The following is a 57,671-nucleotide window of genomic DNA, read 5'->3' on the forward strand; positions in this document are numbered from 1 at the left end:
GTATCAAACAAACAGCTGCCAAATTTTGAGCTCAGAAACATGATTTTGATTGCTAGCTTTTTCTGGCGACTAACGCCGTGTTAAGGGGTGAGACAACGCTACCGCCAAAGCGGATATGACCGCATTAATCACTTAAACCGATTTGAAGTGAAAATGCCACGCGTTGACGAATCCCTCTTAAACACTTTGTTATGTTTTACCACAACTGACTAACTCACATGGCAAAGAACTGAATTGCATAAAGAATTGTTTAACTTGCGTCACACGACTTTGTGGAATAAACCGACAAAAGCGATAAACACAAAGCGTGTCATTCCCAAGAATTGGATTGAGGCAACTTTGATGGTTTTCAGCGAGCGATAGCATCCCTTTCAAAACAGCAAAAGACAAAACTCGAATGGCCGAAAGCCCCGCTGCCGATTTGCTAATTGGGAAATATAACCGAAGCGACTTTAAGCCAGACTAATTTCAGCACGCAGACGCAATTTCAAATTGAAGCAACCCACGAACTTTGAAGCGTGATTATGTTTGAGGGATTCATGAACTTGGGCAGACAATATTGAATTGCTGAGGCAACTCGAACGAATGGCCAAAGAGACCAAAGAAATAAGCGCCAAGAAACCTTTTATTTCTTCTAAATCAAAGTGAAACATAACGCCCTGTTAAGGTGTGAGCAACGCAATGCCGAAGCTTCCGCACCCCACCTTAATCACTAAAACCAACGCATAGTGAAAATGCCACGCGTTGCGAATCACTCTTAAACAGTTTGTTATGTGAAAAATCACAGTAAGCACTTGATTTTTTTGAGAAAAGCCCTCATCTAGAGTTAGCTTCAAGTGAAGTCACGATCCATTTTAACCTTTTGGTTCGTGTTTCTTAATTAACAAAAAACCCAAGAAGTAATAATGACAAGTTTACTAAAAAGCATTCTAACCAACACCGTTTTCAAAACTAAACTACCTTCGCATTCTCGACTATGTATTAGCCAAATGGTATTTATCGCAGTCTTTGTAACAATGGCAGATTTATGCTCTTACTATATTATTAGTAACGATATGACTCTAAGCTCTTCCGTCCCTGATTGGACTGACTATCTGCTAAAACCGTTTGAAACAACGAAAGTTTATGCTCTGATGGCTCTTGCAGTCCTGATGTTCGTACTAAACGTTTTGTACGATAGGTTTCAGCATCAACAAACTCGAATTGCTACCATGTGTATCAACAAGATTCTAGGCTCATTTTCTCTATTTACAGGACTACTGGTCTTTAGCCGAATTATTTCGACTAATGTGCCTTTTTTAGAGGCAACCCCAGACCTCAACATCTATACGGTGATGTTTATTTTCATCAGCCACGTGCTACTGAAAATGGCTAACGAGATTTTCAAATAAATAGCTTGCAGCCTAGCCACATCCGATTGGCTAGGCTTTCCACATAACGCCGCGTTAAGTAGTGAGCAACACTACCACCCCAACCTAAACCGTGGCACCGTAAACACAAAACTCAACCAAAACAAAAATGCCACGCGTTGCGAATCCCTCTTGAACAGTTTGTTATGTGCGTTGCTCAAATTCATACTCTGTAAGACACCATTGCTTTGTGCTTGACCAACTGATTTCTATGAATGATGTTCTTAGGTCGCCGCTCAATAAAAGTTGCTTCATAAAATGGCTAGGTGAAATATAAGCTTTATCATCGTAAGCAAACACAAAACCCTGCTTATTGAGCCCAAGCATTATCTGTTTAGTTTCTTCTGATTCAAGCCCACTACTGAGATGAAGTTCATCAATACGACCATCTGTATCACCATCTCGGTTGTTCTTGCTTAACTTTATTGAGGTCTTATCTATGGCAACAACGTGCGCCGGAGGCACATCTCCTGATTGCCCAAACTCAACTTTGTAAGGAGGCTGTTTTATCATTTTATCTCCAAGCACATAACGCCTTGCTAAGGTGTGAGTAACGCAATACAAAAGCTACCGCACAGCGCCTTAAACACCATAAGCCACCGCAAAGTAAAAATGCCACGCGTTACGAATCACTCTTAAGCAATTTGTTAGTACATGCACCACTTCTATTTATGCGCTCCAAGATATTGAAAACTGGCATAATATGAAAGGCTTTGAACACTGAAGTGAGACGGGCAGCTACAAAACTTTATCTCCATTGAGAGACGAAAGTTGGCTAGAAGAAAAACGCACTGAACTTCCCTGTTTTTACCAGCTTCAAATTAGAAAAGGACTCTTTCCTCGTACTTCAACAGACACACCAAAAGTAATCAAGGTTCTCTCAAAAGCCACCACGAAAATGAAGACTCGCCAAAGAAATAGGCTAAGAGTTAGAAACCGTAAACGGTGAAATCAAAGCAAACACTCCGCATATAGTGCCACCGGAAAGAACGTGAAAGATACAAACTGAAAGGTGTAAAGACGAGCGCCAAAACAGATAAACATCAAAACTTATGACCTTTGATGTCAAGCCCGTACTAACGCCTTGTTAAGGGGTGAAGCACGCAACACCGATGCTACCGCATACCACCTTAATCACTTAAACCAACGCATAGTAAAAATGCCACGCGTGCTGAATCCCTCTTGAACAATTTGTTAGCATTCTTTGTTTATAGATTGCTGATTGCTATCTTTAGTACACGAATTTCAACTTTCTAATTTACCAAGATTGTCAGCCATAGAGTATGCGTCTGCTGTTTTCTTTATTGGCTCGATAACATTTTGAGTTTTGTTAGTAATAGAGTTAACTTCCCCAGTGTCATTCACTGCACCCATTACCCTTGTGCTATCTGATATCGTTGAGATTCTATCTATATTACGAGTTGCTTTCCCAACGTCAGCTAACCCGCCCAATATTGAAAATACAATTGCTATCGCACCACCGCCAACAAACCAGTTTTTCATGAGTTTCCCCTTTGAATGCTAACGCCGCATTAAGGTGTGAGCAACGCTACCACGAAACTAAACCTTACCACCGTAAACACAAAACCCAACGATGGAATGAAAAATGCCATGCGTTGGGAATCACTCTTAAATGCTTTGTTAGCTTAATATAGACTCAGGAGTGCTTTTTACTTTCTAGGCTTTTTACTCTTGCTTTGTACGCAAAATAAAAACCAACGAAGAAGAATGCATTCGTAGCCACGAGAGCCAATCCCGCAACCTCGGGTAAATTGTAGCCTGTTATCATTGAAAGAATATAGTACTGGGCACATGCAGCCATAACACACAAAGATAATGGACGAAGAAAAGTAGTACTCGGCGATAACTTTTCTTCAGAGAACATATACTGCATCAATAGCACATGCGAGAAATGAATTGTTGCCAATGACAATATCACTATTAGTATTAAAACTAGCATTACAAATCTTCCGGTTGAAGTAGACCTCTGCGAAGAAGCTCCTTCCGCGCATCTTTTGCATTTAAGTGTGTTTGATAAGCAATTACACTGACCATTACGACCAAGATTGCCGATGCTTTGCCTGCAACTTGTTTGGTCACTCCCAGTCTATTTGCAATCTGCGCAACTGGTGAGCTTGTAACTTGCTTTTTCAACTGAGTCGCAACCTCTTTGGAAGCACTTTTTACCCCTTGTTGCGCTGATGAAAGCAAAAATGCTGATATACCTGCTGCTGTGAGAGGGAGCGAGAAGTCTATGCCAAGACCTTTCAATATATTAGTCACATCCTTATTGGTATCAAAAAATTCTCTGAGCTCCCGATCAGAAAGTGACCATGAGAACCAGTATGGATTTGCAACCACTTGAGAAACTAAACCATATAGTGAAGCTTTCAACTGGCCATCGTTCAAAGCCAATATTAGCTTCAAAACTTCGGACTGTTTGTTCTTAGGTAACTCTCTATAAAGTACAATTCCTGTAATAATTGTAATTGCATTAGGCTCCTGTCTCATACGAGCTTCGTACTTTTCCATACCAATCAAATGCGTGTAGTACTTAACTGGATCTGCGGCAATTTTTGATTTGTGCACTCTCATAAAGCCTCCAATATAGATTTTGATAATGCTTGATACACTTATTGGAACTTGAGCACAAATATGCTTACTACTTTTTTGTTTAGTTTCACACAACATTGCAATTTATAAATAGCATAATTGCCTGACTACCTTGTTCATGAACTTAAATGTTAAGCTAACGCCCTGTTAAGGGGTGAGCAACGCAATACCGAAGTCACCGCACACCACCTTAATCACTTAAACCAACGCATAGTAAAAATGCCACGCGTTGCGAATCCCTCTTGAACAGTTTGTTATGTGCGTTGCTCAAATTCATACTCTGTAAGACACCATTGCTTTGTGCTTGACCAACTGATTTCTATGAATGATGTTCTTAGGTCGCCGCTCAATAAAAGTTGCTTCATAAAATGGCTAGGTGAAATATAAGCTTTATCATCGTAAGCAAACACAAAACCCTGCTTATTGAGCCCAAGCATTATCTGTTTAGTTTCTTCTGATTCAAGCCCACTACTGAGATGAAGTTCATCAATACGACCATCTGTATCACCATCTCGGTTGTTCTTGCTTAACTTTATTGAGGTCTTATCTATGGCAACAACGTGCGCCGGAGGCACATCTCCTGATTGCCCAAACTCAACTTTGTAAGGAGGCTGTTTTATCATTTTATCTCCAAGCACATAACGCCCTGTTAAGGTGTGAGCAACGCAATACCGAAGCTCCCGCATACCACCTTAAACACCAAACGCAACGCATAGTGAAAATGCCACGCGTTGCGAATCACTCTTGAACAGTTTGTTATGCGTAATTTTTGACGTACTTTGTCATTGCTGTTTCCGAGACTGACAAACCGTCGATTCTATATTGATCTTTGAACTCTCCAACAACATTGAACCCTGCCTTTAGGTAGAGGTTCTTTGCTGGGAAATTCTCTGATAATACACAAAGATCAAGCCAGTCAATTTCAGCTTTTTCTTGGCAGAAATTTATAACAGCATCAATGAGTCTTTGACCAAGACCTTGCTTCCGGCAAGAAACATCTACGCCCATACCTAATAGAACCCTGTGAGAACGGCTTCCATCACTGTGGTGGCGAAGATCAACATGACCTTTGATATTTCCAGAGGTGTCTTTTACAACCCAAAGTTTTCTCCAACCTAAGTCGCCAAACTGATGAGAAAAGCCTTGGATAAACTTATCTTTTGTTGTTTCAGGAATTTCACTTTGCTCTCTGGACATTGGCTGGAAAAGAGGAACTTCTCCATTGCCATTTTCAGACAGCTGATTTTCTAGATACACAAAGAATGAATCTAAATCCGATTTCTCCGCTTCTACTACTTCCATCTAATTCTCGGTACTCCATCAATTACGCATAACGCCTTGCTAAGGTGTGAGTAACGCAATACAAAAGCTACCGCACAGCGCCTTAATCACCATAAGCCGCCGCATAGTAAAAACGCCACGCGTTACGAATCACTCTTAAGCAATTTGTTAGTACATGCGCTACTTCTATTTATGCGCTCCAAGATATTGAAAACTGGCATGATATGAAAGGCTTTGAACACTGAAGTGAGACGGGCAGCTACAAAACTTAAAATCGATAGAGAGACGAGAGTTGGCTAGAAGAAAAACGTACTGAACTCACCTACTTTTACTGAGTTCAAATTAAAAAAGGATTCGTTCCTCGCACTTCGACAGCAACACCAAAGAAAGGCAATTTTGACTTAGTAAAAACCACGAAAAAGAAGAAGCAATAAAGAAATAGATTAAGAGTTAGAGACCGTAAACGATGAAGTCAAAGCGAACACTCCGCATATAGTGCCACCGGAAAGAACGTGAAAGGTACAAACTGAAAGGTGTAAAGGCGAGCGCCAAAACAGATAAACACCAAAACTTATGACCTTTGATGTCAAACCCGTACTAACGCCCAATTAAGGGGTGAACAACGCCTCCACCCAACCTAAAGCATTGTGCCATAAACACTAAATTTGAAGTAGAAGCAAAAGTGCCAAGCGTTGTGAATCCCTCTTAAATTGTTTGTTATGTTTTACCACTAGTGACTAACTTGCTTGAGAAAGAACTGATGATTAAGACCATTTTCTGAACTAAACTACAAGGCAGATACAAGCTTGGCCACCAAAGGCGACCAACCAAAAACAAGTATGAACACTTCCCTTCCAATGAGGCAACACGACAAACATCCAACAACTACCCTAGTCTCTTCTCACAACAGCGCCAAACAAGGGTGAGTTGCCGAGACAACTGCCAAGGTAGGATGCTGCTTGGGAAAGAACCTAAAAGCGACTTTAAGCCAGAAAAACTGAAACCTAGCCTGCTCGACCTGACAATGAAGCAACCCACGAACATTAGCATGTTTTACGGCCCAAGAAGTTCAAGAACTTAGACCGACAATACTGAGTTGCTGAGTCTACTAGGGACAACTTGCCAGAGGGACAAAGAACTTGAGCCAAAGACATTTAAACCTTTGAAATACAAGTAAACATAACGCCTTGTTAAGGTGTGAGGCACGCAATACCTAAGCTCCCGCATAACACCTTAACCACTAAAATCAACGCATAGTAAAAATGCCACGCGTGCCGAATCACTCTTGAACAATTTGTTATGTTTATTACCACCCGCCAGTACGTTACCGTAAATGAGCAGAACAGTTTTACCGGCTAAAAACTTAGCTTTTACCTGCTGCTAAAAAAGCAGAAAATCCCATAAAAACAAAGGATATGAAGAGTGACACCATAGAATATCGAATGACAGTAAACAACCAAGAGCTACTTTCAGGATACTTCGAGATATTTTCGCTACTTCTTACGTAATTAAAGAGAAGCGCACTAGAAAAAGGAACAAACAAAAAGTAGATCGCTTTATATCTACTCGGGTCTATTCTCTTCATCTGCAATCCGAGGGAAATACTACTCCCAAGGAGCACTATCATTGAAGATATGAGCACTAGAAAAGCCGCAAATGCTAGTAACGAATACACATCCATGAACTCTCTTTTCCCACAATAAGCATCTGAATATTAACTATAGTTTTCTACACGCGACTAAGAAACATAACGCCTTGTTAAGGTGTGAGGCACGCAATACCGAAGCTTCTGCATACCACCTTAACCACTAAAACCAACGCATAGTAAAAATGCCACGCGTGCCGAATCACTCTTGAACAATTTGTTATGTTGAGATGTTAAGCAATGCGTTCATGACTATCTAGCATCTTCACAGGCAACTGGTTTTCAACTAGAAAATGGTAAAATCTTAGATCTTCAATTAAGTCAGGAGTAGCTAGTTCAAAGTCTTGATAGGTCTGATTTTTGAAACGAAACCTTACCGTATGTTCAAACCTTTTGGTTTGCGCATACAAAATTTCATTAATATCAGCAGTATTTATACTTGTACCTAAAAGAGATAAACTATTACCATCAAGCACAGCTTCTAGCGACTGTTTCGGTTTGGATATTAAATACTCAGCCGCTAAAGATACAGCACAAAAAAATGCGATGTATCCTAATTGTGTTAAAAATGGAGCCTTAGATATCTCGACTAAGTAGTAAGCAAACATGCCACAAATTAATACTCTAGTGACAAAGCTATACATTAATTTAAAACTGACCAATTTACTTTGTTTCAATAAAGTTTTCATAACTCCCTTCTCAACATAACGCCCAGTTAAGGGGTGAAGCACGCAATGACTAAGCCTCTGCATAGCACTTCAACACAAAAACCAACGCAGACCAAAAATGCCACGCGTGCTGAATCCCTCTTAAACTGTTTGTTATAACTACGATTCCTCCGGAGTGCAATTTTCACAATGATCTTCTATCAAATAACCACTGCAAGAATCACAGGGCTCCATGTCAATAAAGCCTCCTTCCTGACAGTAGTAGCATTTACGCCACAAACAAACTCCGGCTTGGTTAGTTTCGTCGTAAACCAATGAAGGTGCTCCACACTCTGGGCAAATGTGGTATTCCGTGGATAATATATTGATGTCTGCGAGCTCATAATCACACGATATACAGTATGTATAAATTGGGTAAGATTCACCTTCATAAATTATAAAGTGATGATGTTCTTCGCAGGACGGGCACATTCCAATATAAAAACCATCTCCGATTTTTACGTTTAAAAACGAATTTTCAAACCTAAAGATCCGTTCATTGATTGTGTCTAGAGTTATCCCATTTTGCTCTACACTATAAGAGCCTGCTTGTACGATTTTAAACGCTGGCTTTATCACTTTTAAATAAAGCTCAATTAGGTTCTTTGTTAGGTCTTCAGGTGAAACTTCAATTGCAAAATGTTGGATTTTATTTCGTTCGATTGCAGACCTATCCAAGATTTTGATATTGCTATTTAAAAAAACTTCAGGATAGTGTTTTCGTAGTTCTTGACCAATACCACGAATATCAATTGACTTACATTTATACAATTCATCCATTGTAGGATTAAGTGGACTTGCACAATGCTTGAAAAGTGAGTTCTTATCAAAGATTGTAATTGGATCGATTAATACTAAAACTTCTTTGAGTATTAGCTCCGCTCCCTGAAACAAACACAATAACGCATGTTTATATGCACTATTACACTTATCATTTTCTGCTTTAGTTAGAAACTGTAAACCCTGCTCTATGGAGTCTAATGAGTTTTCTATCAATGTGAATTTAATCATAATTCCTACTAGTAGTTATAACGCCCTGCTAAGGGGTGAGCAACGCAATACAAAAGCCGCCGCAAACCACCTTAATCACTAAATTCAACGCATAGTAAAAATGCCACGCGTTGCGAATCCCTCTTGAGCAGTTTGTTAGTTTGCAAACCCAAAGCGTTGATTTTACGTTATTTTAAACTTTGCAAACAATAAGCTTTATGTGTTTTGATGCATTTAAGTCAGGCGTAGCCTCAAAGCGGCTACTCAATGAAACCACTTGGAACAAACAACGCCGCAGAAAACGAACTCACAACACCAAAAAGCGCTTTTGGAAAGCTAATCTCACAATTCGAGCTTTCAACAAAGTCACTGAAACCACGTGGAACTTGCCACACCAAAGAAAGCGTCACTTCAGCGAGTAGATCGGCTTTTATACCAGCAAACTCAACGAGCAGAGTCTCAGCAAAAAAGTTCAACTCAGTTAACCCAAAAGTCGCCGCACCAAAGAACAAATCAACCGTTGAAACGATACCAATTTTGAGTTTACACCACGCAAGTTAACACTGAAATTGAATGCCGATAAGACAATTTCGACTTTAAGCTTTTACCACTAGATCTTGCGATATAGGCGCGTTTTTCCTCTTGCAAACTAACGCCCTGTTAAGGGGTGAGCAACGCAATACTGAAGCCGCCGCACACCACCTTAATCACTTAAACCAACGCATAGTGAAAATGCCACGCGTTGCGAATCCCTCTTGAACAGTTTGTTATGTTTGTGCTGACGTCGCTAGACAAACTTATGGTTGTATAGAGGTAAAATGTTGATCACTGGTTCTTCGTAAGGGTGAATTGTTCGAATAGCATCAAGTGCAGCTTGAACTAAAGGCTCTTGGCATCTAACGTCAATTCTGACCTCTTCACCAAAGTTAATTTCACCCTTCTTGCCAGTAACAGGTTCCGAGCCTTCAGTTGGTCTCCAGAACCCTGAAATTTTTACGATAGAAATAACACTGTCATAGTCACCCACAACACCTGCACCAACTGAGTTAAGTGCATCACGGATAGCTACAACTTCTGTTTCAGGTGCATAGATTTCTAGCTTGAATTCCATCATTTTCTCCCAAAAAACATAACGCCGCGTTAAGTAGTGAGCAACACTACCACCCCAACCTAAACCGTGGCACCGTAAACACAAAACTCAACCAAAACAAAAATGCCACGCGTTGCGAATCTGCCTTAAACGCTTTGTTATGTGATTTTATGCACTATATTAATTTAAAAAAATGAGCAAAAAAGTCTGCTGAACCAAATAGTTGCACCAATGCCTTGTAAAATATTGGACTACAAGCCGTTGTCAGGAGAAAAATGTAGCCTAAAAGATACATCGGATACTTAGTCATCAGTGTTTTCCAATTTAAGTGCTCAGAAACAAGTGCCTTTACAACTAGCTTTGCTTGTTTGTTACCTTTTACTTCTTTGTTATCTTTTGCTTCTTTTCTTAACTTTTCGATTTCTTCTGGAAAATTATTTTTCCCTTGATGCCAGACATAACCAACAATCAAAACCGAAAAGCAGGCATTTAACCATGGGACATTAGTGCCTAAACAAGCAAGAGCTAATGTAAATGCTAATATACCGATTGCATTGTTTAAGAACCTAGCCCACTTTTTAAATTGCTTTTCCACAAGCTCTAAATATTCTTCACCTATTACGTATGCTGTCATCTTTACTCCATCACATAACGCCCTGTTAAGGTGTGAGCAACGCAATACCGAAGCTACCGCATACCACCTTAAACACTAAAACCAACGCATAGTAAAAATGCCACGCGTTGCGAATCACTCTTAAACAGTTTGTTAGCTTTACGCAAAGTCCAGCGAATAAGTAAATATGCCACATGATCTACACTTGAACTTGTAGATTGCAGGATTCCCACCTTTTTCATAGTAAGTGACTATTTGGTGCCACTCATTACTACCTATTAGCTGATCGTTTAGTAAAGCCTCTAATTCAGCGTCTTTTACCTGTAATAGATCAGACTTCTCTGCATCTCCATGAAATTCGCAAGCATCGCCACAGTGCGATAACCACACTTCTTGCTGCCATGAAATATAGCTTGGAGTTCTTTCACAAACTTCTTTTACCACAGACTTATCAAGTCCAGCTTTCATCAATGGATGTGGGTCAGCAAACTCTCCGTCGAATTTCTTCGCCGCCGAGCCATCAGAAATGCACCAAGGACAAATAGTTTCTACGTCATGTTCAGAGTAAATAGTAGAAGTTGCCCTGTAGCCACGACTAACACCACAACATTCACAATTTTCATCTGTAACTTCTACAGCACCCGTTTTTATAGGATCTGGATGATACTTAAATGTTGGTAATTCCATTGTACCTCCGAGTAAAGCTAACGCCGCATTAAGGTGTGAGTGGCGCTTGGCTATACTTGAGCGAAGCGAAACTGCCAAGCGTTGCGAATCACTCTTGAATGCTTTGTTATGTGCGTGCTAAACGGTAGCGCCTTACCGTACCCTCACTGTCATCTGTGTAGTTACCGAGGTATTCACCACCACAGTTTTCGATGACCTTTTGAGATGCGGGATTGTCAATTGAGCAAGTAACAATAACTGAATCAGTGACAACATGGTCTCGCACCCAAGCAAGCAGAAATGAGGCTACACCCTTACCACGAGCTGACGGTCTAGTTTCGTAGCCAATATGACCAATGACATTTTCTACGTTGGCATTAGTACCTTTGCGAACTCGGATTGCACCTAAAATTTCGGACTTCGATACACAGTAGTAAGTTGTGCTAGGTAAATATGCCTTTGGTAACTCGGAGATTGCCTTTGAACATTCGACCAAACCTGACAAATAAGCTGTCGGATCTTGCTCCACACCCGAATATTTTGGAATACCCGATTCTAGGCATTCTTTCGCATAACTCGCTAATATTGGGGCCAAATCAGGGTTGGCCTCTATCACTTCCATGTCAATTTCCTCATAAGCACATAACGCCCTGTTAAGGTGTGAGCAACGCAATACCGAAGCCCCCGCATACCACCTTAATCACTAAATTCAACGCATAGCAAAAATGCCACGCGTTGCGAATCACTCTTGAACAGCTTGTTATGTGCGTGGTTGAAACCTACTCTACACTTGGCTCCGGTAAAACTGGTGGTGTACTGTCCATATAAGTTAAAAAGTTTTCCCATAGCTCGTGCGTTCTTTGCTTAGTTAACTTAGTTTTGCACGATATCGCCATAACTCCACGAATAGTTCCATCACGCCATTGCGTATAAACCGAATCACAGTGAGAGGACATACATGCTTGCCAATCCTGTTGCGCAAGCTTAATTGCTGCGATCAGTTCTGGGTCATGAGAGTTATGCTCAAAGCTAGTGCTTAGATATTTGTCTAATTTAACTTGTGCTGACTCTAGTTCAATAGCATCACATTGGTTTATCTCGATTGTGGTCATCGCATTATTACAGTCAATGGACTCTTCTTCAGCAAGAGCACCAAATGAAAGACTAGATAATATGATGATTAGACACTTATTCATCGTTTTCTCCGAAAGCACATAACGCCTTGTTAAGGTGTGAGGCACGCAATACCAATGCTTCCGCAGAATACCTTAACCACTAAAGCCAACGCATAGTAAAAATGCCACGCGTGCCGAATCACTCTTAAACAGTTTGTTATGTTTATTTTCTTGGCCATGGGTTATCAGGTTCAACATGTATCATAGGCTTGTCATCAGAGCCCTTTCCCTGACTGCGCCCTTTACCACTAGGAGTACCCCGCCATAGACCCTTACCTGAATCATCACGCGAGACTTTACCTCGCCAAACACCGTCTTTATCGCTACCTTTCGTAGAGCCTTTACCTACGTCGTTACTTTCTTTTTTTGACATCTCAGATACCTTTTGGAACAAAGAAGCTTTCAGGTGGATATGCTTTGAGAACTTCATTGATACATTTTGTTTTTACTGCTTTTTTTTCAGTGCTTTCAGGAGACTTACTGACTAGAGTCGCTTGTTTTTCCATAATTTCATTGAACTTACCTTTGTGAGTTTCATTGTATTCCCTAGTCGTACTAATACTCACTTTTAGCTGCATCAACTCATATGATAACACTCGATATTCGCTAAGTACTTCTTCATATAGACGCACTCTTTTGGTTATACCTAAGATTGGTTTCGCAACAGATATAACCGCCGAAATGACCAAAAATACTTGCCAAAAAACACCACCCAAACCGTCACTCCACAAAGTTAAGCCAGCTATAGCAGATGTCGAGGCTGTTGCAGCAATAGTGAACTCCATTAAATTGTTAATTCGTACATACTTTTGGAGCCTGTATCCAAAGTATTTCTCATTCAACTTTGCTGTTCGTAGCAAGTCATATACTTCCCAAACGGGATGACTCTCTCTCAAGTTACCTCCTGTAAACATAACGCCCTGTTAAGGTGTGAGCAACGCAATACCAATGCTCCCGCATACCACCTTAAACACTAAAACCAACGCATAGTAAAAATGCCACGCGTTGCGAATCACTCTTGAACAGTTTGTTAGGCGACATTTCTACGTTTAACTTCTTTCTCATACGAAGATTCGTTGTATAACCAAATAGCACAAAATGCGAAAAACATCCCGATCGTGTAAATTGAGTAATTAAGAGCATTATCCGATAAGAAAATCGTAATGCTTGCCGCATCAGAAGACGGATATAGGAAAATAACATTAAAAATTATGTACAAAATGGCTGTGACGAAAGTTGTTCTGAAAAGCCAATTTAAACAGCCTTTCTTTCGCGATTTTTGCCAATTATCAAATGCTTTACCATTCATTAATCCACTCCTTTTCTATTAACTGAAGCTAGATTCACGCCAAGATACTATCACTACTCTATCGTTTATCTCATGTCGCCTAACGCCCTGTTAAGGTGTGAGCAACGCAATACTGAAGCTCCCGCATACCACCTTAAACACAGAACGCAACGCATAGCAAAAATGCCAAGCGTTGCGAATCACTCTTAAACAGATTGTTAACTGGCGTGTATCAGTAATCGTAACTCAGAGAGTCTGGGTTCATAACTTTCTCAATACCAGATTCCAACAAGCCTTTTTTCAGTGCTTTATGCACTAATAAAAAGCTCGGAATTTCTAGTAAATACTTACCGTTAACCTTAGTTTTAGCACACTCTTCCAATAGCTGTTCTCGCGATTGGTTAAATGGAAAACTGTGAGAACGATTGTAATTCCAGTTATTGCGTAATAATTTCTCTCGATGCTTAACCGCACGATGAATAACAGATAATAACCACCCATCTAACTCGGTTAATTGTTCAGTATCATTTACAAGCGGATAGAAACTCATTACGCCTTTAAAATAAATTCGTTTTGTACGACCTGATAGATAGTCCTTAATTTGCTTTTTACTCAATCCACCGTACATGTAACGACGAATTTGCATCATTGCACTAAGGAAGTTTTTGTCTTTGTCGTTTGCTGGAATCTCTTGACCTGCTAAAGATGACTGCTTCAATGGCTGAATCAAATTTCTATATAGAATATAAGAAATTTGCTTTTTAATTTTAAGGACTGACTTATCTTTGATAGAAACATTATCAACTGATAGGGTGTATCCTAAAAAGTCCAAACTACTTTTAGCTGATATCTCTGAAGGAAAATCCTCTTTGGTCAACAATGATATACCCTCCGATTTTGCAGCATTTATTTTTACTCCTGCATCATTCGAAAAACGATTTATCAAGCCAAACGCATTACATATTTTCGAGTAGTCGGGTGTCCAAACAATCGTGTCATCGGCATATCGAGAAAACTTAACCCCCTCTCTTTCTAGATCAGAGTCAAAATTCCAACATGTTAAATTGGCTAAAAATAAACTAATAGAAGTACCTTGAGGTATACCTACGGTTCTATCTTTCAGGAAAACCTTGATTACAAATCTTTCTTCTGGACTAATGAAAAAGCCATTTTGGTCAAACTGTTTAGTTAAATAGTCGTGCGAGATAGAACCAAAATAGTCAGAAAAGTCAAATTCAGCTAAAAAAGTACGCTCATTTCTCCGTAGGTCAACGGAGATGTCTTGAATCGCAAAATGAACATTTCGGTCATTTCTGTAAGCATAAGAAAACGAGCTAAATCTGTGTTTATTCTTTGCTAACAATCGATTAAAAAACAACTTCGATACTGCTGCATCAGGAATCTGGAAAATAGACACCTTTCGTTCCCCACCATCAGCTTTGGGAACGATTTTTATATGAGGAGCATTGGGGGTGTATGTTCTATCTTCGATTTTTCTCGCAATGGATCTTGCGATACTTTTATGCTTTTTTAATACATAGAAGGGATTAAATTTTTTATCGATAGACCAGTAATCTGGTTGATGAACAATCTTAGTGGGCGCTGAGTCACCGAGTCTTTTTTTGTTTCTCTCATGCTCCAAGTGCAAACGGTTGTGATATTCATGATATCTCTTGATTAGCTTTTTCGCTTCATCTTTAATCACACTTGCTAAATGTTTTTCTAAACTCATATATTCCTCATACAAAAAAGCCCGAGCGTTAGCTCGAGCCTTTCCACGGTATAAACCCAAGTAAAAGTAAGTTACCACTTGGTTGATGAAAATTTGACGTCTCACCCCCGTCAGTGTGAATTTCACAGCTGAAGATCAACCATTGCTGATTGATAGAAGGCAATACCGTTGTTTCCATGGGAAACTTATTGCGTAATATACACTAAACTTTATCTAAATCAATAGTTAATGTGTGGAAAGACAGTTAACGCCCTGTTAAGGTGTGAGCAACGCAATACCGAAGCTCCCGCATGCCACCTTAAACACCAAACGCAACGCATAGTAAAAATGCCACGCGTTGCGAATCACTCTTAAACAGTTTGTTAAATGTATAATAAACACCTAACCGTCAAGCTTCATAGAAGTCTTAGGCATCAGTTCAATAATTGAACGCCCTGCACCTGCTTGTGAGCTAGAGTTTTCATTTTTTATATAACCCGTGTCTTGCGGGGAGAAAATACAAGAAGCTGCGTGATTCAAAACTATGTCTTTAGTTTCTTCGGTTACCGCCGCATCAGTCAGGGCTTTATATGTCATTAATGCATTTTGTCTGTGTTTGTTAACAATTGCATTATGCTTATGTGATAAAAAGTTTTTAGCCGCTAGGAAAAGCAAGTACGCAATAACACCAAAGATTAGAACCTTACTTGTCATCAACTGCAAAGCTTGTAAGTTATCTTCGGGCTTAAACCATGCAAGCTTATGTATAAACAACGTACAAAAAGCATAAAAACCAAGTGCTATTGCTGCTTGGACTGTTTTAATTTTCCAATACTCAGCCGACTCTTCATGAGCTTCAGATTCATCCTTAAAATATATCGCCTGCTGTGAAACACCTTGTTCAGCAGCAACTTTACGTACATCAGCTAAAACATTTTCAGCTTGTTCTTGCTGAGCTGCAAGCTCACCAGTAATTCCTGTAGCTTCGTCTTTAACGTTTTGAAGCATTGCGCGAGCTTCATTTTCCATTCTTTGGAAGTCTACAGACTTACTAGTACCGTACGAAATGAATGGGAACAGTTTTTGAAATGTCTGATCATAAGCTGCAACCACTTGCTGCACGATTTGGTCTCGGGGCTGAGTTGGGTTTTGATTCTCTACAGTAGTAGGATCAAAATCCAAAGCTTGTTGAAAGCGATTAAAGTCTGCGTCAGCTATTTGCTTTATTTGAACAAGAATTCCATCAGGAAAGTCTTCCAGTGTCGACAAACCCAATTGATTATATAATCGAATTAGCTTAGACGCTGGGGCTACGATTGCTGAGAAATCAAAGTTTCTTCCTAAATCCTCCTCTCGCGCCAAGCTTTTTGCGTCAAAAGCCTGCATCCTCGCTAAAGATTCTTGTGTAACTTCCAACTGACTCATTTAATTACTCCATTGTAAAAATTATATATTTAACGCCCTGTTAAGGTGTGAGCAACGCAATGCCGAAGCTCCCGCGTAGCACCTTAAACACTAAACGCAACGCATAGCAAAAATGCCAAGCGTTGCGAATCACTCTTAAACAGTTTGTTATAAGAATTTATTCGAGCCACTCAACCAACTGGTGCACACCAATAAAGTCAGCACAAGCCTGCTCTAGACCAACTTCAGGATTCTCAGCATTAGCCTTAAACCTAGCCCATTCATGCTCATTTTTTGCTCTCAAGCCAAGGTGAGCTTCAATAGCCCCTAACTTCCAAAGCCAGATATTCCTCGCTTGCAGTTTATTGTGAAGAGAATTTATCGCATCATGGCTTCGTACATCTTGAGCCATCACTGCACAATGTTTTGCATTGGGCAAGTCACCGCGCATCTCAATAACATTGTCATCATGTAAGCTTCGCAACAGATCCCTCAAAACTACTAAGTCCTCATCATCTTGCTCAATGTAGTTGTTATGTATTGCGCCTTTGAAAACATAATCTAAGTCAACAATAGCTTTCGAAGGAAGATCCATTTCATGCAATATGCTCATCGTTTTGCCGATATTATCTACAGAGCCAGTTTCGATGAGTGCTGCGTTATTTTGACCGAGAGTTTTCCCTTTGAGCTGTTTGTACAAGAATGGGAGCAATCTTAGCTCTGTCTTTCCCTCGGTGAGAACAACTTCATTTGCAAATAAGATCTGTGTTGATTGACTTAAAGCGAACAAGTGGCCTGCTTGTGCTTCTGCATTTGGAACAGCTCTTTCCAAGGCATCTCTCAAAGGTGTTCTGATGTGTGTTCCTTGAACATGAGTTTTGCGAACGAATAAAGTATGCTGAGCGCGCTCAGCAGTAATCATTTGAGCCGAGTGAGTGCTAAAAAGTACTTGATATCCATTTTGCGACAACACATGTAGAGCTTCACGGACTTGTTCTATAGCAAAAGGGTGTAAATACAATTCTGGTTCATCTATCAACAACAGCGTTGTTGTTGGTGATTCAGCATTCTTCTTGATTTCAGCGAGGTGTTGTATGAGTGCCATCTGCACCGAACGTTGAGCACCATGACCATAAGAAGTAACGTCTCTTCCTTCAGCATCGTTTTCATACACCTTCACTGTACCTGCATTGAAAATTTCATTAAAGTCGGGAACATCAAAGTGAAGTTTTAAACTAATACCAGGAAATAGACTCTCTACCTTTTCGTTTATTGAATCATCAATTTCCGCCAATTCATCCAAGCGCCGATTTCCGTCTGCACCCATTCTGCGGCTAATTGCATTTAAGTGCCTGTTAACAACAGAAGCATGGTTTTCTGCTAATGAGGTACTGAGTTCTTTTAATAACTTCCCAATAGTAGAAGTACTTTTTGCCTTTCCCGCATCTTCAGCGGCATTCTCCATAGCTCCAACCTTAATAGGCTCTGGAAACAAAGATTTGATAGCATTCCAAATACCTCTTGGGTTTCGAGCATATTGCCCTCTTTCGAAATTGAAAACTTCGAGATTAATTTCTGTTTTTTTGGTTGCATTAGCCGGCTGAGTTCTTTTTATTCTAACCACACCATTTTCGATATATGGTCTAAGTGGTTCTCGATGCTCCTCATTTAGACGTTGCAGTACATCTTCGGTGACGCCAACAACGTCACCTTCAATAATAATAGGTAGATTGACATCATTGTAATCACTTTCAGCTAACAGTTTATCTTTTACCAGCCACTCCAGAGCACTAAGAATGTTCGATTTACCAACATTGTTGTAACCGACTAAAGGAGTGTATGGCGTCAAAACTACTGTCAATTCTTTACAAGATTTGTAATTCTGAATTTCTATTTTTTTTATATAGTGTGACATATTATTACCTTACCAACTGAATTCTTATAACGCCTTGTTAAGGTGTGAGGCGCGCAATACCGAAGCTTCCGCATACCACCTTAACCACTAAAACCAACGCATAGTAAAAATGCCACGCGTGCCGAATCACTCTTGAACAATTTGTTATGTACGTGCTAAAGGTACACTACTGACTCCACATTGTTGCCCTCAGGGTCAATCAAAAACGCAGCGTAGTAGTTTGGAGCATAGTGTTTTCGTAAACCAGGCTTACCGTTGCATTTACCACCTAAAGATAACCCCGCTTGATGAAACGCAGAAACTTGTAATTTGTTTGATGCAGAAAAAGAAATATGGCACTTAGAATTACTGACGCCTTTTTCAATTAGAAACCTTACATTTGGCTCGCTCGAAAGCCCAAAGCCAGCAGCATTTTCATCTGACCACTTGAGTTCAATACCCAATGGCTCTAGCACATTCTTGTAAAACACACGACATTCTTCGAATGCAACTACCTTAATTTCAAAATGATCTATCACTCTCAATCCTTTAGAGTTGGTTACAATTTTCCTTAAAGTACATAACGCCCAATTAAGGTGTGAGGCACGCAATACGATGCTCCCGCATACCACCTTAATCACTAAAACCAACGCATAGTAAAAATGCCACGCGTGCCGAATCACTCTTAAATTGTTTGTTAGTTGCCCATCTCAAAGCCTAGTGCTAACATTTGTACACACACCAACAAAGGAATATATCATGGACACTAGAATTCAATTTCGTGTTGATGAAGAAACAAAACGCCTAGCTCAACAAATGGCTGAGAGCCAAGGTCGAACTCTAAGTGATGCTTGCCGTGAACTTACTGAGCAACTCGCTGAACAACAAAGAAAAACATTATCTCACGATGCATGGCTAACTGAACAAGTAAACCTAGCATTTGAGAAGTTTGACTCAGGAAAATCTGTTTTCGTTGAGCACCAAACGGCTAAGTCTCGAATGGAAGAGCGCAAAGCCAGAATCCGTAATCGAGGTAAGCAATGATTTTATGGGAAGAAGAGTCACTTAATGATCGTGAAAAGATCTTCGAGTTTCTCTATGACTTCAATCCTGATGCGGCAGAAAAAACTGACAACCTCATTGAAGCAAAAGTAGAAAACTTGCTTGAACAACCTTTAATGGGTGTGCAACGAGATGGCATCCGCGGACGATTACTCATCATTCCTGAGATTTCGATGATTGTCTCTTACTGGATTGAGGGCGATATCATCCGAGTTATGCGTGTACTACACCAGAAACAAAAATTCCCTACGGATTGATTGCTTCCTCTGGGGAACTAACGCTTTCTATACGGCGATTTGCCGTTTTTCTGGCAGACTATCGCCTTCTTTCTTATCAAAAGCGCTATCAATCGTAGCACTTATATATATGAAACAAATAGAAAAACAGTATGAATATGTGTGGTAGCGCGCGCAATTAGGCGGCGCACAGCACGCTAATTTCAAAAGTGGTGATACATTAACGGAGCTGTATAAATAAACAGGTTAATTTATCATGAAAAGTCAGTTTTTACTTAGTGTAAAAGAGCACATGCTTACTCGTCATTATGCGAATAAAACTATCGAAAGTTATCTATTTTGGATAAAACGTTTTATCACTTTTCACCAGCTCGCCCACCCATCAACACTAGCAGAAGATGATGTCATTCAATTTCTGAGTTACTTAGCGGTAGAAGAAAAAGTTGCGGTAAAAACGCAAGCTTTGGCGCTGAACTCAATATCATTTTTATATCGTGATTATTTTAAAACCCCACTATCACTTGATATGAGATTTCAGAAATCCTTGACCGAAAAGAAACTTCCCGTTGTGTTAACCAGGGAGGAGATCCGAAGATTCGTTCAACATATCGACCCGAGGTATAAACTCCATATTCAGCTGCTTTATGGCTCAGGGCTTCGAGTCATGGAGTGTTTGCGCTTAAGAGTTCAGGACATCGATTATGATTATGGCGCAGTTCGTGTTTGGCAAGGAAAAGGAGGTAAAAATCGTACCGTAACGTTAGCAAAAGAGCTACATGAGCCGCTTAAAGCTCAGGTTAATTTAGCAAGAGATTACTATTTTAAAGATAGACACATGCCTGGTTATGCGGGGGGATACATCTCTGAAGGTTTACGACGTAAATACCCAAAAGCGGAGCTAGATTTTAACTGGCACTTTTTGTTTCCATCAACAAAGTTAAGCGCAGATCGAGACACTGGTGAACTCAGAAGGCATCATATCAATGAAAGCGCAATACAAAGAGCGGTAAAGCGCGCGGCAAGCGACGCAAGTATTGAGAAAACTGTAACTTGCCACACACTAAGACACAGTTTTGCCACGCATTTATTGGAATCTGGCGCAGACATTAGAACTGTTCAGGAACAATTAGGGCATACTGATGTAAAAACCACGCAAATCTATACTCACGTTATCGAGCGCGGGGCTGGCGGTGTGTTGAGTCCATTATCCAGCCTTTAGAAAAACAAAGCCACCTCGAAAGGTGGCTTTGTTTTATAACTCTTTATTGACGAACACCGAGTTTCACATTGCCTTTTGAATCAAACCAAAGTGCTTGCGAACGGCGACGTCCTATTAGTATCGGACCATCGTCATAAAAGAGAAAGTTCTTCCAGTGCTTTTTAAAAATAGACCATTTCGTTTCGATGACATTGTACTTCTCGTAGCAAAAGTAAACGGTTACATCGTCTTGCCAATCGATATGTGCCTCAGCTTCCGCTGGCATGTCAGGATCATCCGACTCCCACGCAGCCATCCAATCCACAGTTTCAGACCAATTCGCCTCATTCATTGGCCAGTCTTGGGAACTAAGTCTATCCATATCAGGGCTTTGAGCACTGATATTTTCTTTCCAAAATTGTGCTGAGCGAGCTTGGCTCATCGGCTTAATAAAAGCCAAATCTTCTTCTGGCACAGGCATCGACTGATGCGTAAAAATCCATTTTCTTTGGTATTCGTCCAAAGGCAAATAAGACATTCAGTCTCCTTTATTACGATTTCAGCCAACCTTTCTCTGTGGCTTCTTCAATCAACTCTTTCGCTTTGTCCCATAAGGTAACAGAGCCAAATTCAATTCGTTTATTAATGGTAAGTGCTTGTTCGCGTGAGACACCATGTTCCTTCCAACTCTGACCATTATTATGGTAGTTCAAGAGCATTGGAATTAACCGATCGAGTGCTTTTGCATACTTAGCATCATCGGTCTGCGCGGCTTCAAATTCATGCCAAAGCGCCAATAGCTCTTGCTCCTGATCGCTGGGTAACATACCAAACAAGCGCTCTGCGGCTCTGATTTCTTTTTCTGCTTGATCTTGAGACGCAGCAGTATCATAAACAAAGGTATCGCCCGCGTCGATCTCTACTACGTCATGTATCAATAACATTTTCATCACTCGGCAAATATCAACAGGTGCATTCGCATGCTCTTCCATCAATATTGCCATCAGTGCGACATGCCAACTATGCTCACCACTATTTTCGAGGCGCCCTTCAGCACTTTTAACTCGAGTTCGGCGCAAAATGCTTTTGAGTTTATCGAGCTCGATTACAAGTGCTAACTGCTTTTCCAATCGTTCCATACTATCGTCCTTCTGGCTGCCAATTCGGATTAATAAGCGACGTTAGGACGTGGTCTTGCCACTCACCATTAATCAAAAGGTAATCTTTTGCATACCCTTCTCGGGTGAACCCTACATGCTCTAGCACAGATTCACTACGTTTATTGTGAGGCATGTAGCCAGCTTGAATACGATGCAGTTTCTGGACATTAAACATGTAGTCGCAAGCCATGGTTAATCCACGACGCATATAACCATGCCCTTGCGCTTTTTCAGCGAGAGAATATCCGACGTTACAAGAATAAAAAGGGAAACGACTCAAACTACTAAAGGATATCGTACCTAGCATTTCACCCGAAGAGGCTCTGACTAAAAGGCAATAATACCCCAATCCCATTCGATGCAGCTCATTGAGCTTGATAAGCTTTTGCAACCAACCGTTCACTGAGAAAAAAGCCTCTTCACGTTTCGGTTCAAACGGTTTCAGGTATTCTCGGTTCGCTTGAAAATATTCGGCAATCATATCTGCGTCACCGATTTCAGCGGTACGAAGAAGCAAGTCACCGTCCAACTTATGAACGGCGATAGATGAGCTGTTATCTTCCATTACAAATGATTAATTCCGTCTTTTCGTTCAATTCGATTAATTCGATTAATTCTTACGGATACCGTAATCACGCAGTTTATTAGCGATTGAGGTATGCGATACATTTAAGCGCTTAGCAAGCTTACGGCTTGATGGGAATGACTGATACAAACGTTCCAGAACTTGAGATTCATAATCACGCATGATCTCATCCAAAGAACCGTCGATGTTAAGCGTTGCACTACCAGCGCCGACTGACTGAGGCTGAGGTAAATTGAAGTGATCCGCGTTTAGTATACCACCATCCATTTCCGTGAGCGCTCGAAGAACCATGTTATCCAGCTGGCGCATGTTTCCTGGCCACTGATAATTTGCAAGGGCATCAACTAGACCATCATCAAACTCTGGCTTATCAATCCCAAGCTGTTGAGCATGTTTCGCCACAAACAACTCAAGCAATGGTGCAACGTCGTTTGAGCGCTTACGTAACGGAGGAATGCTGAGCGTAAGTACGTTGAGACGATAATACAAATCTTCACGGAACATTCCTGCTTCAGAAAGCTCGGCAAGGTTATGTTTTGTTGAAGCGATGATACGAACATCGACATGCATCTCATCTTCTGCACCGACACGACGGAAATTACCATCCTGTAGAAAACGTAACAGCTTGATTTGAAGGTGCGAACTCATTTCACCGATTTCATCAAGAAATACCGTCCCGCCATTTGCTTGCTCAAAGATGCCTTTGTGGCCTTGTTCATGATTAAATGAACCCGGCGCATGACCAAAAAGTTCGGTTTCTGCTACATCGTCAGGCATCGAAGCACAACTCAAAACTAGGAATGGTTTGCTCGCACGGCTAGAACGGCTGTGGCAAGCTTTAGCAAGCATTTCTTTACCGGTCCCCGTTTCGCCCTCAATCAACAATGGTTGGTCAAGCACAGACAGCTTCTTAGCTTGGTTCATTAGTGCTTTATGACGGTTCGATATACCAACAAAGTGCTCAAAACCCAGAGGATTATGCAGCGGTAGCGCTTCTTCAATTCTGGCAACTTGCTGACTAGAGCGAATCGTCATTAGAGTACTCGCTAGAGTCGAGTTTTGCGCTTCGTCTCGGATATAAACGGGCATCAACTCTAGAACATAGTCCAAGCCATCAATCACAAGGTTTTCCCGCGTTCGACCATTAACACCTTCAGACCAACGAGAGAAACGAACACTTGGTAACAAAGCACCGATTTGAGTACCAATCACTTCTTGCTTGTGAAGGCCAAGCAATGAAAGTGCAGACATGTTTGCCATGTCTACGGCACCTTTAAGATCAATGGCAAAAACCGGATCGGGCAAGTTATCAACTAACGAGAGCAGCTCCGTATTGTGGCGCTCCATCGGCATAAACTGGATTTTACGTACGTCTTTCACCCCCGGAATACGGCGGATTTCAGCCATCAGCTCACTAAACGTATCAAAATCAATATCCGGGCAATTCAAATAGATAATACCGCTAATATCGATTTCGATACCACGCAAGTCGATGCTTTTAGACGCTAAAATATCGAGCAGTTCTCGGGTCAAGCCGAGTCGATCTTCACATAAGACTTCAAGACGCACTTAAAATATCCCAATTCACAACTGTCAGGAAAAGTTGACAGTAGTTTCTATCATGCTTGGAATGGCGTCAAGCAATCCTATCCATCAAAGTTGATATTCGTTACGGTTTCATCGTAATTGATGCAACTTTCGCCGCCACTGCCTTGCGTATGGTGCCCAACTTAACCTGACGGTCAGGATACCAGGGTAGTGGACGCAATAAGGTCATCGCTTTCAAGCCCAAACGTGCCGTTAGAATACCAACACCTAGTCCCTGCCCCGCACGAGCAGAAACTTTGCCAGCAAGATCCATCGACATCAAATCCATACTGGCATCAATAGCGAGCTCACTGGCACCAGCCGCCGCCATATTTACAAATACCGCTCTTAGTAACTTGATGCGAGAGGCATAACCTAGCTCTACCCCATATACCTTGGAGAGGTTGTCGATCATTTTGAAATTTCGCCACGCCACCAGCAACATATCAGCGGCAGCCAGAGGGCTCACGGCGACTAGGGCTGCACACTCGGTTGCGTGCTGTGATACGATTTTCGTTGCCAACTTGTCTTGTTGGCTCACCACCATCGAGTCATACATATCAAGAATTTCAGCGTCACTATGAGCAGGGTTAATACTGTTCTGCCAACGATCAAAGCCCGGATTCTCTGCCATCACACCACTTTGTTCTGCTACGGTTTCGCAAAAGGCTTTCCCTTTCCCAACGCTCTCACTATTAACAAGTGCTTCTGCTTCTTCTTGAACACTAAAATGATTTCGTAGTTTTCGCAGTTTCCAAAGCTCTTTACCCATAGCTCCTAAACCAAGCGAAGCGATCGCAGCAATAAACCCCGTCCAGCTTAAGGCCAGCCAATCAGAAGCCTGAATTGCGGTTATAACCGAGTCCACCGCTTGCCAGCCAACCAGACCAGCAAAAGTTGCAAATGCGCCAGTCGCGAGCCATTTTCTGCCCGATTTTGGACGAATGACATGCTCGAGTTGCAATTCCTGTTCGGTCTCCTGGTGCGCTTCTTTAACTTCAACAGGTACAAATGTTTCTTTTTCGCCGAATGTTTGCTGCGCCGTCAATTCCGGTTGATTCGATTGCTGCTCTTTTTCCATTACCTTTTCAGAGAAAACTTGTTTTTGCTTCAACTCACTCATTTCAATTTATCTCCAATCAGGTAATCCAATGCTTTGTCTAAGCGTATGTGCTTCACTGGCTCATCATTCGGTGAGGGCATCGGACGAAACGACGTAAAATCAAACCCGTTGTTTTGCCAATACGCTGCATTTGGTAGCTTTTTCGGCACCTCTCCGGGAAACATAGTCATCGGCTCACCACCCAATGTTGTTCCTTGTAACGCCGGGATGGTCTTATCTCCAGAGGAAATAAACCCCGTCGTGGTTGCTTGGATGGAAGCGATACTCATGCAGCTCATCTCAATATTCTCGTAGGCTGCCGTTTGCCATGCTGGATGCACCATTTGTTGGAGCAGAGACACCAAATTTGGGTGCTGATCGGGCGTGATATGATCCGCTTTTGTAGCAGCAAACAACACTTTGTCGATTTTGGGTGAGAACAAACGACGCAAAAAGCTACTACGACCATAGCGGAAGCTATGCATGATCTGTTCTAGCGCTTGGCGCATGTCGTAAAACGCTTCATCACCGGCATTGAGAGGCTGCAAACAATCCACCAGTACAATCTGGCGATCGAAGGTCGCAAAATGATGCTTATAAAACGCTTTCACGACTTTCTGTTGGTATTCCTGAAAACGGGCTTCTAACATCGCTAAGTTACTGCCCTTGGACGCTTTGCTTTCCGAATCAACACGACACGGAAAAAACTGTAGCACCGGCGCGCCTGCTAGCTCACCAGGTAATACAAAGCGGCCAGGCTGAACCCAATGAAGGCCAGCGTCTTTACAGGCATGAAGGTACTCGGTGTATGTGTGTGCAACTTTCTCAAGTAGTTTCTCATTCACTTCTGCATAGAGGTCCACTTTCTCTAGTTCAGAAAGCCAAGCTTTGGCTAAATCGCCACGCTGGCCTTTAAGTGCATCAAACTGAGTTTGCGACCACGTTGCAAAGTCCATGTCCAATAAAGGCAGGTCGAGCAACCACTCTCCTGGATAGTCGATAATATCAACATTTAAAATTGCGGTTTTACTCAACAGCTTTTTCGTGGTTTTATTTGGTTTGTACTTGAGCGCTAAGCGAATCTCACTCACATCACGTGTCGGTACTGGCCACTGAGGTGGAGTAGCATGAATTTGGCTCATCGCCTCATCGTAAGCAAAGCGTGGCACCATCATATTCGATTGAGGCTCACGTTTCGCTCCAATAAGGCGCTTATCTCTAGCCGCAGTCAAAAGAGGCAAATTGTCATGGGTTGCAGTATGAAGAAGCTGATTCACTAATGACGTGATGAATGCCGTCTTACCGGCACGAGAAAGTCCGGTGACAGCAATTCGAACATTAGAGTCCATACCTCTGTTGATAAAGTCATTAACTTCTTTCTTTATTCTCTTCATTACGCTTCTTTATCTTACTCCACTTTAAAACAACGTTGTCAGCGACTTCGAATTTCGATCTATGAATACTGTTCTATCCCGAATTCTACGAGTTTAACTTTATATACCTTAATAAAAGATGAACAAAACATCCGGCTTAATGCTGTATTAAAAAAAGAAAAGCCCCTGAGTGCTTCAGAGGCTTACTTAATCTACAGCATTAGTAACTCTATATGCGCTGATTACTATGTTAAACAGGAACCCGCTTTCTTTAAGCCTAGTCGTCTTCGATCAACTTATAGATAACAAATAGAGCGATTTCTAAAATCAGCCACAACACACATGTGATGGTCACGTACTTTTCATCAAAGATGCTGATACCGTGAAGAATCAAGTCATAGCCAACAAAGCCACCTATCACTACAGCAAGAATAATTTGTAGAATCTGAATAAAACGAGGCATGCCGTCTCCTAATTATTGTTCGCATAACGTTTGATTGCTATGCCTAAAGGTTTATATCCTTAATTATATAGACAAAAAGTGCAGGTTTCGCTGCACTTTTGTCAATTGTTTGCTAGGTAAATCAGCACCTTGTCACATTCTCTCTACTGAGACGCAGCAAGATTGCCCTTTGCCTTACGCTTCCATCTCTTGAATTTTCACTTTCCAAGTGTCTGGACCGATTTGGTGCGCGTTAACACCATTTGAGTCGACAGCCACTGTTACTGGCATATCTTCAACTTCAAATTCGTAAATCGCTTCCATACCTAAATCTTCAAATGCGACAACGCGAGCTTTCTTGATCGCTTTCGCTACAAGGTACGCCGCACCGCCGACAGCCATTAGGTAAACCGCTTTGTGATTCTTGATAGATTCAACCGTTGCAGGGCCACGCTCAGCTTTACCGATCATGCCCATGATGCCTGTTTTTTCTAGCATCATATCGGTGAATTTATCCATACGCGTTGATGTTGTTGGGCCAGCAGGACCAACGACTTCATCACCAACTGCATCGACAGGACCTACGTAGTAAATGAACTTACCGTTGAGATCTACGCCTTCAGGTAGACCTTCGCCATTATCTAGCATGCCTTGAATACGTTTATGCGCAGCATCACGACCAGTCAGAATTTTACCTGATAGAAGAACCGTTTCGCCTGTCTTCCACTCTTGTACTTCTTCTTTAGTAATTGTGTCTAAGTTTACGCGACGCGTATTTTCGCCCGCTTCCCAAGTGATATCTGGCCAATCTTCTAGTTTAGGTGGTGTTAGCTCTGCTGGGCCGCTACCATCAAGCGTGAAGTGTACGTGACGAGTCGCCGCACAGTTCGGGATCAAACAAACAGGCTTAGAAGCCGCGTGCGTTGGCGCAGTTTTGATTTTAACGTCGACAACAGTCGTCAAACCGCCAAGACCTTGCGCACCGATACCAAGTTTGTTCACGCGATTGAAGATATCCAAACGAAGCTCTTCTTCTGCGTTTTGTGGGCCACGGTCAATAAGCTCTTGAATATCGATGTGTTCCATTAGAGATTCTTTTGCCAATACCGCTGCTTTTTCAGCCGTACCGCCGATACCAATGCCAAGCATGCCAGGAGGACACCAGCCCGCCCCCATTGTTGGTAGCGTTTTTTCTACCCACTCAGCAATATCGTCAGATGGGTTTAGCATCACCATCTTAGTTTTGTTTTCGCTACCGCCGCCCTTCGCAGCGATCTGAATTTCAACTTTATCGCCCGGTACCATGTTGATATGTACGACGGCAGGCGTGTTGTCTTTGGTATTAATACGTTTACCAGCAGGGTCCATAAGTACTGACGCACGCAACGGGTTATCAGGGTTCGTGTACGCTTGTCGAACACCTTCATCTACCATCTGCTGAACCGTCATGTCGGTCGAATCCCATTGCACGCCCATACCGATGTTGACGAAACACGTCACAATACCAGTATCCTGACAAATTGGACGGTGACCTTCTGCGGACATTCGGGAGTTAATTAAGATCTGAGCAATCGCGTCTTTAGCGGCTTGGCTCTCTTCGCGGTGATAGGCTTTTTCAAGAGCTTGAACAAAGTCTAGCGGGTGGTAGTAAGAAATATACTGTAGCGCATCAGCGACACTGCTGATCACATCCTGCTTGCGTATTACCGTCATTACATGCCTCGTTATAGTTATGCTTCCATTATTGGCTTGGCTTCAATCGTGTTTGTTGAGCTTATTGCTCTTTTGAGCTTCGTTTTTTATAAACAATTGTCGAACGGCTGATATCGACACACGAAATGCTGAAGTTGCCTACTTGTAAACCATCTCAAAACCCTATGAATAGAGGGAGTTTGGCTACACAGAGGAATATGATACTCTTGCTGCCCATGACATGCCATGCAGTGAACGATCTCTTTGTCACAAATTACACAAATGAACAACATGGACAATCAATTCATTGATTTTAAAACGCTGGAATACGCACCAGAGTTTGCTCTTCACCTCTTTTCTCGCATTCAACACCAGCCTTGGGCGATGTTGCTGCGTTCTGCATCAGAAACGCATATCGATAGTCGCTTCGATGTGTTGGTTGCCAACCCAATTGCAACGTTAGAAACCACTGCCGAAAGCACACAAGTTGAAACACCATCGAATGCCTATTCAACTCAAGATGACCCATTCGCGCTGCTTCATCAGTTGCAGGAACAGTGGCTTCCTCACGTTGAGTTAAATAAAGAATTGGATTTGCCTTTTGTCGGCGGAGCGCTCGGTTACTTCAGTTACGATTTAGGTCGACGCGTAGAAACGATGCCAGAACTGGCCGAAAAGGACCTCAACGCGCCGGATATGGCGGTAGGTCTGTATGAATGGGCCGTCGTTGTTGACCACAAGCTTAAAAAAGCCTGCCTAGTCGGTCAGAATATCGAGCAAGCTTGGCAATGGTTAGACGAGCAAGAAGCAGAGCAAAGCGTAGACTTCGCTCTGTCTGGTGATTGGCAGTCAAACATGACGAAAGAGAGCTACGCTACTCGCTTTGACAAGGTGCAAGAATACTTGTTGAGCGGTGACTGCTATCAGATCAATTTGGCGCAACGCTTTAACGCACCGTATCAAGGCAGTGAGTGGCAAGCGTATCTGAAATTGGAGTCCGCCAACCAAGCGCCATTTTCCGCTTTTATCCGTATGCCAGAGTCTTCGATTTTGAGTATCTCTCCAGAGCGCTTTTTAGAACTCAAAGATCGCGTCATTGAAACGAAACCAATCAAAGGTACTCGACCACGCAGCGAAGATCCAAGGCAAGATAACGCTAATGCCCATGACTTGCAGACAGCGGAAAAAGATCAGGCAGAAAACCTAATGATTGTCGATTTGCTGCGTAATGACATTGGTCGAGTTGCATCACCGGGTAGCGTTCACGTGCCAAAGCTGTTTGATATTGAAAGCTTCCCTGCCGTGCATCATTTGGTGAGCACCATTCGTGCGAATTTGGACGAGCAATATTCTCCTGCAGATTTGCTACGAGCGTGCTTCCCGGGCGGTTCAATTACGGGCGCACCTAAAGTTCGCGCAATGCAGATCATTGAAGAATTGGAGCCGCATCGACGCAGCGCGTATTGCGGCAGTATTGGCTACATTTCTCGCCATGGTCGTATGGATACCAGCATCACCATCCGTACTCTCGTAGCGGAGAATCACAAACTGTACGCTTGGGCTGGCGGCGGCGTCGTTGCAGATAGCGATTGCGCCTCTGAATATCAAGAAACGTTGGATAAGCTCTCAAAGATTTTACCAGCGCTGCAATAGTAGGTTTCGCCAAATGGCAACGGTCTATGAATCCAGCTAACGAAAACAAGCTAAAACGCCTCCAGTACTGAGAATGCCGCTCGTTTAACAGCGAGTGGCATATTTCTGTATCTCATCACCCTGCACAACGACGAAGGAGCGTGATACAGGTTCTTCTATTCAAGCACTTTGTGGTCAAATTTGTTTCATTACCCGCTCATCGTGCTGCTACTAGATTCTCAGTATCGCCAAGGCTCGCTAGAATAACCCAAAAAACATCGTTAAATGATCGACATTATCCAGCGTGGTGCGTTTTTTGTGTGCTTTATTTGCATGTACTTTAGCTTTTAGCCGTTGGCCAACAAAAATTCTTTTTTAAAAGGCAGCGTCTACTGCTCAAGCCACTTACACATAATCTGTTCAATATCGGTTGCGGTGTACGGCTTAGTGAGAATGTCGTCCATGCCTGAATCAATACACTTTTGACGCTCTTCGATGGTAGTGCCAGCGGTTAATGCAATAATAGGATGAGTAAAGCCACGCTCTCTCAGATACATCGTCGCCTCATAGCCATCCATTTCTGGCATTCGGCAGTCCATGAATATCAGTTCGTAGTCTTTACTTTTCACCGCTTCTAATGCTTCTTTGCCGTTGGCTTTTAAATCAGGTGTGATGTCGAGTTTTTTCAGCATTTGAGTAACAATGACTTGATTCATTCTGATGTCATCAACCACTAATATTGAGCGTCCTGCTAAATCGCTTCGCTCTATGGTGACCAATTCCCCCTCTGCTGTGCCTTGTGCTTGCCCTTCCTCAAGAGGAATAGCAACTTTAAAAGTTGTGCCTTTGCGCTCTTCACTCTCAAAGCTAATTTGACCTTGCATCAAATCTACGAGATTTTTACAAATCGCGAGACCTAAACCTGAGCCTTCAAAGCTGCGTTTCGCTGAGCGATCAACTTGGACAAATGGATCAAATAGTGACGGCTGTGCTTTTATTGGGATGCCAATACCAGTGTCTTCAACCTCAAAATAAGCCGTGCCGTTAAGCCATTCCACCCGTAACACGACGCCACCCAAGTGAGTAAACTTAATCGCGTTTCCCACCAAGTTAACCAAAATTTGTGTAATGCGCTCTAAGTCACCGACTAAAAATTCCGGGATCCCCAGCTTTTTGTCGATAGAGAAATGGATACGTTTTTCCGCAGCCTTAGCTGCAAATACACCCATGATGGCTTTTTCAAGTTCCTCCCAGGCAAAGACTTTATGTATGATTTCCATCATACCGGCATTCATCTTACTGAAATCAAGAAGATCATTAATGATCACTCTCAATAAGTCCCCTGATTGAGTCAGATTGCTCAAGTATTGACGCTGCTCTTCTTCTAATTGGGTTCGACTCAATAACTCCGCACTACCCAATACGCCATTGAGAGGAGTTCGCAGCTCATGGTTAATCATGGCGACAAACTCCTTCGTCGCTTTTTCTGATTCCTCAGCCCGCTTTCTCAGCTCGACCTCTCGCTCTAAACTTAAGTGTCGACCAATAACACCATGAACTAAGTCAGACACGAGCTCCATCTGTTTGGAAATAAAAGACTGATCGATTTGATCTTGCAACACAGAGAAAATCAACTCCCCAACCGTTTCCCCATCAATGATAACTGGCAAATGCAAATTCTCTCCCTGCCAATTAGGAGAGGTTAAAATCTCGTTGTTATGACGAAGCTGTAAGTGACCAAAGTGATGACGACGTAATGAGCTCAGCTTTGCAGCGTCAAGAAACAAGTAAGCCGCAGAAATGATCGAGTTAGAAGTGAGCTGCTCAATAAAGCTCGCTATCATTGCTTCATCGAACGTGCTCGATAAAAAAGTACGACCGAACTTAATCAACGTCGCATCAATTTGCTCTTCAAACTCAAACTTACGAAGATCCTTTTTAGATTTCAGCTCTAGCTTTTTCAATGCAACACTGAGTTGCTGGTTGGATTCATATAACTCTAAGCTTTTCTGTTCCAACAGCTGCTCAGCTGCTTTTCTTGATGCAACTTCTCGTTTGAGTTTCCTTTCTAATGAGGAACTTCCCGTCATATCGTTCTTATTGAGCCTCTAACCAAAAACGTACTTTGCTGCCATCTTCTGACTGGTTTTGATGTTTGATATGAACTACCTCACCAAAATGTGCAGCACAGCCTTTTATCAATCCTAAGCATACGTGAGACATACATCTTGCGCTGTGGTAGTCAAATACCAATTGGGATTGATTTTCACTAATGAAATCAAATTGCGGAGGGTTAGCATCAGGATAGAGCTTCTTAACTTCGACATGAATAAAGTCTTCAACATGGCGAACAAATTGAAACGTCGTTTCACACTGTTGCAAACTGGCGTGACTAGGAATGGAGCGAAGTAAATTCAAAAAGACGCACTCTCCAAACACTTCTTGCAGTTGCTCGGGGGGAACACCAGATACTTTACTGAGATTCACGATCAACTTAACCAAGTCTTTGTGATCGTAACTACCAACAGCGGTGTAAACACCTTCATCGTTAGAAAGATCGAGAACTTGGTCTAACACATCAAGACCGAATTTCTCTTCTACTAACTCCATGAACTCGGTGAAAATAATCCCTTTCATTGGCCAATACTTGTCCTATAGTGACGTTCTAAAATAAAGAATGGTGTATAACCTTATAAGTTTCAAATTAATATGTTCAAGCAGAGTGAGACACACAACACAAAGAGGGAAAGTGCTGGCGAGTGCTTTAATGCGAATGTTTTATTTGGTAACCAGTAACGATAACGCCATACGCTTTGCCGTCTTTGAGTATAATAAATAATGGTTAGGCACGATAAATAAGGACTCAGTTTGGTTATCGACAAAACTCATTTACTACAGAACTTTCAATTTCGGCTTCCAACGGGCTACCACAAAGAGTCCCTTGCACGACTGAAATGGATGAAAGAAAAGTCCCTGAGAGATGCGGCAGTCTTAATCGGTTTTGTGGAACGCGATGACGGGTTACAAGTCATTCTGACTAAGCGTGCAGCCCACTTACGCCATCATCCGGGACAAATCAGCTTTCCCGGTGGCAAATATGAGCAGGAAGATATTCAGCTCGTGAATACCGCTTTAAGGGAAACCAAAGAAGAAGTTGGGATAGAAGATGAGCATATTCATGTGTTTGGTCAACTGCCTACACTACCAACGATTAGTCAATTTAATGTGACACCTTTTTTGGCTTTTGTTTCTCCGGAATATAAAACGCATATTGACCCAAATGAAGTAGAGTCAGTTTTTGAGGTTCCTGCCAACCATATTCTGAACCCCAAAAAATTGTATAGCACCAAATTTGACCTAAAAAGAAGCAGTCATCGTGTATTTGCTATCCCATATAGACAGCATTTCATCTGGGGCATGACGGCACAAATTATCGAATCAATGCAAAAACATATTATTTCACATTAAACAGTTGTTGATATCGGTGCTTTTATAGGCGCGATCATTATGCGCATCAATATTAATAAAACGTTGCTTCATAAACATTCATTCACATTAGATTAATTTTCCATTTTCACCGCAAACGCTTGCGGTGAAATAAATTTATACAAACAGCCCTATTGATAAGTTTTTCTAATTTTACTCATTAGCAGAAATCACGAGTAGCACATCATTTTCGTGATAAAAAGCAGGTTTTTGACATATCATTCAATAAGCGTAAGCAATAAATGATTTAGATCTAATTTTCCTAGTGTAAAATCTTGCAAAATTACTCCCGACTTATTTCCTGTTCCCAAAATGAGTAACTAAAAAATGAATACAACTACTTCTGCGGTTTCTACCGCACAATCGTCTAGTAAGTTTTCTTACAAAGACTTTACCTGGTGTCTGTCCCTTTTTGGTACGGCAGTAGGTGCAGGTGTACTGTTCCTTCCTATTAAAGCAGGTGCAGGTGGCTTCTGGCCATTAGTAATCCTAGCCCTAATCGCAGCACCAATGACTTGGTTCGCACACAAATCTTTAGCTCGTTTCGTTCTTTCTGCGAAAAACCCTGAAGCGGACATCACCGACACAGTAGAAGAGCACTTTGGTAAGACTGGCGCAAACCTTATTACGTTCGCTTACTTCTTCGCTATCTACCCAATCGTACTTATCTACGGTGTTGGTATCACAAACACAGTTGACTCTTTCCTAGTTAACCAAATGGGCATGGAATCTATTCCTCGCTGGCTACTTTCTGGTGCGCTTATTGCTGCAATGACAGCAGGTGTAGTATTCGGTAAAGAGCTTATGCTGAAAGCAACTTCAGCAATGGTTTACCCTCTCGTGTTCATCCTACTAGCATTGTCTGTATACCTAATTCCTGGTTGGAACACTTCAATGATGGAAGTGTCGCCTGACTGGGGTGCAATGCCAGCTATCGTATGGCTAGCAATCCCTGTTATTGTGTTCTCTTTCAACCACAGCCCAATCATTTCTCAGTTCTCTAAAGAGCAACGTCGTGTATACGGTGATGACGCAGTTAAGAAAACTGACGCTATCACTGGTGGCGCAGCAATGATGCTGATGGGCTTTGTTATGTTCTTCGTTTTCTCTGTTGTACTTTCTCTGTCTCCAGAGCAACTAGCAACAGCGCAAGAGCAAAACATCTCTGTTCTTTCTTACCTAGCAAACGTGCATGAATCTCCACTGATCTCTTACATGGGTCCATTGGTTGCTTTCGCAGCGATCACCTCTAGCTACTTTGGCCACTTCTTAGGTGCGCACGAAGGTCTAGTTGGTCTAGTGAAATCTCGTTCAAAATCACCAGTAAGCAAGATCGAGAAGATGTCTCTAATCTTCATTGTAATCACAACTTGGATCGTTGCTATCGTTAACCCAAGCATCCTAGGTATGATTGAAACAATGGGTGCACCGATGATTGCGGCAATCCTATTCTTGATGCCAATCTTCGCAATGCAAAAAGTTCCTGCGATGGCTAAGTACAAAACTTCAGCACCTGTGCAAATTTTCACAGCAATCTGTGGTCTTGCTGCAATTAGTTCTGTAATCTACGGCGCTCTTTAATCATCTCTGCCCAGTGCAGTATGATTAATCCAAAAATATAACGATAAAATTAAGCCTCCCAACTCCCCTTGGGAGGCTTTCTTCTGAGGTAATCGATATGATTAGTGTTTTTGATATCTATAAAATCGGTGTTGGACCTTCAAGCTCACACACTGTAGGCCCAATGAAAGCGGGTAAAGAGTTTATTGATGATCTTCGTGCAATGGGAAAACTGCGCGACATCACTAAAATCACCGTTGACGTTTATGGATCACTATCACTGACAGGGAAAGGTCACCACACAGATATTGCTATCATCATGGGTCTTGCAGGCAACACTCCTGAGAAAGTTGATATCGATTCTATCCCGGGCTTTATCGCTCGTGTAGAAGAAACTGAACGCCTTCCTGTTGGCATGCACTGTCACACAGTATCGTTCCCACGTGAAGGTGGAATGAACTTCCACAAAACAAACCTAGAGCTACACGAAAACGGCATGCAGATCCACGCGTGGATCGAAGACGAAAAAGTGTACTCAAAGACTTACTACTCTATCGGCGGTGGTTTCATCGTTGATGAAGAAAATTTCGGTAAAGAAGCTGAGAATCCAGTAAAAGTACCTTACCCGTTTACAACGGCAGAGGAACTGGTTAACCAATGCCACGAAAGTGGATTGTCCATCAGCGCACTAACCATGAAGAATGAGCATGCGCTTCATTCAGATGAAGAAACTCGTACTTATTTCGCGAACATCTGGCGCACAATGCGCGAGTGTATGGATCGCGGTATGAATGAAGAAGGTATTTTGCCTGGTCCACTGCGTGTGCCTCGTCGTGCAGCAGCACTTCGCCAGCAGCTACTTACTTCAGAAAAGACGACAAACGACCCAATGTCTGTTGTTGATTGGGTAAACATGTTTGCTTTCGCAGTAAACGAAGAGAACGCAGCTGGTGGCCGCGTAGTAACGGCACCAACTAACGGTGCGTGTGGCATCATCCCTGCGGTACTGGCTTACTACGATAAGTTCATCCAAACTGTGACTGAAAAAGATTACATCCGTTACTTTGCAGCTTCTGGCGCAATCGGAGGTCTTTACAAGCGTAACGCGTCTATCTCTGGTGCAGAGGTTGGTTGTCAGGGTGAAGTTGGCGTGGCATGTTCTATGGCAGCAGCAGGCCTTGCTGAGCTTATGGGTGGTAGCCCAGAGCAAGTATGTATGGCAGCAGAAATCGCGATGGAGCACAACTTAGGTCTAACGTGTGACCCAGTTGCAGGTCAGGTTCAGGTTCCATGTATTGAGCGTAACGGTATTGCGGCAGTAAAAGCAATCAACTCTACTCGCATGGCACTACGTCGCTCTTCAGCTCCAACTGTTTCTCTAGATAAGGTTATCGAAACCATGCTAGAAACAGGTAAAGACATGAACGCGAAATACCGCGAAACATCTCAAGGTGGTCTAGCAATCAAAGTGATTTGCTAACACGCCTTTCTGAATACCAATCAAAACCCGAGTCTGTGCTCGGGTTTTTTTATACCTAAAAAACCCAGGAAAATGCGTTATCAGGACAAGTAAAAAAAACCTAAAACGTTGAATATATCCAAATATTATGGATATCTCAGTAAAAAATCACATCTCTTCCCTAGCTTTATTGATAACGTAGCCAAAAATTAAACTTGGAGCACATCAACACATGATTAGGTTTGAAATTGGAAACCAAATCTGCGTTTGCTTGTCCGAAAACGAAATATCTCTAGAGCTCAATCAGTCACTCCACCACTCCATTCCTGTCAACCCAAATGAGTACGCCATTCTGTCAACTATCGCCACATACGGCAGTTTAAATACGCCGATTAGTCAGCGGTTAATAGAAAGCAAAATCACTCAACAATACAAAATGACACTGCCTGAAAATGGCTTTAAAAACGCGGTGGCCGCTCTAAGAAAGAAATTTCGCAAGCTCACGGAAGAACACTTAACCACTAACAAAAACATTATCGAAAACATTCACCGGACCGGATACTTCATCCCTTTTACTATGCAAAACAACCATCAGAATGGCATCGAACATCAACAGAAGATCAATCAATACACAACCAATAGTCTTCGAAAAGCACTTCGTATTTGCCTGCGTAATAAAAAGATCTATTCAGAAGCGATGTGGGTTGTGTTGATCACTGCGATCATTTTCTTTGCTATCTGTTACTACGCGATAAACAGCATCGTTAAACATAATTATCTGGATAACGCCTTCGAAATTGCAGAGAGCCTTTCCCGCAGGAGTTGCTTTGCTAATGAAAGCGAACTGAAGTCGCTATTTGATAATGTGAAGTTGGTGGAATCGAGCATGATGCTAGATCGTTTCAATATTCGATGCTTAGTCACTCCAGAAACCGTTGTCCCTGTCAGCAAAAAAGCCTTTGAAGAGTGGAGTAACAATAACAATTACACGACCCAATCATTTGACTTAAATAACGCAACTGTTTTGGTTCGTGTTAAAAACATTAACTTATCCGACAATGTTGAAAATCATATTTCACGTTTTTTTCTTTCCGGTATGAAGCTATCAACGAATACCGGAACGTCGTTAGAGATTGGTAACACCAATGAACGCTTTTTCAATTATCACGTAAAGAATAGTGGCTATAAAGAGGTGTATTACATCTCTGGACCGTTTCAAAGTATCATTCTACTGAGCTTACTTTTTCTCATTATACTGCGTCACCGCTCCCTACAAGCCTTTATGGCTTACTTGTGCGCAATTCGACAATTCAAAATAAAACTGGAGCCGATTTATAACACTTCGGCACAAAAGATTGTGCACTACGAAGCCCTCTCCCGGTTTAAGGTAAAAAATACGCAACGGTTTATTGAAACACTGATCCGCAATGGATTGCTGCTAACTCATACCTTACTGGTGATTGATTCCATCTACACCAAACAAAAAGCGTTGCCCATCCCTATCAGCATTAACGTTTGTCCTTCTTTGCTGCGAGGGCGTAACTTTTCAATCCTATATAGAGAGCTATCTAATCGGGATTGCCGTTTGCTGACAATCGAAATCACAGAAAATGCATCGATGTACTATACCTCTGAGATTTATGGCAATGTCGCGAAACTAAAAGCTCTGGATTGTAAAATCAGTATTGATGACTTTGGCACCGGCAATAATAATGTGGCGCTTATCAGCAAGCTGAATCCGGACTACCTCAAAATCGATCGAGAATTTGTTATTGGCCTAAAATCTGATGATAAAAAGATAGAAACCTTGCGTCAGTTAATTGCTATGGGCAATACGTATCGCTGCACGGTCATTGTTGAAGGCGTAGAAACGGCAGACAGTGCTCACTTACTCACAACATTGGGCGCCTATATTCACCAAGGTTATTATTACCCTCTTCATTGCTAGCTTTTCTTCACTCGGTTAGTTACTTAAAATAGGTTTAATACTCTATAAAAACTCGTGGTGGCATAAAGGTATGCCGCCAATTTGTGATTGAGCGATGATTGCGATTAAACCCACCAAACTGAAAGATTTTTCAAGTTTGATGCAATTGGATGTGCAAGAAGAGCAAAAAGGATTTTTTACGCCGTTTGAAATGGCTTATCAAAAACGTAGTAAGTCAGAGGCGTTCTTTACGATTTATTCTGATGACCTATTAGTAGGCTATCTTGTTATCGATAAAGGTTTCTCCCAACATGCGCCGTTTGCTAAACGATACGAACTGGAGCTTAAATACTTGATGATTGATCAACGTTTTCAACGTCAAAGGGTTGGGAGTGAGGCATTGCGTAAACTGTTCCTTTATGCGTATACCATTAACCCTAAAAGCACCTCTCTTTGCGCCACTGTCCCACAAAGTCAGCAATACGCTATCAGTTTTCTTGATGCGTGCGGATTCATTAATACAGAGGAAACAACATTGGGTGATAATGAAAAAGAATGGATTCTACGACACCCATTAAGCTAGCTGGTGAAGCATAATCAAAATTGGGCCATTCAGACACAACAAAGGCAAGCTTCTCGCTTGCCTTTGTTTAATGCTCAATAGAAAGTGACTTATTCGCCTTTGTAAATACAACCCGCTGTGCACGTTTCTTTGATTTCGACTTTACTTAGCAGTGGTAAGCTTGGCTTAAGCTGCTGCCAAATCCATTTTGCTAACACTTCGCTAGTCGGGTTCTCTAACCCTTCAATGTCGTTTAGGTAGTAATGGTCTAAGCGATTGTAAATTGGTTTAAATGCAGCTTTGATCTCTGCAAAATCCACTACCCAACCTGTATGTGGATCAACTTCACCTTCTACATAAAGACGAACAAGGAAAGAGTGTCCGTGCAAACGACCACACTTGTGACCTTCTGGTACGTGTGGCAAATGGTGTGCTGCTTCGAACATAAACTCTTTGTATAATTCTGTTTTCATCTTGATTCTCAGGCTTTAAAAAGACAGGCAATACTAAGGAATTCGCTGCCAAGAGACAAGCGTTACCCCATACAAGCGTAGCAAAAACTTCCGCTGGTTCCTGGCCTCTTTGCTATCACTCACACCAAAGCGCCGTATTTCTGTCACGCGCCAAACATTTGATTACACAGCACTCACATCACAATTACATATCCCCAACATGTGTGGGGTCACAATCATTCATTTCGTTGTTCGCAGTGCGCATTTGTGCACATTAATATTGTGCAGTTCGTTCCAATTACACTTATAAATTTATGCGCTCAACTATCACTTTTAAGCTCTTACTGGCGTTAATTGCTGTCTTCAGCTGCGTTCTAGCTGCCTCTACGGCTTACCAATACCATCAACAAAAAACCTTAATCAATGATGTTCTTAGTGAACAACTCCATGATAAGGCTAGTAATTATTTCGATAGCCTAAATATGATGATGCTTACGGGCACCATGTCGCAAAAAGAGACCTTACGTCAAAAAGCCCTGGCCCAAGAAGGCATTGAAGCAGTTCGCGTGTTGCGAGCTGATACTGTGACCAAACTTTACGGACCTGGGCAACAAAACCAGCAGCCTGTCGATGATATTGATCAACGAGCGTTGAATGGTGAACTGGTGATTGAACCAATCTCAGCCGATTGGGGCAAAGGGTTAGTAGTCGCGCTACCAATGAAATCGAGCGAAAATTACCGTGGCACCAACTGCGTTTCTTGCCACGTTGCACCAGCAGGAGAAGTGTTGGGCGCGATTCGCTTGGAATACAACATGAATCATGTCAATTCAATGATCAGTAAACAGGCAATGTTTGCGATGGGAATAATGGCCGTAATCGCATTTGTGGGCTTCATCATAACGATGAGTTTGATTCAGAAAATCATTGTACGACCAATTCAAAGAACGTCGAAATTCATGTCGAATGTGAGCCATAGCAAAGATCTATCTCAACGACTTATGCATCACCAACAGGATGAAGTGGGCCAACTTTCTACAGCCATCAGTTCATTCATGGATACGGTCTCCGAAAGCTTAGAACGTGTGCAAGACACCTCTCACTCACTTGCCGACTCCGCGAGTAAACTAACTGCTGTCGCGCAGTCCACAGATAAAGCGGCCAATAACCAACAGCTAGAGACCAACGAAGTACAAAGTAATATCACCGATATGTTGCAGCAACAAACTGCTGTTGAGGACTCGACTAACAACGCTACTGTTTTGGTCAATCACACCGTTGATGTCGCCACTCATAGTGCAAGCCAAGCACACAACGTCAGTGAAGATATCAAACAACTAGTAAGTAACATTGATACCGTACGGGAAAAAATCAGCTCTCTAAATCAAAGAACCGAAGAAGTGTCGTCCATTCTTGTGGTTATTAAGGGTATTGCAGAACAAACCAATCTGCTCGCGTTGAATGCTGCTATTGAAGCCGCCCGAGCCGGAGAGCAAGGGCGCGGTTTTGCGGTCGTCGCGGAAGAAGTGCGTAACCTGGCTTCTAGGACGGCTGAGGCCACTGGTAATATTGAACATATCATTTCTCAATTCCAGCAAGGAAGTGAAGAGTCATTAACTTCTGTTGATACCGTCTGCCAGTTTGCTCATCAACGCTCTGTCGATGTCGAGGCACTATCAGCCACAATGCATAACGTTGTTGACGAAATGCGCCAAGTGCTCAGACATGCAGAAGATATCCAAAACCAGACGCAAACCACATCTGATGTAAGTCAGCATATTCAATCTAAAATAGATGTGATCACACTGCATGCTAACGACACATCGCAATCAGCATCGCACACGCGTGATATTAGTGTTGATTTAGAGCATCTATCCGAACGTTTAGAGCAATTACTAAACCAATTCACACTTTCAGAGCACAAAAGAGTGAATAAATAGAGAGATTCTCCCCATCAAAACGAATATAAAGGTTGATGCGAGCGAATTGACAGGTAATATGTCTCGTTGAATCTGTAAAATGTTACCCAACTCAGCGCTTAGCTTGTTTTTTGAACAAAAATGTTATTAGACAAGTACTTTAAGTAAGCGTTGAGTTGAATTTTTACCTCAATGGAGAATATTGAAAACATGACTTACGCGCCTGTATCAGACGTATTGAAAGGTCAGCTAGCAGTAGACAGCGAAGTGACTGTTCGTGGCTGGATCCGTTCACGTCGTGATTCCAAAGCTGGAATCTCTTTCCTTGCCATATATGACGGCTCTTGTTTCGACCCGATTCAGGCCGTGGTCCCAAATAATCTTAATAATTACGAAGACGAAGTATTAAAGCTAACGACTGGCTGCTCTGTTGAAGTAACTGGTAAGATTGTTGAATCTCCTGCAAAGGGTCAAGACTTCGAACTTGCTGCCACTGACGTTAAAGTGGTTGGTTGGGTTGAAGATGCTGAAACTTACCCAATGGCAAAAACTCGTCACTCAATCGAGTACCTACGTGAAGTTGCGCACCTACGTCCGCGCACAAACGTAATCGGTGCAGTAGCACGTGTACGTAACTGCCTATCTCAAGCAATCCACCGCTTCTACCACGAGCAAGGTTACTTCTGGGTATCTGCGCCGTTGATCACGGCTTCAGATGCTGAAGGCGCTGGTGAAATGTTCCGCGTATCTACGCTAGACATGGAAAACCTTCCTCGCACTGATGCTGGTAAAGTGGACTACAACGAAGACTTCTTCGGTAAAGAGACGTTCCTAACCGTATCTGGTCAGCTAAACGCAGAAGCTTACGCTTGTGCGCTAAGCAAAGTTTACACTTTCGGCCCTACTTTCCGTGCTGAAAACTCAAATACAAGCCGCCACCTAGCAGAGTTCTGGATGGTTGAGCCTGAAGTTGCGTTCGCAGAACTGGATGATGTAGCGAAACTGGCTGAAGACATGCTCAAGTACGTGTTTAAAGCGGTGCTTGCAGAGTGTCGTGATGACCTTGAGTTCTTCGCTCAACGCATCGATAAAGAAGCAATCACTCGTCTAGAGCAGTTCGTTTCTTCTGACTTCGCACAGGTTGACTACACTGACGCAATCCAGATTCTTCTTGATTCAGGCCGTGAGTTCGAATTCCCAGTTGAATGGGGTATCGATATGTCTTCTGAGCACGAGCGTTTCCTTGCTGAAGAACACTTCAAAGCACCTGTAATCGTTAAGAACTACCCGAAAGACATTAAAGCATTCTACATGCGTGCTAACGATGACGGTAAAACAGTTGCAGCGATGGACGTTCTAGCACCGGGCATCGGCGAAATCATCGGTGGTTCTCAGCGTGAAGAGCGCCTAGACATTCTAGATGCACGTATGCGTGAAGTGGGTATCGATCCTGAACATATGAGCTGGTATCGCGACCTACGTAAATACGGTACAGTGCCACACGCAGGCTTTGGACTAGGCTTCGAGCGCCTAGTATCTTACGTAACTGGTATGGGCAACGTTCGTGACGTGATCCCATTCCCACGTACTCCTCGCTCTGCGAACTTCTAATCACTTTTTAGTGATATCGAATTAAAAAGACCTCCCATGTGGAGGTCTTTTATTTTGTACGAATGATTTTCTAGCAACCGGTGTATACACTCTAGTTGTTATTTTCGTCGTCATCCTCATCTGCTCGCGCTGCGTATTTTACTCCAACCACACACAAGCCAAACATCACAAATGGGATAACGGCAGCAGTGTATTCCGTCCAAACCATATGAGAAAAAGATTTCGCCAATATCAAGTGTGCAAACACCAACAAAAATGCGCTAAAAATAGCAACACCCATCAACCTAAGTTCATGCTTTACCAACTGCTTTTTCATTACGGCTCCTAACCTAAATGGTTGTCTGCCCATGATTGAAACACAGCTTCGGTATCGTCCACTGATACAGTTTGAGCAAAAAACAGGTAAACAGTTGGCTAATGAAGTAATTCTCCGACTGTCTTCACGGCTTGTTCTAATTCATCATTTACAGGTAACGATGTATTAAGCCTCAGGTAGTTCTCATAATTTGGAGCGACAGAAAACAACTGACCAAATGCTACAGTGATGTTCGCTTCCAATAACTTTTGATAAATCGCTTTTCCGCACTTTGTTTTCGGCAGTTCTATCCAAAGAAAATAGCCGCCTTCCGGTTGCGTGTAACGAATCGATTGGGGAAAGTACTTATCAACCAGTTCAATAAACGCCAATTGCCGCTGCTCAAGATTCTTTCGCAGTTTTCTAAGATGGCTATCATAACTATCGTTTTGCAAGTAATGCGCGATACCCTGCTGGATTGGTGCACTGCCTGACAACGTCGAGATAAGTTGCAGCTTTTGAAGTTGCTCATTGAAGCGTTTGTTTACCACCCAGCCCAGCCTATAGCCAGGGCAAAGGCTTTTTGAAAATGATCCACAATGCAACACGCGCTCTTGTGTATCAAAAGCTTTAAGTGAGCTTGGCTTTTTTTCAGAAAAATAAAGCTCTGAATACACATCATCTTCGATCAAGTACACATCGTATTTGTCAGCCAGTTCGACGATACGTTGCTTCTGCCCGTCACTTAATAAGGTTCCTGTTGGATTGTGAAAGTTAGTCATTAACCAACATGCGCGAACATCATTGCCGGCAAAAGTCGCTTCAATTTGATCCACTGAATGTCCAGTTAACGGATCCACCGTTATTTCTATCGCCTTTAGACCTAAACGTTCAATCGCTTGAAGTGCGCCATAAAACGTCGGTGATTCAACTACAACAGTATCTCCAGGCTGGGTCACGGCCTGAAGGCTCAAATTCAATGCTTCTAATGCGCCAGAAGTAACGACAATATCATCATGGGTAAACACCATACCTTGTTGGATGTACCGTTGAGCAATCAAACGGCGTAGAGACTCACAGCCCGGCGGCAAGTTATCCAATAACGTCTCTGCCCCCATCTTCCTGCCTGAGCTGGCTAGGTTGCGGTTTAGCGCTTCTAATGGGAACAATGCAGGGTCTGGAAACGCGGAGCCAAACTTCACCGCATTCGGTGAGGCCTGATTTTTGAGGTAGTCGTAAAGTTCATCGTTGATGCTGGAGCGATAAACGGAAGTGGCTGGAGAACTCGGTTCGAAGCGGTCCAACTCCGCAGTCACAAAGTATCCAGACTGAGGTTTCGCTGCGACCCAACCTTGTGCTTCGAGCAGCTGATAAGCTTGTAATACCGTACCTGCGCTGACAGAATGGTTTCGGCTTGTTACACGCACTGATGGCAGCTTTTCCCCTGCTCTCCATGTATTTTGCTGAATCTGCGTTTTGAACAGCTCAGCCAGTTGACGGTATCGGTTCATGTTTCCCTCATTTCACTTACAGCCGCACCATAGCATACTTCGCGCCAGCATTCTGATATGGGAGTATTCAATTTAGCAACGTAATTTATCAAGCTTATAATAGATATTTCAGCCACGAAGTGAGCGTTTATATCCCATACTTTGACTGTTACACACATATTGCCTTACATCTTTGCAATACCTAAAAGCCAAGGTTTTACGTTGGACTGAGTGCGTTAAACTCACTTCGAACTACTGTCTTTAAATCAGGAGGAAGCGATGAAAGTTTTTACAATGGACGATCTCTCGTATCGCGGAAAACATAAAGGTGTACATAGTTGGGACCATCCTGGCAGTACCACCCCTTATTATTGGCATCCTGATTGGCTGCATATCGCTGAAGATGCTTTGGGTGAACACAAAAAGGCTGACCTTGAAGTCCCTGATGGAGAAACAGCGACAGAAGAGCATGCAAAAGCGGCGATTCTCAAACACTTGAATGACGAGTAGTTTAGGCTCTATCACCGTTCAAGAATAGCATTAGGTAGGCGAATCCATCGTTGTATGCTTTAAACACAAATAAAGCTAAAACCTGCCAAATAGTAAATTCTTCTGAATGAGAAGTACGCATCTTCTATAGCGTTCAAAGGGCAAAATAAGTCGATTGTTATCACATTAATTTTCATTACATCTGTTACATTTAAATAGTAATGGTGATGCACACCTCAACTCATGGATTATGAGAGAAAACAATAATGGCGAAATACAACGAAGAAGATATTAAATACAAAGGTGAATCCAACGGCGTACATTCTTGGAGCTCTCCTTCCGGCCAACCTTATTACTGGCACCCAGATTGGCTACACGTTGCGGAAGATGCGACGGGTACGCATCCGAAGCAAAAACTTGAAGTTGAAAAGACAGAAGTACCAACCGAAAAGCACGCATTAAAAGCGATCTTAAAGCATATGAACGACTGGGCGACTGAAAAACTTTCTTCTAACCCTGACATCGAAACCAATGCGGTTGAGTCGGAAATCAATCTGAAGAAATAACCCCAACCGATATCCATACTTCTAACAGTAAACGCTCCACCTTTGGTGGGGCGTTTTTGTCTCAACAAATCCTCACTAGACAATTATAAACGCGTTAACGCAAAGCACTGAATTGAAACGATTGGGATGTGTGCAAAACTTCTCCAACCATGGCATAAATGCCCTTCAAACTCTGTGTCTACCAAACGTTTTCATGGCAAAAACTTTAGTTATGTTAGAATTCTGTTTCAAATCGCAACTTTTTTAGGTTTTCTTTTCAGTAACGGTTGTAACCAATATTGCTGAAAGGTATAAATGTTAGCACACCCCTTCGATTAACATGGATGAAGATTATGTTTGAAAAAGTAGTTGCCGCTCCGGCTGACCCTATTCTTGGCCTTACTGAAGAGTTTAAAAAAGATGCTCGCGCAGACAAAATTAACCTTGGCGTAGGTATTTACAAAAACGAGCAAGGCGAAACTCCCGTTCTTGCGACAGTAAAGAAAGCTGAAGCAGCACTTGTTGAAACTGAAAAAACCAAATCTTACCTAACCATCGAAGGCACAGCAGAGTACGGTATTGCAGTGCAAAAACTGCTTTTCGGCTCTGATGCAGAAATTGTAAACGAAAAACGCGCTAAAACAGCTCAAGCTCCGGGTGGTACTGGTGCACTACGTGTTGCCGGCGAGTTCATTAAACGTCAACTAGGCGATGTAAAGATCTGGATCAGCAACCCTACATGGGCAAACCACAACGGCGTATTTACTGCTGCTGGTATCGAAACGGCACAATACAGCTACTACAATGCTGAAACAAAAGACAAAGACTTCGATGCGATGCTAAATGATCTGCAATCTGCATCTGAAGGCGACATCGTGCTTCTACACGGCTGCTGTCACAACCCTACAGGGATCGATCCTACGGCTGAAGAGTGGGAAACATTGGCGAAACTTATCGCAGAGAAGAAATTGCTTCCTCTGTTCGACTTCGCCTACCAAGGCTTTGCTAAAGGTGTGGAAGAAGATGCTGCAGGTCTTCGTACTTTTGCTAAGTACAACAAAGAAATCCTAGTCGCGAGCTCTTTCTCGAAAAACTTTGGCCTATACAATGAACGCGTAGGTGCCTTCACGTTAGTAGCTGAGTCAGAAGAAGTCGCAACAACCGCATTTTCTCAAGTTAAAGCCATTATTCGCTCTATCTACTCTAACCCACCTGCACACGGCAGCGCTGTCGTGACTCACATTCTTGGCAACGCCGAAATGCGTGCGGAATGGGAAGCTGAAGTAGCAGAAATGCGTGACCGTATTCAAGAAATGCGTGAACTATTTGTAGCGACACTAAAAGCAGAAGGTGTGGACGCAGACTTTAGTTTCATCGAACGTCAAAATGGTATGTTCTCTTTCTCTGGTCTTTCTAAAGAGCAAGTTAACCGCCTTAAAGAAGAGTTCGGTATTTACATTGTCGGTTCTGGCCGAATCAGTGTTGCTGGTATGACGAAGTCAAATATGGGCCCTCTGTGTAAAGGCATTGCAGCGGTTTTATAATCGACTGTCGCATACTTTATTAAAAGGAAAGGTCAGCATAAGCTGACTTTTTTGTTTTAACTTAACGCCAAAAACGAACCCGTCCGATCTAGTAGACAAACTTCAAACTCAGCCCTACTTCATTGACGTAATCTGAGCTTTCACCGCTGTAATCAGTATCTCTAAACTGATAAAAAAGACCAGTGCCGATGACTTTATGCCATTGGTAGTTAAGACCGATCTTAAAATTGTTCTCATCAACGATATCACTACGGTTCAACTCCACTTCAGCTGTCGCAATAAGCTTTTCACTGAGCAAGTAATTCACCCCAACAGTTACAGCTTGAATCAATTCGCTATCGGAAGACAACGTATTATCCGTTTTGTCGTCCGTCGCTTTCGCTTTGATTGCGCCTATTCCATATAGCCCGTAGATATCGAATTGCTCTGTAACTCCATAACGGTAACCACCACCAAACAAAAGGCGGTCAATGCGAAGAGTAAAATCATCCGGATGGAAAAACTGCGCTGAGTAATCAGCATTAAACAACCAGTTCTCAGTAAACAAATAGTTACCACCGAGTCCAACTGTGGTCGCATTAGAGTTATCTAACCATTCTTCGTTTGTCGTTCCGGCACCAACATCCAAATGAATGTGTTCGTACCCAAATTTTTCTGCTTGGTGCATGACCGCTGCGCTTGATATCGCCGGCAAAGCAGCTAAAGAAACAAGCAATAAATTTCTCACCATTCGACTTCCTTTCATGAGAATTATCTAAACACTGTATTCCATCGCCTGAGCTACTTGGCTCAAGAAGAATAGCTTAATCTAAAGACGTGATAACGATCTGAAACAGCCAAAGAGCTAATCAGTCATCACGAAGAAAACATATCGACGACGTCTTTTTCAATTGAGGTGACCATATAGTAGTAAAAATGAAGCTCCCTTATCGTGCGATATGTCAGAATCTTATGACTGAGCACGAAAATCGCGGTTCAGATAAGACTCTGTTTTAAAACTAAGTTAAGATTACTTTATTATTTGCGAACTAAAAGGCGCCTTCGATGGATGCAGAACTTCTCGAGATTTACAACTTTCTCGCCAAGTATCCCCCGTTCAATGAACTCCCTGAAGAAACACTAAACAAGGTGACAGAGAGTGTCGAAATCTCGTACTACCGAGAAGATACCCCCATCATCCATTTTGGAGACTATATCCAAGATTTATACGTGGTGCGAAGCGGTGTTGTTGAAGTTTATCGACGCAAAGGTGAGCTGTATAACCGCCTTGACGAAGGTGACCTATTTGGCCAGATGGGCATGCTCACCAATAACAAAGTCCGCTTTCCGGTAAAAGCCATTGAGGATACCCTGCTCTACTGTATTCCTGGTGACATTTTCCAAGAAATTTACGATAACTTTGATTCCTTTGCGGATTTTGTTGAAGTTGAAAATAGCGCTCGTTTACGCCAAGCCATTTCAGAAAACAAAGACGCCAATGACCTGACGACGTCGAAAGTGAAAACCTTGCTAACTGGCGATGCTCATACGATTGATCGTGGTCAGACAATCCAGCAAGCCGCGCAGCAAATGGCGAATGACAACGTATCGGCTTTACTTATCGTCGACCCAGATTTCCTTCGTGACGAAGACGATCCACAGTCCCCAGTACTTGGTATCATTACTGACCGTGACTTGTGTACCCGTGTGTTAGCTGAAGGTTTGTCCCCACAGGACGATGTGTCTAGTGTGATGACCACGGAGGTCATGTCTCTTGACCACAACGCTTACATCTATGAAGCAATGTTAACGATGCTGCGTTACAACGTACATCACCTACCAGTGGTAAAAAACCAATTACCAATCGGTATTATCGAAACTACCGACATTGTTCGTTATGAATCTCAGAATTCGTTGTTGTTGGTGAGTAGTATTTTCCAACAACAGACTATCGAAGATTTAGCCGTTGTTGCCGAAGAAGTGAAAAGCAGCTTCGTGCGTCTGGTCAATGAAGATGCCAACTCTCACATGGTGGGTAGCGCGATGTCGGTCATTGGCCGAAGCTTCAAACAACGTCTGCTAGAAATGGCAGAAGAAGAGCTTGGCCCACCGCCAATTCCTTATTGTTTCCTTGCACTTGGCTCAATGGGGCGAGATGAGCAACTGTTGGTGACTGACCAAGATAACGCCATCATTCTAGATGAGACCTATCAAGAAGAGAAACATGGTAAATACTTCGAAGCCCTAGCAAAATACGTCAGCGATGGGTTAGATGCCTGTGGCTACAAATATTGCACAGGCGATATTATGGCAACCAACCCACTATGGCGCATGACTCGTTCAGAGTGGGAAGAATGTTTTGCTGACTGGATTGATAACCCGAACCCGAAAGCACTACTCAACGCCTCTATCTTTTTCGACTTAGATGGCGTCTATGGCCGCTTAAAATGGGCAGAACAGTTAACTAGCTTTATTGTTCGTCGCGCTCGAAAGAACAACCGCTTCTTAGCGTGTTTGGCTCGTAACGCACTAAACAGAACACCACCTCTAGGCTTCTTTAAAGACTTCGTGATGGAAAAAGATGGCAGACACAACAACTCCATCAACCTCAAACGTCGCGGTACTGCTCCTCTGGTCGACTTAATTCGCGTTCACTCTCTGGCGGTTGGTTCACGTGCACAGAACTCGTTTGAGCGTCTTGACGACATTATTGATGCTGGCATTTTGCCAAAAGGTCGAGCACAAGACTTAAAAGACGCGTTAGAATTTATTTCCATGGTACGTATTCGTCACCAAGCGACGGATGTGGAACTAGGCATTGAGCCTGATAACAATATCGAACCGGAAAACCTCTCTGAGTTTGAACGTCGCAACCTAAAGGATGCATTCCAGATCCTAAGCAATGGTCAAAATTTCCTTAAGTTCCGCTACCAAGCGAACAAGAGCTTTAAGTGAGGTTTAGCATGATTAAAAAGCTCTTTCAGAAGCCAACCATTCAGTGGCCAACGAAGTTTGAACAAAAGCTGGAGATGGCGAAGGATGAGAATTTAATTGCGTTTTATAGCAACAAGCCGCCTGCTCCAGAAACACCGTTATCTGAGGTGGAGTTCGTGGCGTTAGATTTCGAAACGACGGGTTTGAATCCTGAAAAACATGACATCATTACTATTGGTTTGGTGCCGTTTAACCTGAAGCGAATTTTCCTACGTAACTCGCGTCATTGGAAGGTACGTCCACAGCGTGCACTCGATGAAGATTCAGTCATTATACACGGTATTACTCACAGCGAATTGATCGATGCACCTGACTTAGGCGATATCTTAAGCGAGCTGCTACCATGCTTAAGCGGGAAAATCATTGTTGTTCATTACCGTCGTATCGAGAGAGAGTTTCTGGATAAAGCGCTCAAAAGCCGTTTAGGGGAAGGTATTGAGTTTCCTGTTTTAGATACGCTGCACCTTGAAGAAACGATTCAACAGAAACGTTCAGGCTCTCTCTGGGAGCGTTTAAAAGGGAAAAAACCAGAATCGGTTCGGCTAGCGCAATCTCGACGCCGTTATGGGCTGCCAGACTATACGCCTCACCATGCATTAACCGATGCAATTGCTACCGCAGAGCTACTGCAAGCGCAAATCGCCCATCATTACAGTGAAGAGCAACCCATCAGTGAGTTCTGGCTGTAATATACTTCACGCTTAATAGCGATCAAAAAAGGAGCCAGATGGCTCCTTTTTTTTGCTTAGCTTGAGACAAGATTACAGCTTAAAGCGTTGAATCTCTTGTTCAAGTTCGTGTGATAGCTCAGACAGGTGAGCAGCTTGTTCTGCTGCTTGATGAGCTTCGACTGACAACTCGTTAGACACGTCACGAATACCTTCAGTGTTACGAGTGATCTCAGTGGTTACCGATGCTTGCTCTTCTGCTGCTGAAGCAATCTGCGTTGCCATATCACTGATACGCTCAACAGCAGTGTGGATTTGCGTCAAGCTCGCTGCAGCCGCATTGGCATCATCAACACTGGTATCAGCTAGACGACGACTGTCACCCATAATACCGACCGCTTTGGCTGTTGTGCCTTGTAGCATCTCGATAGTTTCTTGAATCTCTTGCGTTGAAGCATGAGTACGTTGGCTCAATACGCGGACTTCATCTGCAACCACAGCAAAACCACGGCCTTGCTCACCTGCACGTGCCGCTTCGATCGCCGCGTTAAGTGCAAGTAGGTTCGTTTGCTCTGCAATGCCTTGAATCGTTGATAGAATCGTATTGATGCTATTTCCGTGTGCTTCTAGCTCTTGAATCACATCAGTAGCAACTTGAACTTCTTGCGCTAAGTTCTGAATAGAGCCTTGCGTTTGAGTTACTTGGCTTGAACCGTGTGAACAAGCTTGAACCGCTTCTTCTGAGTTACTTGCCGTACTATCAGCATTACCTGCAATTTCTTGTGTCGCTGCTGCCATTTCGTTCACAGCCGTCGCCACCATGTTGATTTCATCTTGCTGGTAAGAGATACGCTGACTACGCTCCTCAGCTTGCTGTGCTGTCGTGCGTGCTTGCTCTGAAAGCGCAGAAGATACGTGGCTAAGCTTAGTAACCATTGTGTGCATGTTGCCAACAAAACGGTTGAAGTTTTCCGCCAGTTTACCTACTTCATCATCACTGCGTGGTTCTAGGCGTTGCGTTAAGTCACCTTCGCCAGATGCAATTTCTTCCAGTGCATTTGATACGCGGTTCAAGTCACGGAACAAGAAACCAACTAGCCAAGAAACTGCAAGAATAACCACAATCGTGATCGCCACAGCAGTGAACAATAGATCTCGTAGCAATACCGCATGACCTGCTTCTTCTGTTGCGCGATCCATTTCAATCGCAAACATCCAATGCGTACCAGGAACTTTATTGAAGTAGTAAAGCTTCTCTTTTCCTTTGATTACCGTATCTTCGATACGACCTTCATCGGCGGCGCGCTCAATTGCCTCTTCTGAAAAATCTTTTAGAACACTGGTGATAGGCTTAAGCGTCAAGCTTTTATCTGGATGCGCTAAGAAGGTGCCTTCATTCATGTCGATTAGCATCGCATGCGCGTTTTCACCTGCATCTAAGTTAATCACATCGCTGATAAGCTGATCGATCAGTACGTCCGCACCAACAACACCAACAAACTGACCATTTTTCATTACTGGCTCAGCAATGGTCACAAGTAGTGCATTCGTGATTGCGTCTTGATATGCGGCTGTGATGATTTGCTTACCCGCGGCATCAGCATCCTTGTACCAAGGACGTGTGCGAGGGTCATAATCAGCACGGTTACGCTCCGGATGAGAGCGGTACATATCACCGTTTGGTGTACCAAGGAAGATGTCATCGAAGCCACCAGCCTTGCGAGCTTGTTGTAGGAAAGGAACAACGTCTTGCTCGGTCGAGTAGTCGTTGAACGCAGTGGCAATATCTTTACGGATATTGACCCAATCAGAAATTCCCTCTGACGCAGTAGTACTAAGACTTTGCGCACGTGAATAGACACCTGAACGAGTCTGATCAAATAATTGACCAGCCGACAACCAAGTAAGTGCTGTTGCCATCACAACAACAGCAGAAAGGCTTGCGCCTATAAGCTTTTGTTTTAATGATAATTTCATATTTATAGTTTTTTGAGTTGGGAGAACAGTTAAGGTGCATGAATATTACACACTTTTTTACGACTATTCACTAATTTTTAAAAAACAAAATAGCACATTAACTCTTTGTAAAATATGAACTTTCATGTGTCATTTTTTTGTCTCGAGCGTCATAAAAACCGCACAAAAAAAGCCAGCAAATTGCTGGCCTTTTGATTAATTGTTAGTCAAACGGTTTTATAAAATGCCGAATTACTGACGCTCAGTTCGCATACCCATCAATAAGCTCACACACATTGCAAGCAGAATGAAGGTAAATGGCAGTGCTGTAGAAATGGCACCAGCCTGAAGAGCTTGAACCGCCTCGGAGCCACCAATCCATAGCAGAGCAACCGCAATTGCACCTTCCATGAATGCCCAGAAGACACGTTGAAGTACAGGTGCATCGACTTTACCACCTGCCGTGATACTGTCGATAACAAGTGAACCAGAGTCAGAAGACGTAATGAAGAACACAAGTACCAGCACAACAGCGATGATAGAAAGCATGCTACCAAATGGAAGAACATCAAACATTTGGAACATAGCAAGTGATACGTCAGTCAAGCCATTTGTGCCCAGCTCACCTACTTTATCAACAACTTGCTCGATCGCCAGGCCACCAAATACAGACATCCAAACAACGGTAACCGCCGTTGGAACCAGCAGAACTGCTGTGATGAACTCGCGAACGGTACGGCCACGAGAAACACGCGCGATGAACATGCCTACGAATGGCGACCATGAAATCCACCAAGCCCAGTAGAACACTGTCCAGCCTTGGAACCAAGCTTCGTCCGTACGACCAAACGGGTTACTTAGTGGGATGATATTCTCTACATATGCCATAAGTGTGGTTGGAATCGAACCTAGGCTCGCCGCCCAACCGATAAGACCAACAAGGAGAAGTAGCAAGAACGCCACAACCATGTTGATGTTACTAATGACTTTAACACCACCATCGATGCCGCGTACGACTGAAACAACAGCAAGTAAAGTCACCACGGTAATAACGACGATTTGCAGACCTAGGCCTGGCTCAACACCAAATACGTGATGAATACCACTTGCTGCTTGCTGCGCACCTAGACCTAGGGATGTAGCAAGACCAAATAAAGTCGCAAGCACAGCCAGAATGTCCACAATGTGGCCAGCCCAACCCCATGCACGATCACCCAGAAGTGGGTAGAAGATCGAACGCATAGATAGCGGTAAACCTTTGTTGTAGGCAAAGAATGCTAAAGAAAGTGCTACAACACCGTAAATTGCCCATGGGTGAAGGCCCCAGTGGAACATCGTTGCACCCAGTGCCAATCTCGCGGCTTCTGGTGTATTTGCCTCAACACCAAGTGGCGTTTCATACCAACCGGTGAAGTAAGCGACAGGTTCTGCAACACTCCAGAACATTAAACCGATACCCATACCAGCTGCAAATAGCATTGCAAGCCATGACATAAACGAGTAATCGGCAACAGCGTCTTTACCACCTAGTCGGATCTTACCCATTGGTGAGACGATAAGCGCCAAACAGAAAATAACGAAAATGTTACCTGCAATAATGAACAACCAATCGAATGAACCAATAATTTTCCACTTCAGCCCATCAAGTGCCGTCTTTGCGGTATGTGCATCTAGAACTAATGCAGCGACAAGAAACAGCGCAATTAAACCTGCACTAATACCAAAAACTGGGTTATGAACATCAAAACCCCATTTTTGAACGTTGTCCTGACCTACCGTATAGTCGGTACTATCGATACTGTACTTATCTATACCCTTTGTCATCGTTCCTCTCTATTTTTGTAGTGTTTTTACGTACCAAACAAAAAAATCTTTCGAACACGATACGTTTTGCATTCCGTGAAGGCGCAAGATCCTATCATTTGACACGTTTTTGTCTATCTTTTTGCTATTAAAAAATCCAATAACTTACTTTTCACTGTGTGGTTACGGCCTTTGATAGAACAAATCACTACTACAATAGTTAGACCACAAACATTTATTGCTATAATAATTTTAGCTCTTCTTATTTTGTCGAAAAGGCGCGACAAAATGGTATTGAGGACACGGCGTAAAATTGTAGAGGTAATTTTTGATTTCCCCCCTTTAAATAAGGGCGCATTTAAGTTAGTGTCGCCTCGATAAATGTTCCCTACAGACTGGATGAATAAATTGGAAAAGTACGAAGAAGTATTGGTCTCGATTCGTCAGATCATCCGCGCTATTGATTTACATTCTAAAAAGCTGAGCAAAGAGTCTGGATTGACTGCTCCACAGTTGATTTTGATGCGCGCTATCAATGACTTAGATAACGTGACGATTAAACAGTTGTCTAGCCACACTAACATGAGCCAAGCGACCGCAACGACCATTCTAGATAGACTAGAACGAGGCCAGTTTGTTGAGCGTCAGCGCAGTGTTCAAGACAAGCGTAAAGTGCATGCTGTACTTACGAGCAAGGGCCAAGAAGCCTTAAAACAAGCACCAACGCCGCTGCAAGAGCACTTCATTAATCGATTCCAAAAATTGGAAGAATGGGAGCAATCCCTTCTACTATCTTCCGTTCAACGCATCTCGACGATGATGAATGCAGAGGACATCGATGTTGCTCCAATGCTAGAGCTTGGTAGCATTACCAAAGCCGATTAGTTTCGCTCCCACGTGCTCGCTTTTTGCGGGCACTACTCTCCTACTCAGTCAACCCAGTTTCAAACGCATATTTTGCTAACTCTGCCGTCGAATGTAAGTCTAACTTGTGCTTAATGTTATGGCGATGCGTCTCTACCGTTCGATAACTAATATTGAGTAAAGTGGCGATTTTCTTGCTGCTGTTTCCTTGAGCAACTAATTTAAGTACCGCTTCTTCCCTGCGGCTGAGAGGATTCGTTTTTTGCGTGGCAGGCACCACTTCTTGGGTAAAGAGTGTTTGTGTGACGGATTCACAGAAATACGTCGAGTCTTGGTTCACCGTTTTTATTGCTTGCACCATTTTCTCGGCCGAGATTTCCTTGAGCATATATCCTACGGCACCAGCTTGCATGACCTTCATGATGTATTCGCGATTATCGTGCATGGTCAACATAAGTATTTTGCTCTCTGGGCGCGCTTCTTTAATTACACCAGTCGCTTCAATACCGTTCATTATAGGCATGCTGATATCCATCAATATGACATCCGGTTGCAAGTGCTTTGCGACCTCTATCGCTTCCAAACCATTACTTGCTGTACCCACCACTTCGATGTCAGGCTCTAACTCCAAACGAGCCATGAAGCCATCCAACACCACTTGATGATCATCGACAATCACTACACTAATCGGTTTATCCATAAACTATTTCATCCAAATTAAGCAGCACGGTAATCTCTGTTCCCAAGCCAAGCTCACTCATTAGCTCAAATTCACCACCGATGAACTCTACACGCTCTTGCATGTTCCTTAACCCAATCCCTTGTTGGTGCACTGCTTGGTTAACCACAAATCCAACGCCATCATCACGTATGAGTAATTGCAGCATATTGCCCATTTTTTGCAAAGTAACTGTTACTTTTTTCGCTCGCGCATGTTTTTCAATGTTATTCAAAGACTCCTGAGCGACGCGATATAGCGTCGTTGCGACTTCCGAAGTCAGTTTGTGCTGCTGAGTATCGAAATTGCTCTCGATATCAATCCCGGAATGGGAATGAAAATCCTGTAGCAAGGTCGTCAGTGCTGCTTCTAAACCGATATCATCGAGGGCGCTTGGACGGAGCTGATGAGAAATATGCCGCACCTCATTTATCGCGGTGACGAGCGATCGTTGTGATTTATCTAAGTGGGATTTGAGTTTTTCGTCTTCCAGTCTATGACTCATTAAGTCTAAATGACATTTACTGGAGACTAACAACTGATTGATTCCATCGTGCAGTTCTCGCGCTAAATGCTTTTTCTCATCTTCTTGGAACATCACGGTTTTATGTGCCAATTCTTTCAGGTTCTTATCAGCGAGGCGATGCTCGTGCAGATTGATCGCCAGAGTGAGAACAATGATTACAGCAACGGTCACCGCTAAGATCACGACGACTGAGAAAAATGTCGTTTCGATATTTTTGTTCACTGCCGCGCGCATATTGGCGACTTCTCGGCTGACATCCTCAATATAC

55 protein-coding genes (1 of these 55 running past the window's edge) are annotated in these 57,671 nt (G+C 42.7%); 18 read left to right on the top strand and 37 right to left on the bottom strand.

Annotation, left to right across the window (positions count from 1 at the left end):
• Positions 1 to 905 precede the first annotated feature (905 nt).
• Positions 906 to 1,391: a hypothetical protein gene (locus tag R7E38_RS17800; RefSeq protein WP_213911436.1), complete on the top strand. Its 486-nt coding sequence runs from the start codon at positions 906 to 908 to the stop codon at positions 1,389 to 1,391.
• 162 nt (positions 1,392 to 1,553) lie between these two features.
• Here the strand turns inward: R7E38_RS17800 and R7E38_RS17805 are convergent, their stop codons facing one another.
• The 19 genes from R7E38_RS17805 to R7E38_RS17900 form a co-directional block, all read right to left on the bottom strand.
• Positions 1,554 to 1,922 (bottom strand): hypothetical protein, encoded by a 369-nt coding sequence (locus tag R7E38_RS17805; protein WP_005448139.1) that lies wholly within the window; start codon positions 1,920 to 1,922, stop codon positions 1,554 to 1,556.
• Between the two features lie 732 nt (positions 1,923 to 2,654).
• Complete coding sequence (locus R7E38_RS17810) at positions 2,655 to 2,912, bottom strand: hypothetical protein (protein ID WP_262664695.1); 258 nt, start codon at positions 2,910 to 2,912, stop codon at positions 2,655 to 2,657.
• A gap of 456 nt (positions 2,913 to 3,368) precedes the next feature.
• On the bottom strand, positions 3,369 to 4,004 hold the full coding sequence (locus tag R7E38_RS17815; protein WP_151514891.1) for a hypothetical protein: 636 nt from the start codon (positions 4,002 to 4,004) through the stop codon (positions 3,369 to 3,371).
• Positions 4,005 to 4,276: 272 nt separating this feature from the next.
• Positions 4,277 to 4,645, bottom strand: a complete 369-nt coding sequence (locus tag R7E38_RS17820) for a hypothetical protein (protein ID WP_005448139.1) — start codon at positions 4,643 to 4,645, stop codon at positions 4,277 to 4,279.
• Between the two features lie 133 nt (positions 4,646 to 4,778).
• On the bottom strand, positions 4,779 to 5,324 hold the full coding sequence (locus R7E38_RS17825; protein ID WP_054579716.1) for a GNAT family N-acetyltransferase: 546 nt from the start codon (positions 5,322 to 5,324) through the stop codon (positions 4,779 to 4,781).
• Positions 5,325 to 7,181: 1,857 nt separating this feature from the next.
• Positions 7,182 to 7,637, bottom strand: coding sequence for a hypothetical protein (locus tag R7E38_RS17830; protein WP_213904223.1), 456 nt, complete (start codon positions 7,635 to 7,637; stop codon positions 7,182 to 7,184).
• A gap of 138 nt (positions 7,638 to 7,775) precedes the next feature.
• On the bottom strand, positions 7,776 to 8,666 hold the full coding sequence (locus R7E38_RS17840; RefSeq protein ID WP_262664696.1) for a formate dehydrogenase accessory protein FdhE: 891 nt from the start codon (positions 8,664 to 8,666) through the stop codon (positions 7,776 to 7,778).
• A gap of 239 nt (positions 8,667 to 8,905) precedes the next feature.
• A complete protein-coding gene (locus R7E38_RS17845) occupies positions 8,906 to 9,121 on the bottom strand; it encodes a hypothetical protein (protein ID WP_225492337.1) in 216 nt (71 codons plus the stop codon).
• Between the two features lie 311 nt (positions 9,122 to 9,432).
• Positions 9,433 to 9,759, bottom strand: a complete 327-nt coding sequence (locus tag R7E38_RS17850) for a hypothetical protein (protein WP_237282401.1) — start codon at positions 9,757 to 9,759, stop codon at positions 9,433 to 9,435.
• A gap of 151 nt (positions 9,760 to 9,910) precedes the next feature.
• Positions 9,911 to 10,369, bottom strand: a complete 459-nt coding sequence (locus R7E38_RS17855) for a hypothetical protein (protein ID WP_318081950.1) — start codon at positions 10,367 to 10,369, stop codon at positions 9,911 to 9,913.
• Between the two features lie 138 nt (positions 10,370 to 10,507).
• Positions 10,508 to 11,035, bottom strand: coding sequence for a CbrC family protein (locus R7E38_RS17860; protein WP_069218774.1), 528 nt, complete (start codon positions 11,033 to 11,035; stop codon positions 10,508 to 10,510).
• 106 nt (positions 11,036 to 11,141) lie between these two features.
• On the bottom strand, positions 11,142 to 11,636 hold the full coding sequence (locus tag R7E38_RS17865; protein ID WP_318081952.1) for a GNAT family N-acetyltransferase: 495 nt from the start codon (positions 11,634 to 11,636) through the stop codon (positions 11,142 to 11,144).
• A gap of 157 nt (positions 11,637 to 11,793) precedes the next feature.
• Positions 11,794 to 12,210, bottom strand: a complete 417-nt coding sequence (locus tag R7E38_RS17870; protein WP_318081954.1) for a lysozyme inhibitor LprI family protein — start codon at positions 12,208 to 12,210, stop codon at positions 11,794 to 11,796.
• A 142-nt stretch (positions 12,211 to 12,352) separates the two neighbouring features.
• Positions 12,353 to 12,562, bottom strand: a complete 210-nt coding sequence (locus R7E38_RS17875) for a hypothetical protein (RefSeq protein ID WP_318081955.1) — start codon at positions 12,560 to 12,562, stop codon at positions 12,353 to 12,355.
• A 1-nt stretch (position 12,563) separates the two neighbouring features.
• A complete protein-coding gene (locus R7E38_RS17880) occupies positions 12,564 to 13,085 on the bottom strand; it encodes a hypothetical protein (protein WP_318081956.1) in 522 nt (173 codons plus the stop codon).
• A 624-nt stretch (positions 13,086 to 13,709) separates the two neighbouring features.
• On the bottom strand, positions 13,710 to 15,209 hold the full coding sequence (locus R7E38_RS17885; RefSeq protein ID WP_226084328.1) for a reverse transcriptase domain-containing protein: 1,500 nt from the start codon (positions 15,207 to 15,209) through the stop codon (positions 13,710 to 13,712).
• Between the two features lie 381 nt (positions 15,210 to 15,590).
• Positions 15,591 to 16,613: a hypothetical protein gene (locus tag R7E38_RS17890; protein WP_053812407.1), complete on the bottom strand. Its 1,023-nt coding sequence runs from the start codon at positions 16,611 to 16,613 to the stop codon at positions 15,591 to 15,593.
• Between the two features lie 157 nt (positions 16,614 to 16,770).
• Entirely contained in the window at positions 16,771 to 18,507 is a 1,737-nt protein-coding gene (locus tag R7E38_RS17895) for an ATP-dependent nuclease (protein WP_226083554.1), read from the bottom strand.
• Positions 18,508 to 18,662: 155 nt separating this feature from the next.
• Positions 18,663 to 19,025, bottom strand: a complete 363-nt coding sequence (locus R7E38_RS17900; protein ID WP_226083557.1) for a VOC family protein — start codon at positions 19,023 to 19,025, stop codon at positions 18,663 to 18,665.
• Between the two features lie 220 nt (positions 19,026 to 19,245).
• Here R7E38_RS17900 and R7E38_RS17905 point away from each other — a divergent pair, with 220 nt between their 5' ends.
• The 3 genes from R7E38_RS17905 to R7E38_RS17915 all read left to right on the top strand — a co-directional run bounded on the left by R7E38_RS17905 (position 19,246) and on the right by R7E38_RS17915 (position 21,003).
• Complete coding sequence (locus R7E38_RS17905; RefSeq protein ID WP_005398409.1) at positions 19,246 to 19,530, top strand: type II toxin-antitoxin system RelB/DinJ family antitoxin; 285 nt, start codon at positions 19,246 to 19,248, stop codon at positions 19,528 to 19,530.
• On the top strand, positions 19,527 to 19,805 hold the full coding sequence (locus tag R7E38_RS17910) for a type II toxin-antitoxin system mRNA interferase toxin, RelE/StbE family (RefSeq protein ID WP_017035198.1): 279 nt from the start codon (positions 19,527 to 19,529) through the stop codon (positions 19,803 to 19,805). The genes R7E38_RS17905 and R7E38_RS17910 overlap by 4 nt, the downstream gene beginning before the upstream one ends.
• Before the next feature lie 235 nt (positions 19,806 to 20,040).
• Positions 20,041 to 21,003 carry an integron integrase gene (locus R7E38_RS17915; RefSeq protein ID WP_226083559.1) on the top strand — a complete coding sequence of 321 codons (963 nt, stop codon included), beginning with the start codon at positions 20,041 to 20,043 and terminating at the stop codon, positions 21,001 to 21,003.
• A gap of 43 nt (positions 21,004 to 21,046) precedes the next feature.
• On the opposite strand, the gene R7E38_RS17920 is transcribed toward R7E38_RS17915, so the two are convergent.
• The 8 genes from R7E38_RS17920 to R7E38_RS17955 form a co-directional block, all read right to left on the bottom strand.
• Positions 21,047 to 21,520, bottom strand: a complete 474-nt coding sequence (locus tag R7E38_RS17920; RefSeq protein WP_017636094.1) for a DUF2947 domain-containing protein — start codon at positions 21,518 to 21,520, stop codon at positions 21,047 to 21,049.
• A gap of 13 nt (positions 21,521 to 21,533) precedes the next feature.
• Complete coding sequence (locus R7E38_RS17925) at positions 21,534 to 22,121, bottom strand: HD domain-containing protein (protein ID WP_226083560.1); 588 nt, start codon at positions 22,119 to 22,121, stop codon at positions 21,534 to 21,536.
• Between the two features lies 1 nt (position 22,122).
• Entirely contained in the window at positions 22,123 to 22,707 is a 585-nt protein-coding gene (gene rimJ, locus R7E38_RS17930; protein ID WP_226083561.1) for a ribosomal protein S5-alanine N-acetyltransferase, read from the bottom strand.
• A 45-nt stretch (positions 22,708 to 22,752) separates the two neighbouring features.
• Positions 22,753 to 24,297, bottom strand: a complete 1,545-nt coding sequence (gene tyrR / locus R7E38_RS17935; protein ID WP_005376914.1) for a transcriptional regulator TyrR — start codon at positions 24,295 to 24,297, stop codon at positions 22,753 to 22,755.
• A 100-nt stretch (positions 24,298 to 24,397) separates the two neighbouring features.
• On the bottom strand, positions 24,398 to 25,438 hold the full coding sequence (locus R7E38_RS17940; protein WP_005388274.1) for a YcjF family protein: 1,041 nt from the start codon (positions 25,436 to 25,438) through the stop codon (positions 24,398 to 24,400).
• Positions 25,435 to 26,811 (bottom strand): YcjX family protein, encoded by a 1,377-nt coding sequence (locus tag R7E38_RS17945; protein WP_053350683.1) that lies wholly within the window; start codon positions 26,809 to 26,811, stop codon positions 25,435 to 25,437. Before R7E38_RS17945 ends, R7E38_RS17940 begins: the two co-directional genes overlap by 4 nt.
• Positions 26,812 to 27,067: 256 nt before the next feature.
• The gene (locus R7E38_RS17950; RefSeq protein ID WP_005376906.1) at positions 27,068 to 27,253 is read right to left on the bottom strand and encodes a hypothetical protein; all 186 of its coding nucleotides are present in this window, start codon (positions 27,251 to 27,253) and stop codon (positions 27,068 to 27,070) included.
• A 174-nt stretch (positions 27,254 to 27,427) separates the two neighbouring features.
• Positions 27,428 to 28,945 carry a fumarate hydratase gene (locus R7E38_RS17955; protein ID WP_005376905.1) on the bottom strand — a complete coding sequence of 506 codons (1,518 nt, stop codon included), beginning with the start codon at positions 28,943 to 28,945 and terminating at the stop codon, positions 27,428 to 27,430.
• Positions 28,946 to 29,215: 270 nt separating this feature from the next.
• Between R7E38_RS17955 and pabB the strand changes: the two genes are divergently transcribed.
• Complete coding sequence (gene pabB / locus R7E38_RS17960) at positions 29,216 to 30,577, top strand: aminodeoxychorismate synthase component I (protein ID WP_226083562.1); 1,362 nt, start codon at positions 29,216 to 29,218, stop codon at positions 30,575 to 30,577.
• Positions 30,578 to 30,945: 368 nt separating this feature from the next.
• On the opposite strand, the gene R7E38_RS17965 is transcribed toward pabB, so the two are convergent.
• Both R7E38_RS17965 and R7E38_RS17970 read right to left on the bottom strand, forming a co-directional pair.
• Positions 30,946 to 32,646, bottom strand: a complete 1,701-nt coding sequence (locus tag R7E38_RS17965; RefSeq protein ID WP_206957878.1) for an ATP-binding protein — start codon at positions 32,644 to 32,646, stop codon at positions 30,946 to 30,948.
• A 7-nt stretch (positions 32,647 to 32,653) separates the two neighbouring features.
• Complete coding sequence (locus tag R7E38_RS17970; RefSeq protein ID WP_005388282.1) at positions 32,654 to 33,193, bottom strand: heme NO-binding domain-containing protein; 540 nt, start codon at positions 33,191 to 33,193, stop codon at positions 32,654 to 32,656.
• A gap of 231 nt (positions 33,194 to 33,424) precedes the next feature.
• Here R7E38_RS17970 and R7E38_RS17975 point away from each other — a divergent pair, with 231 nt between their 5' ends.
• The 5 genes from R7E38_RS17975 to R7E38_RS17995 all read left to right on the top strand — a co-directional run bounded on the left by R7E38_RS17975 (position 33,425) and on the right by R7E38_RS17995 (position 39,571).
• Positions 33,425 to 34,024: a CoA pyrophosphatase gene (locus tag R7E38_RS17975; protein ID WP_005376901.1), complete on the top strand. Its 600-nt coding sequence runs from the start codon at positions 33,425 to 33,427 to the stop codon at positions 34,022 to 34,024.
• 345 nt (positions 34,025 to 34,369) lie between these two features.
• Positions 34,370 to 35,623, top strand: a complete 1,254-nt coding sequence (locus R7E38_RS17980; protein ID WP_005388284.1) for an aromatic amino acid transport family protein — start codon at positions 34,370 to 34,372, stop codon at positions 35,621 to 35,623.
• A 97-nt stretch (positions 35,624 to 35,720) separates the two neighbouring features.
• Complete coding sequence (locus R7E38_RS17985) at positions 35,721 to 37,082, top strand: L-serine ammonia-lyase (protein ID WP_042522776.1); 1,362 nt, start codon at positions 35,721 to 35,723, stop codon at positions 37,080 to 37,082.
• A gap of 211 nt (positions 37,083 to 37,293) precedes the next feature.
• Entirely contained in the window at positions 37,294 to 39,009 is a 1,716-nt protein-coding gene (locus tag R7E38_RS17990; protein WP_031778938.1) for an EAL domain-containing protein, read from the top strand.
• A gap of 94 nt (positions 39,010 to 39,103) precedes the next feature.
• Entirely contained in the window at positions 39,104 to 39,571 is a 468-nt protein-coding gene (locus R7E38_RS17995; protein WP_025767296.1) for a GNAT family N-acetyltransferase, read from the top strand.
• 89 nt (positions 39,572 to 39,660) lie between these two features.
• Here the strand turns inward: R7E38_RS17995 and queD are convergent, their stop codons facing one another.
• Positions 39,661 to 40,023, bottom strand: a complete 363-nt coding sequence (gene queD / locus R7E38_RS18000; RefSeq protein WP_005376896.1) for a 6-carboxytetrahydropterin synthase QueD — start codon at positions 40,021 to 40,023, stop codon at positions 39,661 to 39,663.
• A 293-nt stretch (positions 40,024 to 40,316) separates the two neighbouring features.
• Between queD and R7E38_RS18005 the strand changes: the two genes are divergently transcribed.
• Together R7E38_RS18005 and asnS are read left to right on the top strand one after the other, a co-directional pair.
• Complete coding sequence (locus R7E38_RS18005) at positions 40,317 to 41,942, top strand: methyl-accepting chemotaxis protein (protein ID WP_005389247.1); 1,626 nt, start codon at positions 40,317 to 40,319, stop codon at positions 41,940 to 41,942.
• A 189-nt stretch (positions 41,943 to 42,131) separates the two neighbouring features.
• Positions 42,132 to 43,532, top strand: coding sequence for an asparagine--tRNA ligase (gene asnS / locus R7E38_RS18010; RefSeq protein ID WP_017636101.1), 1,401 nt, complete (start codon positions 42,132 to 42,134; stop codon positions 43,530 to 43,532).
• 91 nt (positions 43,533 to 43,623) lie between these two features.
• On the opposite strand, the gene R7E38_RS18015 is transcribed toward asnS, so the two are convergent.
• Positions 43,624 to 43,848, bottom strand: coding sequence for a hypothetical protein (locus tag R7E38_RS18015; protein WP_017636102.1), 225 nt, complete (start codon positions 43,846 to 43,848; stop codon positions 43,624 to 43,626).
• 98 nt (positions 43,849 to 43,946) lie between these two features.
• A complete protein-coding gene (locus R7E38_RS18020; RefSeq protein ID WP_171344301.1) occupies positions 43,947 to 45,338 on the bottom strand; it encodes a PLP-dependent aminotransferase family protein in 1,392 nt (463 codons plus the stop codon).
• 258 nt (positions 45,339 to 45,596) lie between these two features.
• On the opposite strand from R7E38_RS18020, the gene R7E38_RS18025 reads away from it, so the two are divergent.
• The 3 genes from R7E38_RS18025 to R7E38_RS18035 all read left to right on the top strand — a co-directional run bounded on the left by R7E38_RS18025 (position 45,597) and on the right by R7E38_RS18035 (position 47,895).
• Positions 45,597 to 45,827, top strand: coding sequence for a hypothetical protein (locus tag R7E38_RS18025; RefSeq protein ID WP_017636104.1), 231 nt, complete (start codon positions 45,597 to 45,599; stop codon positions 45,825 to 45,827).
• Positions 45,828 to 46,072: 245 nt separating this feature from the next.
• On the top strand, positions 46,073 to 46,372 hold the full coding sequence (locus R7E38_RS18030; protein ID WP_005376885.1) for a hypothetical protein: 300 nt from the start codon (positions 46,073 to 46,075) through the stop codon (positions 46,370 to 46,372).
• A 332-nt stretch (positions 46,373 to 46,704) separates the two neighbouring features.
• The gene (locus R7E38_RS18035) at positions 46,705 to 47,895 is read left to right on the top strand and encodes an amino acid aminotransferase (RefSeq protein ID WP_042522780.1); all 1,191 of its coding nucleotides are present in this window, start codon (positions 46,705 to 46,707) and stop codon (positions 47,893 to 47,895) included.
• 88 nt (positions 47,896 to 47,983) lie between these two features.
• On the opposite strand, the gene R7E38_RS18040 is transcribed toward R7E38_RS18035, so the two are convergent.
• Positions 47,984 to 48,625 carry an outer membrane beta-barrel protein gene (locus R7E38_RS18040; RefSeq protein ID WP_226083563.1) on the bottom strand — a complete coding sequence of 214 codons (642 nt, stop codon included), beginning with the start codon at positions 48,623 to 48,625 and terminating at the stop codon, positions 47,984 to 47,986.
• Positions 48,626 to 48,939: 314 nt separating this feature from the next.
• Here R7E38_RS18040 and R7E38_RS18045 point away from each other — a divergent pair, with 314 nt between their 5' ends.
• Positions 48,940 to 50,829, top strand: coding sequence for a DUF294 nucleotidyltransferase-like domain-containing protein (locus R7E38_RS18045; protein ID WP_053306567.1), 1,890 nt, complete (start codon positions 48,940 to 48,942; stop codon positions 50,827 to 50,829).
• Between the two features lie 8 nt (positions 50,830 to 50,837).
• On the top strand, positions 50,838 to 51,557 hold the full coding sequence (locus R7E38_RS18050) for a 3'-5' exonuclease (RefSeq protein ID WP_005376881.1): 720 nt from the start codon (positions 50,838 to 50,840) through the stop codon (positions 51,555 to 51,557).
• 72 nt (positions 51,558 to 51,629) lie between these two features.
• Here R7E38_RS18050 and R7E38_RS18055 read toward each other — a convergent pair whose 3' ends face one another.
• Together R7E38_RS18055 and R7E38_RS18060 are read right to left on the bottom strand one after the other, a co-directional pair.
• Positions 51,630 to 53,513, bottom strand: coding sequence for a methyl-accepting chemotaxis protein (locus R7E38_RS18055; RefSeq protein WP_005376880.1), 1,884 nt, complete (start codon positions 53,511 to 53,513; stop codon positions 51,630 to 51,632).
• Between the two features lie 231 nt (positions 53,514 to 53,744).
• Positions 53,745 to 55,316, bottom strand: coding sequence for a BCCT family transporter (locus R7E38_RS18060; protein ID WP_005376879.1), 1,572 nt, complete (start codon positions 55,314 to 55,316; stop codon positions 53,745 to 53,747).
• A 387-nt stretch (positions 55,317 to 55,703) separates the two neighbouring features.
• Here R7E38_RS18060 and R7E38_RS18065 point away from each other — a divergent pair, with 387 nt between their 5' ends.
• Complete coding sequence (locus R7E38_RS18065) at positions 55,704 to 56,180, top strand: MarR family winged helix-turn-helix transcriptional regulator (protein ID WP_005376877.1); 477 nt, start codon at positions 55,704 to 55,706, stop codon at positions 56,178 to 56,180.
• A 40-nt stretch (positions 56,181 to 56,220) separates the two neighbouring features.
• On the opposite strand, the gene R7E38_RS18070 is transcribed toward R7E38_RS18065, so the two are convergent.
• Together R7E38_RS18070 and R7E38_RS18075 are read right to left on the bottom strand one after the other, a co-directional pair.
• Complete coding sequence (locus R7E38_RS18070; RefSeq protein WP_318081957.1) at positions 56,221 to 56,859, bottom strand: response regulator transcription factor; 639 nt, start codon at positions 56,857 to 56,859, stop codon at positions 56,221 to 56,223.
• Positions 56,852 to 57,671, bottom strand: the 3' portion of a protein-coding gene (locus R7E38_RS18075; protein ID WP_005386831.1) for a cache domain-containing protein. The gene runs 536 nt beyond the window's last position; the window shows 820 of its 1,356 coding nt (coding positions 537–1,356); its start codon lies beyond the right edge, outside the window; its stop codon occupies positions 56,852 to 56,854. The genes R7E38_RS18070 and R7E38_RS18075 overlap by 8 nt, the downstream gene beginning before the upstream one ends.

The sequence above is a fragment of the Vibrio sp. Vb2131 genome (assembly GCF_033338535.1).
GTDB lineage: Bacteria > Pseudomonadota > Gammaproteobacteria > Enterobacterales > Vibrionaceae > Vibrio > Vibrio alginolyticus.

Coding starts and splice junctions, on each gene's coding strand:
- R7E38_RS17850 (WP_237282401.1), bottom strand. CDS start 9,759: ATGATGGAATTCAAGCTAGAAATCTATGCACCTGAAACAGAAGTTGTA.
- R7E38_RS17860 (WP_069218774.1), bottom strand. CDS start 11,035: ATGGAATTACCAACATTTAAGTATCATCCAGATCCTATAAAAACGGGT.
- R7E38_RS17905 (WP_005398409.1), top strand. CDS start 19,246: ATGGACACTAGAATTCAATTTCGTGTTGATGAAGAAACAAAACGCCTA.
- R7E38_RS18060 (WP_005376879.1), bottom strand. CDS start 55,316: ATGACAAAGGGTATAGATAAGTACAGTATCGATAGTACCGACTATACG.
- R7E38_RS17830 (WP_213904223.1), bottom strand. CDS start 7,637: ATGAAAACTTTATTGAAACAAAGTAAATTGGTCAGTTTTAAATTAATG.
- R7E38_RS17810 (WP_262664695.1), bottom strand. CDS start 2,912: ATGAAAAACTGGTTTGTTGGCGGTGGTGCGATAGCAATTGTATTTTCA.
- R7E38_RS18045 (WP_053306567.1), top strand. CDS start 48,940: ATGGATGCAGAACTTCTCGAGATTTACAACTTTCTCGCCAAGTATCCC.
- R7E38_RS17815 (WP_151514891.1), bottom strand. CDS start 4,004: ATGAGAGTGCACAAATCAAAAATTGCCGCAGATCCAGTTAAGTACTAC.
- R7E38_RS17820 (WP_005448139.1), bottom strand. CDS start 4,645: ATGATAAAACAGCCTCCTTACAAAGTTGAGTTTGGGCAATCAGGAGAT.
- queD (WP_005376896.1), bottom strand. CDS start 40,023: ATGAAAACAGAATTATACAAAGAGTTTATGTTCGAAGCAGCACACCAT.
- R7E38_RS17955 (WP_005376905.1), bottom strand. CDS start 28,945: ATGACGGTAATACGCAAGCAGGATGTGATCAGCAGTGTCGCTGATGCG.
- R7E38_RS18070 (WP_318081957.1), bottom strand. CDS start 56,859: ATGGATAAACCGATTAGTGTAGTGATTGTCGATGATCATCAAGTGGTG.
- R7E38_RS17985 (WP_042522776.1), top strand. CDS start 35,721: ATGATTAGTGTTTTTGATATCTATAAAATCGGTGTTGGACCTTCAAGC.
- asnS (WP_017636101.1), top strand. CDS start 42,132: ATGACTTACGCGCCTGTATCAGACGTATTGAAAGGTCAGCTAGCAGTA.
- R7E38_RS17875 (WP_318081955.1), bottom strand. CDS start 12,562: ATGTCAAAAAAAGAAAGTAACGACGTAGGTAAAGGCTCTACGAAAGGT.
- R7E38_RS17915 (WP_226083559.1), top strand. CDS start 20,041: ATGAAAAGTCAGTTTTTACTTAGTGTAAAAGAGCACATGCTTACTCGT.
- R7E38_RS18035 (WP_042522780.1), top strand. CDS start 46,705: ATGTTTGAAAAAGTAGTTGCCGCTCCGGCTGACCCTATTCTTGGCCTT.
- R7E38_RS18055 (WP_005376880.1), bottom strand. CDS start 53,513: ATGAAATTATCATTAAAACAAAAGCTTATAGGCGCAAGCCTTTCTGCT.
- R7E38_RS17920 (WP_017636094.1), bottom strand. CDS start 21,520: ATGTCTTATTTGCCTTTGGACGAATACCAAAGAAAATGGATTTTTACG.
- R7E38_RS18050 (WP_005376881.1), top strand. CDS start 50,838: ATGATTAAAAAGCTCTTTCAGAAGCCAACCATTCAGTGGCCAACGAAG.
- R7E38_RS18005 (WP_005389247.1), top strand. CDS start 40,317: ATGCGCTCAACTATCACTTTTAAGCTCTTACTGGCGTTAATTGCTGTC.
- R7E38_RS17940 (WP_005388274.1), bottom strand. CDS start 25,438: ATGAGTGAGTTGAAGCAAAAACAAGTTTTCTCTGAAAAGGTAATGGAA.
- R7E38_RS18020 (WP_171344301.1), bottom strand. CDS start 45,338: ATGAACCGATACCGTCAACTGGCTGAGCTGTTCAAAACGCAGATTCAG.
- pabB (WP_226083562.1), top strand. CDS start 29,216: ATGGACAATCAATTCATTGATTTTAAAACGCTGGAATACGCACCAGAG.
- rimJ (WP_226083561.1), bottom strand. CDS start 22,707: ATGGAAGATAACAGCTCATCTATCGCCGTTCATAAGTTGGACGGTGAC.
- R7E38_RS17990 (WP_031778938.1), top strand. CDS start 37,294: ATGATTAGGTTTGAAATTGGAAACCAAATCTGCGTTTGCTTGTCCGAA.
- R7E38_RS17980 (WP_005388284.1), top strand. CDS start 34,370: ATGAATACAACTACTTCTGCGGTTTCTACCGCACAATCGTCTAGTAAG.
- R7E38_RS17925 (WP_226083560.1), bottom strand. CDS start 22,121: ATGGAACGATTGGAAAAGCAGTTAGCACTTGTAATCGAGCTCGATAAA.
- R7E38_RS17890 (WP_053812407.1), bottom strand. CDS start 16,613: ATGAGTCAGTTGGAAGTTACACAAGAATCTTTAGCGAGGATGCAGGCT.
- R7E38_RS17945 (WP_053350683.1), bottom strand. CDS start 26,811: ATGAAGAGAATAAAGAAAGAAGTTAATGACTTTATCAACAGAGGTATG.
- R7E38_RS17865 (WP_318081952.1), bottom strand. CDS start 11,636: ATGGAAGTGATAGAGGCCAACCCTGATTTGGCCCCAATATTAGCGAGT.
- R7E38_RS17855 (WP_318081950.1), bottom strand. CDS start 10,369: ATGACAGCATACGTAATAGGTGAAGAATATTTAGAGCTTGTGGAAAAG.
- R7E38_RS18030 (WP_005376885.1), top strand. CDS start 46,073: ATGGCGAAATACAACGAAGAAGATATTAAATACAAAGGTGAATCCAAC.
- R7E38_RS17970 (WP_005388282.1), bottom strand. CDS start 33,193: ATGAAAGGGATTATTTTCACCGAGTTCATGGAGTTAGTAGAAGAGAAA.
- R7E38_RS17910 (WP_017035198.1), top strand. CDS start 19,527: ATGATTTTATGGGAAGAAGAGTCACTTAATGATCGTGAAAAGATCTTC.
- R7E38_RS17885 (WP_226084328.1), bottom strand. CDS start 15,209: ATGAGTTTAGAAAAACATTTAGCAAGTGTGATTAAAGATGAAGCGAAA.
- R7E38_RS17840 (WP_262664696.1), bottom strand. CDS start 8,666: ATGATTAAATTCACATTGATAGAAAACTCATTAGACTCCATAGAGCAG.
- R7E38_RS17995 (WP_025767296.1), top strand. CDS start 39,104: ATGATTGCGATTAAACCCACCAAACTGAAAGATTTTTCAAGTTTGATG.
- R7E38_RS17800 (WP_213911436.1), top strand. CDS start 906: ATGACAAGTTTACTAAAAAGCATTCTAACCAACACCGTTTTCAAAACT.
- R7E38_RS18040 (WP_226083563.1), bottom strand. CDS start 48,625: ATGGTGAGAAATTTATTGCTTGTTTCTTTAGCTGCTTTGCCGGCGATA.
- R7E38_RS17895 (WP_226083554.1), bottom strand. CDS start 18,507: ATGTCACACTATATAAAAAAAATAGAAATTCAGAATTACAAATCTTGT.
- R7E38_RS17950 (WP_005376906.1), bottom strand. CDS start 27,253: ATGCCTCGTTTTATTCAGATTCTACAAATTATTCTTGCTGTAGTGATA.
- R7E38_RS18025 (WP_017636104.1), top strand. CDS start 45,597: ATGAAAGTTTTTACAATGGACGATCTCTCGTATCGCGGAAAACATAAA.
- R7E38_RS17870 (WP_318081954.1), bottom strand. CDS start 12,210: ATGAATAAGTGTCTAATCATCATATTATCTAGTCTTTCATTTGGTGCT.
- R7E38_RS18015 (WP_017636102.1), bottom strand. CDS start 43,848: ATGAAAAAGCAGTTGGTAAAGCATGAACTTAGGTTGATGGGTGTTGCT.
- R7E38_RS17965 (WP_206957878.1), bottom strand. CDS start 32,646: ATGACGGGAAGTTCCTCATTAGAAAGGAAACTCAAACGAGAAGTTGCA.
- R7E38_RS17825 (WP_054579716.1), bottom strand. CDS start 5,324: ATGGAAGTAGTAGAAGCGGAGAAATCGGATTTAGATTCATTCTTTGTG.
- R7E38_RS17805 (WP_005448139.1), bottom strand. CDS start 1,922: ATGATAAAACAGCCTCCTTACAAAGTTGAGTTTGGGCAATCAGGAGAT.